The following is a 57,671-nucleotide window of genomic DNA, read 5'->3' on the forward strand; positions in this document are numbered from 1 at the left end:
ATTGTGAAAATTGTGGCAGCCCAATTAGACCTGACATTGTTCTTTATGGGGAAATGTTAGACCAAGGCACTATATTTAATGCACTTCATAAAATAAAAGAAGCAGAAACGTTAGTCGTCTTAGGTTCTTCACTCGTCGTTCAACCAGCAGCAGGACTTATTTCGAATTTTGAAGGACAAAACCTTATCATTATTAACAAAGAGGCTACCCCTTATGATAGTGACGCCAATTTAGTTATTAATGAAGACATGGTATCAGTCATTAAAAAACTTAAAAATATAGAGTAAATCATATAGTATGATTTATAATTAATATTTCAATACAAAAATTTCTTATCAATAATTGATAAGGAATTTTTTCGTGTATCAGTTCTATAATCTACTATTCATCAGTTCTATATATTAATTTTGAATATTATAAAAAAAGTAATCATATTATATAATTATTACACTTTATTAACTCGAAGGAACAAAGCAATTACAAGTGTTTATTTCACTCTATACCCATGATAAATTTGTATCAGTTATTTTAAGAAAAGGAAGGTTTAAACATAATGAAGAAATTATTAACAAGCTCTATAGCAACTATAGGGATACTAACAATGGGAATATCACAATATGAAGCAGATGCAGCAGAGCAAGATACCGCATCTAATCAAGCTACATCAGGTTATGAAAATGGAGCTTACTATACAATAGATTCTAACGGGAATTTTCATCACACTTTAGATGGAAATTGGAATCAATCAATGTTCGACAATAAAGAATATCAATCTTATGAAATAGATGAAAATGGTGCTTACCATTATTACTACTTTACTAAAGGTGGACAAAACTACGCACCTAGTCAATCACATAACTCGATTGAAAATAATGGTTACAATGTTGAACAATCAAACGTGAATAATGAAGCGTCAAATAATAATGAAACTTCAAACAATAATACAACTTATCAAGACACAAATATTAATGAAAATACGAATGCAGAATATAAAGCACCTTCAAATGAAACTGTTTCTTCACTAGAAGATACTCAGTCAAATGCAGCTCAGTCAGAAGACACTAATCAAGCTTCATCAAATTGGTTATCTAAAAATGCTAAACTTCAAGAGTATGGCCAATATCATGGTGGCGGTGCACATTACGGCATAGACTATGACATGGAAGAAAATACACCAGTATACTCACTTGCTGATGGAACAGTTATTCAAAGTGGATGGAGTAACTATGGTGGCGGAAACCAAGTTACAATCCAAGAAAAAGATAGCGATTATTATCAATGGTATATGCATATGAATAAATTAAATGTTGAAAAAGGCGACGAAGTAAAAGCTGGTCAACAAATTGGTGAATCAGGTAGCACTGGTAACTCAACAGCACCTCATTTACACTTCCAACGTATGAAGGGCGGCGTAGGTAACGAATACGCAGTTAACCCAGAATCATATGTTAATGGCAACCAATAAAATATAATATATAAATAAAACCACGTTTTTAGTAAAAACGTGGTTTTATTTATTGTTTAGTTTTACATGAACCCTTTTAACATTCCATACCAATACATCCTTGGTAATAAATCTTTTTTAAATATATACATACTTCTTCGTTCTTTAGCTTGATTAAAAGGCATTGTTTCTTGCGTTTTTTTATTATAATCAAATTCAGCTAATATTAACTTATTATAACCGGTCACAATAGGACATGAAGTATAACCATCATAATGATTAGTCAGCATATCATTATTCATAGCTTGCATTAAATTGTGTACCACAACAGGTGCTTGTTTTCTAATAGCTGCACCTGTTTTAGAAGTCGGAACATTAGATGCATCACCTAAAGCAAATACATTTGAATATTTTTTGTGTAGTAATGTAGTTGGATCAACTTCAACCCAACCGTCATTATCTGAGAGTGTACTTTCCTTTATTACGTCTAAAGGGCCCATAGGCGGCGTAACATGTAACATTTCATAATCCAATGATTTTTTATTACCCGTATGAATATGTTCAAATGTAGCCACTTTCTTCTCTCCATCAATTTCAATAAGATTACAATTATAATCTACAATAATATCTCTTTTTTCAACAATTTTTTTCTAATTCTCTATTATATTTATCCACATCAAACAATGTATCTTTAGGTGTTTCATATATTACATTCGCTTTTGAGCGAAGATTATATTTTCTGAAGTAGTCTTCAGCTAAATACATGATTTTCATAGGCGCCCCTCCACACTTAATAGGTGTATTAGGGTGCGTAAAAATAGCATTCCCACCTTTAAAATTAGAAATCTGTCTCCATGTTTCATTTACATATTCGGGTGAATAGTTAGAGCAAACGCCATTTTTACCGATATTTTCTTGTAAGCCTTTAATAGACGACCAATTAATCTGTAATCCTGGTGCAACGATTAAATAATCGTAATTGACAGTAGTGTTATCTCCTAAAGTAATACTATTATTTTCAGGTTCAAAGCCGGAAACAGCTTTTTTTATCCACTCAACACCTTTAGGTATAACATTCTTCATATTTTTACGAGAACTTTTAAATTTTGAGGCTCCAGCGCCTACTAAAGTCCATAAAGGTTGATAATAATGATATTGAGCCGGGTCAATAATGCTTATATTGCCTTTGAATTCTGGCTTTTGTCTTAAAATTCTAGAAGCTACTGTGATTCCAGCTGTGCCTCCGCCTACAATTACAACTTGATAATGTTGATTCATTTCCCCACATCCTTAAATTATTTTAATGATGATGGTAAGTCTTGGTAGCCTTCTCTAACGTTCACAACATTTGTAAATCCTTTATATTCTAATATACCCGTTGCAATAGAACTTCTAACGCCTGATTGGCAGTGGACATATATTTTATCATTTTTATCAAAAGGTATTTCTTCGTTTAAAAGTTTACCATGAGGGATATTGACTGCTTGTTCTAAATGACCATTATCCCATTCTTCATGATTACGTACATCTAGCACATATTCTTCTTCACCAGTCATTTCAGCACTATAAATAGATTGTGTCTGAACTTCCGATTTTGGCAAACGATAACCTGAGACGTTTTCGAATCCTATTAATTGTAAAGTATGCTTTGCTTGTTCAACTGTAGATTTATCACCGATTAAATCTATATCTTCATCAAAATCTAAATACCAACCGATTTGGTTAATAAAGTTTTTATTATAAGGAATATTGATGGTTCCTTTTGTATGACCGCCGTGGAATGCTTCTTTACTACGTATATCAAATGCAAGTCTTTCATTATCCAAACTAGGATAAACATTATATGGTTGATACGAGTTCATGCCAAATTGATTAATTTTTTTCATTTTAGCAAAATGATGAGGTGGTACTGGTTGGTTTGATGTTAATGTTTCAATAAATGTTGCTTCATCCGTTACATTGAAAGCCCAGTTGTTTATTTTTTCATAACCTAACGTAGACATAGGCACTGCCCCTAAAGTTTTACCGCAAGGGCTACCTGCTCCATGGCCTGGCCAAATTTGAATATAATCTGGTAAGTCTTTAGCATTTTTTATAGATTGATACATTTGTTTCGCTCCGATTTCTGTAGAACCTTTCATTTGAACAGATTTTTCTAATAAATCAGGTCTACCTATATCGCCAACGAAGATAAAATCACCGCTAAATAGTCCCATTGGAACACTGGCAACTCCACCTTCGTCAGTGAGTAAGAAACTAATACTCTCCGGGGTATGTCCTGGCGTGTGCAATACTTCTAATTTAATGTTACCTGTATAAATAACATCATAATTTTTCACAAAATACGTTTGTTTTGGCATATTTTTATAACTTAATTCATCATTACTTTCACCAGATACATATATTTTTGCGTCTAACTTCTCTGCTACATCTCTAATACCTGAAGCAAAATCAGCATGAATATGCGTTTCAGCAGCTTGAGTAATTGTGAACCCCTCATTCTCTGCAACTTCCATATAGTTTGTTAAATCACGTATCGGATCAATAATCATTGCTTCTCCTGTACGCTGACATCCAATTAAATAAGATGCTTGTGATAAGTGATTATCATAAAATTGTTTGAAAAACATAGAAAGCTCCTCTCTTTAATATATTTGCTTTATTAAATAAATAAATTATGACTTGCTTGTTCAGTGTCACCGATATAAGTACCTACACCACCATATTCAACTTCATCTCTTAATTCTTCTTTTGTAATACCCATGACATCCATACTCATCGTACATGCGATTAATTTAATATCTTGCTCTATCGCTTGATTAATAAGCGATGGTAAAGAATCAACATTTTTCTTTTTCATTACATAACGCATCATGATATTACCTAATCCAAACATATTCATTTTTGATAATGGCATACGTACTGGTGTTTTTGGCAACATCAAATCAAACATTTTTGCGATGCCTTTTTTATTAACATTAACTCCATGTGTTTTTTTCAATGCATTAAGACCCCAGAAAGTGAAGAAGATGCTCACGTCTCTACCTGCAGCTTTAGCACCGTTAGCGATAATCATTGCTGCTACTGCTTTATCCAATTCACCACTAAATAAAACGATTGTAGTACCTTTAGTAGTATGGCTTACATCTAATCCTTTCGGTTGTTCTTTTTGAATGATTGCGTTGATTCCTTGGTTACTCTCATCAAGTTTTACAAGTGTGTGTCCAGTTTGTTTCACCCAGCTTTTAATATCACTAAGAAAACCAGAATCTGTGACTGTGACTTCTATTTGATCGCCATTTTCTATATTTTTTATCTCTTTACTAATATTAACAAGAGGCCCTGGGCACTGAAGACCGCTAAAGTTAAATTGTTTACGGTTTGGTTTAATTTTTATATTTTTATTTTCTTCTGCTGTACTTTCATCATTGATATGTTGTTTTTCGTAAGCAATATAACCACCATCTAAATTAACAATATCGTAACCTTGTTTTGCTAAATATTCACTAGCTTTGGCACTTCTATTACCACTTCTACAGTAAATATAGTAAGTTCTATCTTTATCTTTATTAAAAGTTTCAATACGCTCAACTGGGTGCAAGGTCGAACCATTGATGTGCCCAATTTCATATTCTTCTTGCGTTCTTACATCGATTAATTGACCTTGCTTTGCTAACTTTTCTAATTCTACGTTTCTTAGTTCGTTGATATGTTGTTCTTTATACTGTTTCATATTCTCCTCCTCAAAATACCCTCAAGGGTATATTAACAAGGGTAGTCTTTTCTGTCAAATACGGATAGGGGTATTTGACAATCTATATTAAATTTATTAATATAAGCTTATTCAATTAAAGTCGGAGGAAACGAACATGAATTATGATAAAAAAATGATAAATCGTATAAATAGAATACAAGGTCAATTAAACGGCGTTATTAAACTGATGGAAGAAGAGAAAGATTGTAAAGACGTAATCATGCAGCTCAGCGCTTCTAAAAGTTCAATTCAACGTTTGATGGGAATTATAATTAGTGAAAATTTAATAAAATGTGTAAAAGAAGCTGAAGATAATAATGAAAGTTCTCAAGAATTGATTAATGAAGCAGTTAATTTATTGGTAAAAAGTAAATAATGGATATAATAAACATGATTATTATGTTATTAATTGGAGTGTTTGGAGGGTTTATCTCTGGTTTGGTTGGTATAGGCGGAGCGATTATTATTTACCCTGCCATTCTTTTACTACCACCATTATTGGGAGCACCTGCTTATGGCGCATTCATTGCATCAGGCTTAACTTCTAGCCAAGTATTTTTCAGCACACTGAGCGGATCATTAAAAGCCAGAAAGAAAGCTGAATTCTCTCCCAAGCTTGTAATGAACATGGGAGGAGGAATGATTATAGGTAGTACTTTAGGAGCGATTATAGCTAATTTATTTAGCCCTACTTTTATAAATATTATATATATAGTCTTTGCTATATTTGCACTAATATTAATGTTTATTAAAGTTAAACCTGCTTCTCAAGTTACCAATTTTAATATTCCTTTACTCATTATTATAGGGTTCATTGTTGGAGTCATTTCTGGAATTGTTGGAGCTGGAGGTGCCTTCATTATTATTCCTATATTGTTGGTTTTATTCAAATTACCAATGAATACAGTAGTATCTAATAGCATAGTAATCGCTTTTATATCCTCAATTGGGGCCTTCGTAATTAAGTTTATACAAGGTTATATCCCTTTTGAAGATGCAATATTTTTAATAATCGGAAGTATACTCTTTGCTCCTATAGGATTAAAGGTTGGCAATAAAATATCTAGTGTTATACAAAAAAGTATTGTAAGTATCTTAATCACGATTGCAATTTTACAACTTATATTTTAGTTAAATTTAAACATAATACTATAGAAAAAACTCTTTCAAAGTTATCTACCTTGAAAGAGTTTTTATTTATATTAATATAATTTTATTCGCTACATAATCTTCATTTCTAATTGGTGTATTTGATGTGTAAGCAACGTATTTATTGGAGTCGATATGCCTAATTCTTCTCCATATGCTGAAATTTGTCCATTAAGATAGTCTATTTCTGTTAATCGACCTTTGTTATAATCTTGATGCATTGATGGATAATGAAGCCCTTGTGTTTCTTTAGGGTAAGCCGCTTCAATTTTATTTAATAGTAATTTACCGTCTAATTCAACATTTCTTGCTCTAGCTACAGACACTATTTCTTCAATCATTGGTATAATCATTTCACGTGAATGTTCATAGCTGCCAAATTCATAAATAGTTTTATCTAATATCGTGCACAGTGGGTTTAACACACTATTCAATGTTGCTTTGGACCATATCGATTTGAAGATATCATCACTTACTCGTGCATTTAAATTTGCATCATTTAGTAACTGAAGTATCGCATTAGATTGTTCATCGACAATACCGTCTGAACGATGAAAGTCTATATAACCCCCACCTTCTAGCAACAACTGACCGGGACCTCTTAATCCAGCTGTCCACATTACGACAGCAAGATAAACCTGTGACATTGGAACGAATTTTGATAATCTCTCTCCATGACCTAAACCGTTCATCATGCATAATATTGCAGTATCTTTATGGATTGAACCTGCCTCTTTTAAGCGTTGCATCATTTTTTCAGAGTTCATCGCCTTTGTTAAGATGATAATCAGATCAAATGAATCTGATACATCCTTAGACAATACTGCTGGAACATTGACTGTATAAACATCCGTTTCAGTTTTAACCTCAACACCGTGTTTGTTAATACGTTGAACATGTTCTTCCCAGTCATCAATTAGTTCCACATCATAACCAGCCTGTTTCAAGGAAATACCGATTCGACCACCCATTGCACCTGCACCAGCTATAGCTATTTTATACATATTGTACACTCCTCATTGCCATTTTAATGATAAACATCCAGAATAAAAGTACTATCCTTAAATGTTATATCAATAAACTATTTTTCTCATATAATATATTTACCCATAAACCACATTTTTTAAAATTAAAAAGAGAATATATTTATAAAGAACATAGACTACAATGAGAGTTGCCCATATAATTTCAATAATTGATATGACATTGACTAAATTCGTAATTGTATCGTTTAAATTGAGATTTTGATTCACATTATATAGTGATGCTGCAGTTGTCACCCATGGGAACGTCAGCGCTGAAAAGGAGACTTTAAATCCTTCTTTCATGATTTTAGGTAAAAATATTAAAGTAAATAAAAATAACAATTGCGAAAGTACTAAAAACGCCAATACATAAGCAATTGAGTAACTTGAATGATTTAAAATATAACTATTTAAGCAAAGAGCTGCCGGTGCACTCATAATAATTACCATTGGAAACTGTTCCTGATTATATGTTTGCCATGCTTTAGTAAATAATACATATCCAAGTATTAATATTAAAAATATTGATCCAAGAATGATCGCTATGTTACCTATACTAGTATTGAACGCAGACGATGTTTCACCAATTACGCCTATTCCAACAAACATCACAAACCAACTCGTATTTGGCCAAGACTTATAATTTCTAAATGCGTAAAATCCAATAAATATTATGATAAAACTCATATGTAATAAAATAGATACATACCAAATAACATTTAAAATATATGCGCCCACTAAAAATTGAGTTTTAACAATAGACACCAATATCATTAACGTCATAGGTAGCGCTGGAAGAATAGCAAATGTATTTATATTTTTAAGTTCTTTTAAAAACATAGTTGGATAAACAATCCATTTTAAAATGACAATTAAAAGTATTGCACAGGAAATAATAAAGAAAGACAAGCCAAATAACGTTAAGTTTAAATTATAAAATAAATTACTTAACGCCATAACACCTAAAGCCAATCCACATATTGCGATTGGGGTCCTTTTCAACCCTGTTTTTAACATGTTCAATACCCTCTCATAGATAAATTCATAAAATTATATTTTACCATATCTTTATATAACTGTTTGCTAACATAGACAAACAAACGCACCTTTTACATCACAGTAAAAGGCGCATTATGCTTATCTGTACATTTCTATACAAATTCGATTATATTTTATAAGGCGTTCTTATATGAATAATAATGAGTATAATTTTAGGAATTCTTGCAATTAAGTTTTTCTCTAATACATTCTAACTTCTTACCTTTTAATTTAATTTTAGCTTTTCTATTAATTTCACAATATAACTTTTGAGACTGCTCATCTGTTAATTCAAAAGCTTTATAAGAAGTACCTTTTTTATCAGGAAGTCGCGTGACATCAAAATTTACAACTTCCTTTAATAATTCAGTTATATCTGTTAAATTTCCACAAGCATCTTGCGGTTGAAAACTAAAGTTCTCATCAGCTTTTAAAGTTATTCTTCTACGTTTATAATTTGCTTTCCAAACATGGTCACCTTTCTCAACCCATGAATAATGATCTCTAAATGCGTTCTTCTTACCTTCAACAATATCATCGGTTATTCTTAAAAATTGATTATTGGCAATAGCGTTACTCTGTTCCTCTATACTCTTATACCAAAAACAACATTTTTTGACTTTAAAAACCAAATCACATATATATCTGTAACGATTTACTTTTTCATCTTCAATTATTGATATCCAAAAAATCACGTCTTGGTCTGTTCTTTTGTTATAAGAGTAATCAGTTATTTTACAAAAACTATGTAAAAAATTTTCATTCCAAATATAAGGGTCTTGATTACCATTGAAATCATCATAATAAATATTAATACATCCATGTTTACAACATTTTCTTTCAGGATGAAAAAATAGATAACTTGCCATAATTCCTCCTCACTTTCTCTATATACTAGCTCAGAATAATTATCTTTTTCTATTATTTTAACAATATTCTGACAAAATTTCACAAAGCTAGAGGAAATAGTTTATAGGATAATCTTAACAATATAAACAACAGTTATTAACTATGTGTTTTAACATTACTCAACCCTAATTTTTCTCGTAATGTGCCTTCGTTATAGTCTGTTTGAACTAAGCCTCTTTCTTTTAATATCGGCACGACTTTATTAACGAATAATTCAAATTGTGTAGGGTTTAATGGAGGCATTATATTGAAGCCATCTGCTGCGCCACGTTTAAACCATTCTTCCATTCTATCGGCTACATCTTCGGGTGTTCCCACTATAATATGGTGACCTCTCGCACCGGCTACATGTTTCATTACATCTTCTAATGTTGAATTATTTCTCTTAGCTGTTTCTTTAATAAGGTCGACACGACTTTGTATATTGTTTCCTTTATCGACTTCAACATCTTCAAATGGCGTATTTAAGTCATAACCACTTAAATCTGTATCACCTAAATAAGAAGATAATAATTCTAATCCCATTTCTGGGTCGATTAAATCTTGTAATTCTTTATAGTTAGCTTGTGCTTCTTTGCGAGTTTCTCCGATAAACGGGAATATACCTGGCATAATAACAACTTCTTGCTCTGGGCCACGCTTTTCTTCAACTTGTCTTCTTAATTTTTGAGCAAAATTAATAGATGCATCGATATCATTTTGTGCAGTAAATATAACTTCTGCATGCTTTGACGCAAAATCAGTACCCTTTTTAGAAGAACCAGCTTGAACTAGTAAGGGATAACCTTGTGGTGATTGATCAATATTTAAAGGTCCTTTAACGCTATAAAAATCACCTTCATAATTAATTGGTTCAGGTTGTTGATTCTTTAAAAATTTACCTGCCTTATGAACGCTTTGAGAATCTACATCTCGCCAAGAGTTCCATAACTTTTTCGATATTTCTACAAATTCATTCGCTTGATCATACCTTAAATCATGATCAACATTATTTACGCCACTAAAATTTTTAGCAGTATCATTAATACCAGAGGTCACAATATTCCATCCAGCTCTACCATCGCTGTAATGATCTAATGAAGAAAAAATTCTAGATAAGTTAAATGGTTCTGAATATGTAGTGGACCCTGTAATAATAAGGCCAAGATGCTTTGTTTCCATAGCTATTATAGACATTAAAGAAATAGGTTCGAACATTGTAAACATATCTGGGTGTGTTTTCTTATCGACATATAGACTATCCGAAACAAATAGAAAATCAAACTTTGCTTGTTCTAAAGACTTTGCTTGTTCAATCGTTTTCTTTAAATTCATACCACCACGCTCTACTGACTCTGGATGTCTACTACTTGCAACATGATGACCAAAACCAGTTAAAAAATATCCTAATTTCATTCTTTTCATCTTTGACCCTCCATAATTTACTATTCCGATTGATTTAATATGATTTATGTTACCATTGTATTTTTATAGAGTCAATTTACATTTTTAAAATTTAATTATTGAAAAACAAAAAAATCCACCAACACTTGTGTTGGCGGATTTTATTAGCATATTTGTATTCAATTAATTTTTTCTTTTAAGACCATCCGATTAATTGAGCGAATACTAATGAAATAATTGAAATTACACCCCATAGGATAAATAATGGGAAGAAGAACCGGATCCATTTTGTATAAGAAACGCCTGCGATTGCTAATGCTGCCATAAAGTAACCACTTGTTGGGTAAAAGACATGTGTAAACCCATCACCAAGTTGGAAGGCTAAGACTGCAGTTTGTCTTGTAATACCTAACATATCTGCTACAGGCGCCATAATTGGCATTGTCACCAATGCTTGACCACTGCCTGATGAAATGATGAAATTAATCAGTACTTGCACGATATACATACCAACTACTGCAACTGTTGGCGTTGCACCATCTATTACGGAACCTAAACCATGCACAATACTATCCATAATTTTACCGTCTTCAAGTACTACAGCAATTGAACGTGCTAGTCCAACTATAATAGCTCCCATTAACACATCTTTAAACCCATCATTGAATGATTCACAAATTTCACGTGTGTTTAAGCCAGTCACTAGACCAACCACTATACCCATCATGATAAATAGACCTGACATTTCTACCATAAACCATCCTTGAGTAACGACACCATATACGAGAATTATAAAGAATAAAAGCACAACACCAATACCTATTTTTTGACGGCGCGTTGCAACTAATGGCTCATGTTTAGTAATTTCTTTGTACATTTTCTTTTTTCAGTATCATCTTCATAAACTAAGCTGATTGATGGATCTTTTTTTACCTTTTTAGCATATTTCATAATAAATAGTACTGTCACTAAAAGTACAACTATAAAAATAACTAAACGTAATCCAATACCTGAAAAAGTAGGTATACCTGATAATTTTTGAGCTAAACCAGTATTGATTGGATTCAAGACCCCAACTGTAAAGCCAACTACCGTACCACATAAGGCAATGGAGGTTGCTGTGATAGAATCATAACCTAACGCAATAACTAACGGTATAATGACCGGGATATAGACAAGTGATAGCTCTGCTGTACCTATCAACGTAGCTATAATTGCAAATACGGTTGTTAACACTGGAATGATTAAAATACTTTTATTTATAAATTGACGTGCAAGTTTATCTACCCCTATTTCAATAATGCCTGTACGTCTCAATACCATGAACATACCGCCAATAATTAAAGTGAAGAAGACTATTTCTCCTGCCTCAATTAGGCCACGAGGGATAATCGATATAAAATCAACCAAACCCACAGGTGAAGATGCTATGTAATGGAAAGAATCTGCATCAACCATCTCTCTACCTTCAGGACCTTTAATACGTTTAAATTCACCTGAAGGTATTAAGTATGTAGAAATCGTTGCAATAACACCAAAAATAAATAAAATCACATAGATATGTGGCATACTAAACTTCTTGTTAGAACTCTGTTTCCTGTCTACTTTGTTATTTATCTTTACCAAATTGTATGACCCCTTTGCTTTACTAAATAAAACACCTTAATATTACCACGTAAAGGTAAGTTTACAATTATGCAAAGTAGACAACTTATAAAAATTTCTTGTAACATATAACAAAAAATCGAAATATTTACTTTTCTTGTTTTTCATTATCCTGTTGGTTAGGTTTTTGAGCGTCTGGGTTCGAATATTTCTCTGGGTTATAATCGACGCCTTTATTATAGTTACCTGATGCATCCCATAGTAAAAACTCATCAATACCATGATCTTTTAATGCTTGAATTTGTGCAGTTACTTTTTCTTTATTGTAATCTATATAACGACCTTCACCTAAGTAAGACGCTGTAAAGTCTTGAAGCCATGGACGTGATTTAACTTTTTCACTGTCTACATCTTTAAGTGCTTCTTTTTCTTTATCTAGATAACTGTCTATCGTTTTATAAGGTTCTGTATCTGGATTTTCTAATCCAAAATCACCAGTACCCCAATGTGATGGATAAACCATAGATGATATAACATCGACGTTTTCAGCTATTTTAGGAAAACTCTGTCCAATACCTGGTGTTTCTTTAACTGTAGCTGCGTAACCAAATACATCTGCGGATGTTTTAACGTCATATGATTTCAAATCTTTACGTGCTGTTTTTAAAAACTCTGTAATTGTATCTACACGTTGTTTGATATTATTTAAATCGCTACCTTTGTATTTTCCATTAGAATATTGTAATTCCGCGTCTTTGTTTTCAAACCCTTCTGGGAAACGAACATAATCAAATTGTACTTCTTTAAATCCCGCTTTAGCAGCTTCTTTCGCCACTTCTATATTATAGTCCCATACATTATCATCAAACGGATTTATAAAGCTGTCTCCACCTTCATTTTCCCATACATTACCATCAGACGTTTTAAACGACCAATCAGGTTTTTGATGAGCTAAATTAGAATCTTTAAATGTAACAACACGCGCGATTGGATAGATATCATTCTTTTCCATTTCTTTGATGATTTTTTTAACATCTACACTGTCTACTGTATTACTACTAATTAACTTATTATCACTTTTGAAGTCCATCGTAATATTACCTGAATCATCTTTAACATCGATAACCAATGCATTTAATTCTGTTTCGTTTATAAACTTAATCAATTCATCAAATTGTTCTCCACTTGCTGAATCTGGTGTCACGTAAATACCTTTCACACCATCTTTAGGATAGTCAATATCACTATATGTATCTTTCTCTGATTCATTACTATCTTTCTTATCTTTACTACTAGTTTTCTTTTGTTCACTGCTATTCTTCTTCTCGTTGTTTGAATCAGTATCTTTATTACAAGCTGACATAACCAAGATAACTGCAAGCGCCACTGCTAAAAACTTCCATGATTTCATCATTTTCTCCCCTTATTTCTATATATTGATTTTGAAAAAGTTTCTAAACATTATATTATTCCACGCTTCGCATTTTACATATTTTTACTATTTTAAACAAGGTATATTTTATTCTTTACTTCTTAATGAATTGATAATCAAAACACTTTACTAAACGAAACAATGATATCTTTGTATGTATCTATTGAATCTATAACTGCATATTCTCCATCCCCGTGCCATGCATCACCGGATGGTCCAAATTCGATTGCTGGTACGTTGTATCTCGAGAAATACCTTGTGTCTGCAAATCCATGCTGACCAAATATAGGTACCTCTTGTAGTTGAGAATGTTCTTGAATTTCTTTGATTAGTTGCTGTATGTGGGGGTTTGTTGTTTCATTTAAGACTGCCGGACCTGTTAAATTAATCGTTATTTCTCCATCAGTGATGTTTTTGATTTGTTCTAGTATTTCGTCTTTATCTTGAGTAGGTAAATATCGTATATCGAATGAGATTGTACATGAGTCAGGTACTTTATTATAGACTTCTCCTCCATTGATTTTGGCCAAGTTTATTGATGGTGCTTCGTATATATCTGTTGATTCTTTAGCGAATGGTAAATTCATTATTTGATTATGAATTTGTAATGCTTTTTCTATCGCATTTTCTCCTTCCCATGGTCTACTTCCGTGTGCAGATTTACCAAACAGTTGGACATCAAATTGTAAGATGCCCTTTGCTTGGAAACCTATACCGAGTTGTGTAGGTTCCGCACATATTACAAAGTCTCCTAAATAACCTTGATCTGTTAAATATGCTGCACAGTTATTTCCTCCAATTTCTTCGTCGGTCACGAGTTGTAGTTGTACTTTCGTGTCATTTAATTCTGAGTGTTGAATTTCGCTCATCGCTACCATAAACGCTGCTACACCTGCTTTCATGTCTGCGGAACCTCTTCCATATATTTTTCCATCTTTGATAACTGGCTCGAACTGCCCTTCTTTACCACTTACGACATCTACATGTCCATTTAGCACAAGCGTTTTATTTCCATTCCCTATTGTACAAATCAGCATTTTATAGTCGTTGTTTGTTATAATTTCTGATTCAAGATTATGATTTTTTAACCATTTTTGGCAGTAATCGATTATTTCATTTGCTCCTTCTTTACTAGAACTATCGTAAGAAATTAATCTTTGTAATAGTTTTAATGTTTTACTCATGTAATCATCCCCTTATCATTTTGAGGAAAGTATAGTATATTGACAGAATATTGACAAGATTTAAAAATTTTAGTAAAGTTTAGTTGTATTAATACATCTTAAATATAAACTAACAACTTATTTTAAAGTGAATATATTAAGCAAAGGCGCTTATATCCCAACATTCCGTGTTGGGGATATAAGCGCCTTTTTGCATTTTAAGGGGGATATTTATGACACGAGATTTAAATTATAACTGGGTTAATGGTGAAAAAGTCACAACTGATGAGGTGATTTCAGTATTCAATCCTGCCAACGGTAACAACATTGGAGATGTACCAAGTGTTTCTAAAGATACTGTTCAAGAAGCGATTAATTCTGCTGTTTCTTCTTTCGAAAAGTGGTCTAATTATACTGCTGAAACGAGACAATATTATTTAGAACAATGGGCGGTTAATTTATTAAACAAACAAGAAGAATTAGCACAAATTATGAGTGAAGAACAAGGTAAGCCATATGCCGAAGCTTTTGGAGAAATTGGCGTTTGCGCCAAATTTATACGATGGTTCGGTGAAGAAGGTAAACGTATATATGGAGAAGTTATACCTCCATCTTCAGAAAATCAACGTATTTCAGTGATTAAACAGCCTGTTGGGGTTTGTGGTCTCATTACACCGTGGAATTTCCCAGGTGCAATGGTGGCACGTAAAGTAGCACCCGCCTTAGCTGCCGGATGTACTGTAATTGTTAAACCATCAAGTGAAACACCTAGGATAGCTATTGCAATCTTTGATGAATTAATGGCTACAGGAATAGATAAAGGTGTAGCTAATATTGTTACAGGTAGTTCTTCATTAATTTCAGACACTTTATTCGCAGATAAACGCGTTAAGAAAATATCGTTTACTGGTTCAACTCAAATTGGTAAGACTCTAATGAGTAAAGCATCCGATCAAGTTAAACGTATCTCGCTCGAACTCGGAGGGAACGCACCTGCAATTGTACTTCCTGATGCAGATTTAGATAATGCAGCAGATGCGATTGTTGATAATAAATTCGAAAACAGTGGTCAAATGTGTAACGGCATTAACGTCATTCTCGTACATAAAGATGTGAAACAAGAAATGACTGAAAAAATAATAGAACGCGTAAAGAAAATTAAAATCGGATCAGCTGATGAAGAAAATGTTCAAGTCGGACCTTTGATTAATAAAAAAGCTATAGATAAAGTAGAACAACTCGTTTCTGAAGCTCAAAAAGAAGGGGCATTTATAGAATTAGGTGGAAAGAAGGCTAATACAGGAGAATCTGAACTATTCTATCAACCTACTGTTATCAGTGGCGTTAGGGCTAACATGACAATTGCCCAAGAAGAAATATTCGGGCCAGTAGCACCTATTATATCGTTCGACAATGAAGATGAAGCAATAGATATTGCGAATGCTTCGCCATATGGACTTGCAGCTTATTTCTTCTCAAGCAATATCAATACAATTTATAAAATGAGTGAAAAACTCGAATTTGGCATGATTGGTGTTAACGGTACTCAATTAAGTGTCCCTCAAGCACCATTTGGAGGAATTAAAGAAAGCGGTATGGGTCGCGAAGGCAGTCACTACGGTTTAGACGGATTTTTAGAATTGAAGTATATTTCATTATCTTTACTTAAATCATAAGGGGGTTGTCATTTATGAATACTAATGGCAAAAAAGTAACTGGAGATATTACGAAAGATCAATTAATTGAATTAGTAAAATCTGAAGACATCGACACGATTATTATGGGATTTTGTGACATGCAAGGACGTTTGATGGGGAAACGTGTTACTGGCGAATTCATATTAGAAAATGATATTTCAGAGGGTACTCATTTCTGTAATTACCTATTAGGTACCAACTTCACAATGGATACAAATGAAAACTTTGAGTTCATGAATTGGGACAAAGGTTATGGTGACTATTTAGCAGTTCCTGATTTAAACACATTAAAAGTGATTCCTTGGCTAGAAAAAACAGCAATCGTATTCTGTGATGTATATACAGTGGATGGAAGTGAACCAATTTGTATAGCGCCACGGAACATACTTAAAACTCAAATTGAAAAAGCAGAAAAACTTGGATTTTCTCCACATATGGCAAGTGAACTTGAATTCTATCTTTTCAATCAATCATTTGCCGAAATTGACAAAAAAGGCTATGACAACTTAGAAACTGCCGGCCATTTAAATGAAGATTATAATTTATTACAAGGTAGTAAAAATGAACCTTTATATCAAAGAATAAGAAATCAAATGCATTTGATGGGTATACAAATTGAATCTTCAAAGGGTGAAGCTTATAAAGGTCAACATGAAATCAATTTGAAATATGCAGACGCTTTAAAAGCAGCTGATCAACACATTATGTTTAAACACGGCATGAAAGAAATATGTATTCAAAATGAGAAAGCTGTAACATTTATGGCTAAACCATATGAAGAATGGACTGGTTCGAGTGGTCATATTCATTTAAGTTTAATGGAAAAGGGAACAAAAAATAATGCTTTTTATGCCGGTGAAGACGCAGTTGATCCTAAATCAGAAACAATGCAGCACTTCTTAGCAGGAATTATCAAATATACGAAAGATTTTGCATTATTATTTGCCCCATACGTCAATTCTTATAAGCGATTCGCACCTAATACTTGGGCGCCTGTAAGCATTGCGTGGAGTAAAGATAATCGTTCAGCTGGATACCGCGTAGTCGGTGACGGTAATTCATTAAGGTTTGAATCTAGAATTTCAGGTGCAGATATGAACCCGTACTTAGCATATTCAGCTTTAATCGGTGCTGGTTTATACGGTATTGAACATAAAATTGAATTACCTGATGAATTAGTTGGAAATGCTTATGAACAAGAAGATATAGATCGCATACCATCTTCTTTACACGAAGCAATTTGGAATTGGAAGAACAGTGACGTAGTGAAAGAAGTTCTAGGTGAAGATGTTGCTAAACACTATTTAGAAGCTGCTAGATCCGAGCAAAATGAATTTGATTCATTCGTCACAACTTGGGAACGTTCACGATACTTTGAACAAAGTTAATGTTGATTTTAAGGAGGAATATATGATGAGACTCAAAGATAAAGTTTGTATAATTACTGGTGCAGGCGGTGGAATGGGAAAAGTAGCTGCTGAAACATTTGCTAAAGAAGGCGGTAAAATAGCTGTTTTTGAAAGAGATGAAAAAGCAGGGCAAGCAACAGTAGATTCTATTCATAATAATGGTGGAGAAGCTTCATTATTTGTAGTAGATATTTCAAATGAAGAAAATGTTAAAAGTGCGGTAGCTGAAACAATAACAACATACGGAAGAATAGACGTTCTCTATAATAATGCTGGTGTAATGCCAGAAGCAGATAATTCTGTAGTAAATACAGAAGAAAGTGTATGGGATTTAGTCATGAATATTAACGTTAAAGGTATATTCTTTATGACGAAGTATGTCATTCCAGAAATGGAGAAAAACAGTTCTGGATCAATCATAAATATTGCTTCATTCGTCGCTCAAATGGGTTGTTCAGTACCACAAGATGCTTATACCGCTTCTAAAGGCGCTGTAGTAGCCTTAACAAAATCATTAGCAATACAATTCCGTCCTAAAGGCATTCGTACAAATGCGATTAGCCCTGGGCCAATTGAAACGCCATTGTTAATGGAGTGGCTTGTATCAGATGAAGAAGCTAAGAAAGTACGATTAGACAGACAACCCGCAGGCAGATTTGGTAAGCCTGAAGACATTGTAAATTGCGCTTTATATTTAGCATCAGATGAGTCTAATTGGACAAATGGAGCTAACATTAATGTAGATGGTGGTATAACTTCTAATTACTTCTAAGTATTATGAAATAACAGCAAAAACGCCCAACACTTTAATCAAGTGTTGGGCGCTTACTATTTTTAAAATTTATCTTCTAAGTATTCTTTCTCACCTATAATTCCCATTTTTCTATCCAGTTTTTCTAACTTTTTCGCTTTCGGTATACATAAGATATAAGCAAATATGATAGCTATTATCCCTCCACTCAATTTCCCAATTAGCACTGCGGGTATTAATGTAGGCTGAAAATTAGCTGAGTATGATAAATGGTCACCTAATAAGAACGCTGCACATACACCAAATGCTATGTTCAACACTTTATCTTTAGGTGGCATATCTCTTACCAACTTTAGCATAGCTAGTATATTAGCTATAGTAGCAATAAATCCTGCGCTACCTACTTCACTCAGTCCAACTTTATTACCTATTCGATGTAAGCTACTAGAGAAATATTTACGAATTAGGTATACCATAGGGAATGCACCAGAAAGCATAATTGCAATGTTACCTGCATTCTCCAATGCTCGGAAATTATCTTTTTTATCAGCCATAATTGGATCAAACCCCCAACCACCAAATACGTTTGTAAATAAACCTGTAAATATTTCTACTACCGAGAACACAAATACTAATTTAATACATGCATCTAATATTCTTCCGAAGAAAATAAATAACTTTATCATAATATCTGAGAAGAAGTATAATCCTATTGCTGTAACAACTACAAAGATAATAAGTGGCAGTAAATTCGTAAATATTGTAGTCATACTTATTTGAAACAAATGCGTTGGGTCACTAGTTGTATCAATCGTAGTTCTTATTTTCGTATTGCTAAATAGAATTATTACCGTGGAAATAAATACACCGAACGGTATTGCTAACAAACCAGATAATATACCTAAAGCCATATATTTATGATCTCGTTTATCAAGCATTGGCAAACCAAGTGGTATTGTAAACACTATTGTTGCCCCTGCCATCAGCCCAACAATCATCGCCATTATCCAACCTTCGTAGCTCGCCTTTAATACATCTGCCAGTTGATATCCTCCCATATCCGTAGCAAGTATAGAAGTAGCTGCAATTGCAGGATCTGCACCTATCTTATCAAACATAGGTCCAAAAAATTTCTCAATAAACTTTGAAATGAATGGAATAGATGCCATAATTCCTGCTGAATTTGCAAAAATTGGACCAATTGTATATATCCCTTCCATAAACTCTTTACCAATACCTTCGTTTGCATTTCGAATTGCACCAAACGCACCTAATACTGCACATAACATAATAATATAAATAATAATTGTACCTATATGCTCCATATTAAATCCCCCTTATTTTAAATCTAAAAATGCAAAAAGGTGCCTATTTGATTAATTCAAATAAGCACCTTTGCTTGGTTGTATTCACTTTTAACATATTACCCTAATTCATTGATAATCTCTGTAGCTTCTATTTCAATTGCGATTTGCTTATCCATACTCTTTCGCCGAAGTTTTTGATAAGCCGCTTCTTCTGATAAATTCAGTTGCTCCATCAGAAGACCTTTTGCTTTTTCAACAAGTTTACGATTATTCATTTGTTTTTTCGTATTATCCACTTCTATTCTTAGTTGATTCAAGCTGTTAGATTGCGACAGTGCAATTTCAACAGCTGGCAACAGTTGCGCTTCTGAAATTGGTTTTACAATATATCCTACAATATTAGTTTGTTTAGCTTCTTCTACGTATTCACAATGACTATAAGCAGTTAGTATTAATATTGGAATATCATATTTCTTTGAAATGATTTTACTAGCTTTCAGACCATTTAATTTCGGCATTTTAATATCCATAATGACTAAATCAGGCCGAAATTTATCAACCAACTCTAACGCTTTTTCTCCGTTACCGGCTTCCGCTACTACCTCGTATTGAGCTTCTTTAAGCATTTCTATGATATCCATCCTAACGATAGATTCATCTTCAACAACTATAATTGATGTCAATTCAATCATCCCCTTTGTATTGAAATTGAACGCGTGCTAAAGTGCCGATATTATTACGCTTAATACTAAATGTGCCTTCTAAATCATTTTCCGTAATAGTTTTTACAATTTTCAGTCCAAAAGAATGGATAAATTCGCTTTCTGTTATACCTGTATCTTGAACTTCAAGAATATGCGATTGGTTCTGTTGGTCGTACCTTAAATGTACATCAATCTTTCCATCAGTCTGATAATTAAATGCATGGTTTAAACAATTTGTAATAAGTTCATTTGCGATGAGTGCCACTGATACAGCTATATTTGATACAAGATGAATTTGACCTTCAGTCTTATAATCTATATGTATAACTTTATCTGAAGTCTCATTATAGACAATCATATTTCCTATCTTCTTAACTAGTTTATCAATATTGACTAAATCCGTTGATGATTCATCTAGGATGACTTCATAGACAGAAGCAATACTCATGATTCTATTCAAACTTTCTTGAAAATATTGTTCACTACCATCTGGCAATCCCCTTCTCATTTGTAATCTCAATATACTCGCTACAGTTTGAAGATTATTTTTAACACGATGATGAATTTCACCAATTGCAGCAGATTTGGAAATCAATTCTCGTTCTTTTTCCTTTAAATCCGTTATGTCTTTCATAAGAATAAGATGACCTGTCACAACCCCATCTTCAAGTAATTGAATACATTTAATTTGAAAATAATGATTATGAAGTTCTTTTTCTTCAATTGTAATAATTCGACCATCTGTTAGCATACTTTCGACCGTTGGAAAGAGTTCTACAAAACACAAACCAGTTTCACACTTAGTTCCCTTAATATCACTTATCATTTTCTCTCCAGTTAGATTGAAATAACGTATATTCAAATCATTATCCAACTCAAAAAAACTTTCTTCAATCATATCTGGGAAAAAAACCTCATTATTTTTTGAACGAGAAACAATGTTACTCAATGTACTAGTTGCTTGAGTTAATGCCTTCAAACGATTTTCCTTCATTACTTTACTACTTATATCTTTCTCCATAATCAATGTACCAATAATTTCTTCTCCCAACATAATCGGTGTTACACTCTGTTCAACCACTTTACCTTCTTGAGTAACAGCCTTATATTGAGAAAAATCTTTACCCCTTAATGCTTCAAAAACGGCTGGTTCAAACTTCTCATAAACATTCTCACCAATAACTGATGTTTGATATAAACTCTTCACATTTTTAGGAATTGCTTCAGCAACAACGACCACTTCATCCTTATTGTCAGTCGGACAATCAATAAATACATTTGCACGGTTGAGATCAGCAACCATTTGAAGTTGATTTGAAAGGTTAATAATCTTATTATAAGCTTCTTCCGACAAAGATGTAAGCGCTTTACTAACTAAGTTGATATTCCCAATAATACACCATCCCCTATGATAATTGTATGAATATTTCGAATATTTTTATATTACTATTATGAAATCGAATTAAAAATATGTCAATTCAAAACTTAGTATGCCAAATTTCTTCAACTGTATTACTAATAGTAATGCTTTTCACTAATTAACCTCACTCTTATAATTAATCTTTAGACCCAACGTTTTATACACACACTTCTTATAGATATATTTGCAATTATGTGTATTTGATGTACAATAAAAGTGAATAATTACACTTGATAATAGCGAATGATAAAGGAGTGGTATTCCCACCTAGCAACTTAAATTGAAAGGGCATTGCATGTGTTTGAACTGGAAAAAACGACAAATAAGTAAAGATAGTACTTGTTCAAGGATTTATGCATTTGAATGTTGACTAAGCAGTTATGGTCAAAGGTACTCAAAAATTAAGGAGTGGTTTATTATGCGTAAAGTAGGAAAGTTACTTTCAGCATCTGTCGTTGTATCAACACTTGTCGTAGGTTCTTCAGCAGCATTTATAACGACAAGTGGTCCAGAAGCTCAAGCAGCAGAGCAAGTTCAAAAATGGGGGCATGGTGAAGGAGCAGCAAGCGGTGCAAGTACACAAGGCGCTTCAGAAGAAATGGCACAAACACCTTGGTATAACTATTACGGTTATACAACATATGATCCTTCGTTTACACAAGATTATAATTTTGTACGTGCATTGAAATATGACAATGTTTCAATTGATAACTATAAAGTAGATCCAAAAGCTTATAAAAATCATGACCATAGTATAAAAGTTTATGATACAACTGTAGATTTTAACGATGATAATGAAGTTATTCAAATTAGCTTTAATACTAAACCAAATACGGTAACTAAAGAAACTTTCAAAAAAGCACATGCTTCTAATGATATGGGAGGAGAAGGTGATTCAGGTATCGGAGATGGTACAATGGTATATTATAATACTAATGATGGTTCATATAAGGCTTTCTTTGATGAAAATGATTACTTAACTAAAATAATCATTGGTCAATAGAATGAAATAACAACTATCGGAAGTCGTAATCTTAAAAATGTAGATGACAAAATAGTAAGCACATCACTCTACTGATGAAATTCAGTACACAAAGTGATGTGCTTATTTTATATTATGAATTTGGTTAATGATGATTATTTTAAACTACTATAGTTATGATTCTGTCATTTTAATAATAATTCTACCTACATCGCCATTTGCTAATTGATCAAAGCCTTTATTTATCTCATTAAGTGAAATGACATCACTGATTAATGGATCAACGTTAAGCCGATTACTTTGATACAAACTAACAAACCTAGGTATATCACGATCAGGAACACAACTTCCAACATATGAACCTTTAATCGTTCTTTCTTCAGCTGCTAGAGTTACTTGAGGAATTGATAATTCTGCTTTAGGATCAGGTAAACCTGTTGTAACTGTTGTTCCACCTCGTTTTGTTATTGCATATGCTACTTTCATTGCTGGCACTACACCTGCTGTTTCAAATACATATTCAGCCCCGCCTGTAATATATTGCTTAACTTCTTCTATTACATTTTCATCGCCTGAATTATATACTGCTGTTGCACCTAATTTTTTAGCTATTTCAAATTTATCTTCATTTATATCTAATGCAATTATTTCATTTGCACCGGCCAGTTTTGCACCAATAATAGCATTTAATCCTATTCCTCCAAGTCCTACTACAGCGACATTACTACCTGGTCTAATCTCCGCTGTATTTATAACGGCTCCTATACCAGTAATAACAGCACAACCAAACACAGCTGCACGTTCATAAGGAATATTTGGATCAATTTTTACTATAGAATTTTCTGATACAACAGCATATTCAGAAAATCCAGAAACGCCTAAATGGTGATGGATGACATCATTATCTTTAGATAAACGAAATCCACCTTCTAGCATTTCACCTTTTTCATTTGAAGCAGCACCATTTTCACATAATGCCGGTCGTCCTTCACGACAAGGTATACACTTTCCACAGCTTGGAATAAATGTACAAACAACATGGTCTCCAACTTCAAAATCGGTAACATTTTCACCTAGTTCTATAATCTCTCCTGCCGCTTCATGTCCTAACGCCATAGGCATTGGTCGCGGTCGACTTCCGTTAATCACTGATAAATCAGAATGACATAAACCTGCTGCATGAATTTTAATTAATACTTCATTTTTGTTAGGATTATCAAGGTTTAATGTTTCTATCTTTAAAGGTTCAGCTTTTTCATAAGGACCTTCTACACCCATTTCATATAATACTGCTGCTTTTGTCTTCATTTATATACACACCCTTTATTCATAATAACCATCAGTAGACTTTCTAAAAGTCTCAAATTGATTACCGTCATGACCAAACCAGATTTCTGCGTTTTTTTCTTTTGCGAGTCGCTTAATGTATTCAACTGAGTTTGCCCAACCAATAGAATCATAAATAATTCCAGGTGGCTGCAATTTAGGTTCCATACTTTCTCGTGTGTAAATAGCATCAGAAGCTAAGATTAACGTGCCTAGCTCTTCCGTTTCAATTTCAAGACCAATCATTCCCCAAGCATGGCCACTACCAAAATTCAGTACCTTCACTCCATCTACAAGGTTCAAGTGGTCTTGATCACGTGAAATTGTGTGCCAAGTTAAATCACTTTTAATCCAAGCATCAATATCACTCCAAATATATGCACCTTCTTGTTGGTTACGTGCATAGCACTTCATCGCACCACTGAATTCATCATCATGAACAATAACAGTTGCGTTTGAAAAATATTCTAAACAACCAGCGTGGTCTAGATGTAAATGTGAAGCAACTACTATATCTACATCTTTAGGGTCAACGCCTAACTGTTCTAGCCTATTAGGTAAATGACACGAGTCATCTGAAAAATACGGAAAAGCTTTCTGTGTCGCATTAATCCAACGACCCTCTTCACCCATTGAATTAGGATTACAAGCAGTATCAAATAAAATTTTAGCATCCGGATGGTCTATAAAAACTGTATAAATCGGAAATTCATGTAATTCATTTTCTTTATTAGGATTGTCGAGCGTGGCTTGGTTTGAATTAGCTATCATTAGATTTTTGTCCATTTGCATGCGTCCATTATCCAAAACATAGATTTTCATACGTTCTTTTTTTATATTTACCAATACAATCAACCCCTTTAATTATATGTTACTCCCCATTGTAAACCCTTTCACTTTTGGTGTAAAATTATACCTATCGAATTATATTGTTTCTATATTTTGTATAATTATTTGATTTTTGTTATTCATTCAACATGTTATAATGTTATTATTTTCACGAAGATTACATTTTTAATATAAAGGGGTATAAAAATGAAAAAATTAATAATATTAAGCGTATTATTATTGGTATTAAGTGCTTGTAATAATAAAGATTCAAATAATAGTGCAATAGATAAAATTGAGAAAAAATATGATGCAAATGTAGGTATGTATGCTCTTAATACTCAAAACGGTGAAGAATTATCATTTAATGAAGATAAACGCTTTGCTTACGCTTCTACATTAAAAGCTGTAAGTAGTGCCATGTTACTTGAAAAAGTACCTTCTAATAAATTAGATAAAAAAATTCACATAAGTAAGGACGATATTGTTACATATTCACCTGTGTTAGAAAAATATGTCGACAAAGAGATAACTTTAAAGAAACTTATAGAAGCTAACATGTTATATAGTGATAATACTGCTAATAATAAAGTTATTGACGAGCTAGGTGGTTATAAAGAAGTTAAAAAAAGATTAGTAGACTTAGGTGATACAATGACGTATCCATCAAGAAAAGAACCCGATTTGAATTTATATACACCAAAAGACAAACGAGATACAACCACTCCCTTAGCCTTTGGTAAAACATTGAATAAACTTATAATCGACGGCAATCTTAGTAAATCAAATAAAGATTTCTTAATGAACCTAATGTTAAAAAATAAAAGTGGAGATACGTTAATTAAGGATGGTGCTCCATCCGACTTTAAAGTTATGGATAAAAGCGGTCAGGCAGTTACGTATGGTTCAAGAAATGATGTTGCTTTTATTTATCCAAAAGGACAAGATAAACCTATAATATTAGTTATATTCACTAATAAAAATAATAAAGACGCTAAACCTAACGATAAAATAGTAAGTGAAGTAGCTGAGGAAGTTTTGAAAAATATTAGTGAATAATTTGAGACCTTAGTAGACAGCATAAGAGAAAGCATGAGTAGATTAATAGTTTAATTGTCATTAATATTAATTTTTTAAATAATTAATAGATTATCAACATACTATTCATTTGTAATGTTTTCTATTTTTTATTAATGTTAGGTCTATAACAACTAAGGAGGCAATTTAATGGTTAGCAAATCTGATATTACTTTTTTAGAAAGGTGTGTCGAGTTAGCGGAACAGGCGCTGAATAAGGGAGATGAACCTTTTGGATCTATTATAGTAAGTTCTGAAGGTAACATTTTATTTGAGGATCATAATCGTGTTAGTGGCGGTGATCATACAAGACATCCTGAATTTGAAATAGCGAGATGGGCTGCAAATCATTTATCTCCTGAAGAACGTAAGTCAGCAACTGTTTATACTTCTGGGGAACACTGCCCGATGTGTGCGGCTGCACATGGTTGGGTAGGTCTTGGTAGAATCGTTTATGCAAGTTCTTCAGAACAATTAGGTAAGTGGTTGAGTGACATGGGAGTACCACAATCACCAGTAAAAAGTCTACCTATTCAACAAATTATAGAAAATGCTGATGTCGATGGCCCAGTTGATGAATTAGCAGAAAAAGTACATGCATTACATTTAAAGTTACACGAAAAAAATTAATATATTCTTAAATAATTCCCCTCAATATTCGAAAGATGCTGAGGGGATTTTTATATTCAAAAAATCTACGTGTGTGATTATTCCCTATCATTTGTGATACATTTCCCCATTATTAATTTCTTTGTCACCGTTAGACACCTCTTCATTAAGTCTGTGACTGGTCAATATCCTTTTGTGTAAGTTGAAAATTTATGGTAATATCATCATGGATAAAGATGAGATAATAATAGAAAAGAAGGTTTAAATATATTATGAAAGAAAATTTTTGGAGTGAATTACCACGTCCATTTTTTATTTTGGCACCTATGGAAGACGTTACAGATATCGTCTTTCGTCATGTTGTTAGTGAAGCAGCTAGGCCAGATGTGTTTTTCACTGAATTTACAAACACTGATAGCTTCTGTCACCCTGAAGGTATAGACAGTGTTCGCGGACGCTTAACATTTAGTGAAGATGAACAGCCTATAGTTGCTCATATATGGGGAGACAAGCCAGAGCATTTCCGAGAAATGAGTATCGGTATGGCAGAGATGGGCTTTAAAGGTATTGATTTAAATATGGGTTGTCCCGTAGCCAATGTTGCAAAAAAAGGTAAAGGTTCTGGATTGATACTTCGACCTGAAACCGCGGCTGAAATTATTCAAGCATCTAAAGCAGGTGGTCTACCGGTAAGTGTAAAAACCCGCCTCGGATATTATGAAATAGATGAGTGGAAAGATTGGTTAAAACACGTCTTCGAACAAGACATTGCAAACTTATCTATCCATCTCCGTACTCGTAAAGAGATGAGTAATGTAGATGCACACTGGGAATTAATCGAAGCAGTCAAAAATTTGCGTGATGAAATCGCACCAAATACATTGCTAACTATTAACGGTGATATTCCAGACAGAAAAACAGGGCTTGAACTTGCAACAAAATATGGCATTGATGGTGTAATGATCGGTAGAGGCATTTTTCATAATCCCTTTGCTTTTGAAAAAGAACCACGCGAACACACGAGTAAAGAACTGTTGGACTTGTTAAGATTACATCTAACATTATTCGACAAATATTCTCAAAAAGAAAATCGACAATTCAAAAGTTTACGCAGATTCTTTAAAATCTATGTACGAGGGATTAGAGGTGCAAGTGAACTGCGACATCAATTGATGAGTACACAATCAACAGACGAAGTTCGTGCATTGCTCGATGAGTTTGAAGCGAAAATAGAGGAAGATATAGAATCTTAAAGCAGCTATGAGCAAGTATCAGGTTTTAACCCTACAATTATAAACTTTATCGCAGATATGTATATAGCCCCTGTTAACATTATTGTTAACAGGGGCTATATTATTAATTATAAATCTTTATATTTAGTATTTGAATCTTTGCTTTTGTTTATTGGGTACTTTTCAACATTTTTCACTAGTTTCTTACGGATAATTTCATTAATATCAAAGTCTAAATTATCTGCCAACATATAACTATAGATTAATACATCTGCTAATTCTTCTGCTAACCTCTCACGCTTAGTATCCACTACCTCTTCAGATGATTTCCACTGAAATAGCTCAAGTAATTCTGCTGCTTCTAAACTAATTGATAAAGATAAATCCTTTTCATTGTGAAATTGTCTCCAATTACGTTCATCTCTAAATTGATTGATTTCTTTTAGTACATCTTTTGTTTTATCCATTTTTATCACCTTTAGACGCTTTTTTAAGTGCTTCTCTTAATTGTTCATCTACTGCATAAATATATAAACCATTTACACCACGTGTAAGTAAAACATTTAATTCATTTTTCAATAGCATTTCCGAAAAATGATGCTTTGAACCATCTTCTAATGTTCTCCGACGTGTAGCCTTTTTATTAGCACTACTATCTTTATCAAAAACAATCCTACCATCTCTATATTTTACAGAAGGTCCAATTATTACTCCAGCATAGTTTAAGTCTAAACCTTGAATTGTGTAAGTTGAGCCTATCTCATTTATTGATTGATCTTGTTCAACCCAAGGCAAGTTCGACTGTTTTTTACTAACTTCCAATTGATAATTCCATGGCATTGAAAAATTGCCAATATCCACTCTCCAATAGTCCTTATTTTCAGGAGGTTTTTCTTTATATTGCCAATCAAAGGTGGCAAGCATTCTCGATATACCACTTTCTGTATTTTGAGACTTGTCTTTGATAGATTTTTTTAATTCCATTGGTGTATCAAAGATTTTAATTTCATAACCTTTTTTATCAAAAGGAATATTGTTTATTACTTGATCATCAACCAAATTTCTTATCCAATTAATTGTTGCTTCATCACTATTAATGCGCATTTGATTTTTTAATGTAATATGATTATTTTTATTTTTGGCGTAATCAAAATAATAATTTAACTTATCTACTTCCCATATTTGTTCAGTTGTAAGTACTTGTTTTAAGTCAAAAACAATAACTACAACTTTAGCTCTTTCCAATAAATCATTTAAATGATTTTTTCCTTGATAACTCTGTTTACCTTGAGTTAAAAGTAAATGTGCTTCATCTACAATTACAACATCTACTTTTTCATTTGATGAATGACTATTAATAAAGCTAGTTGGTTTACTAACAATTTTATTCTTCTTAGTAGAAATACCCAATTTAGTAACTATTTGATTATAAATTGATACATGCTCATTTTGATTTACTAATAAATGAATATCTAGATTATCATCTAAATCTAAATTGTACTTTCCAATTTCATAAAGCAACGTACTCATTAAAACAGTTTTTCCTGATCCAGCTTCTCCCTCAACAATTATCAATTGTCCTTCTTCATCTAAAATTAGCGACTCTTTAATTTTATCTAATATCTCTTCCTTAGCATTAATTTGCTCTTGAGTTAATTTATGAAAAGGAGATGCTTTAAATATTGCTGAATCTTTAATGATGCTTTCAATTGGAAACAAAGATTTATTTTTATTATTTAATGTTTTCCAAATATCAGAAAAAATTTCATCTAGCTTTTCAGACGTATAGTATTCATTTTGTTGATTTGTTCTACTATTATGAACCCTAGAAATACTATCTACACTTAACAAATACTGCATTAGTCTATTTTCAATATCTAAGGTTAATGACTTATTAAATAATTCATGACCAATCACATACATTGATGAACTGTTTGATTCAGAAAAGCTTTCCCAAAATGGTTTCATTTTTGTATCCGCATTAAGATGTTGTCTAGTTCTATTTCTAATATCTGCTGTTTCTCCAACGTAAACTTCAAAGTTATTTTCACGTTTTTTGTCGTTTATTATGTATACAGTTGGATACCTTAATAAGTATTTTCCATCTGCCGAAGTTTTCCATTTTTGGATTGAATCATTAAGATTTTCCATTGAATATTTCATATTTTCTATCTTTAACAAGTTTCCCATCTGCATCACCTATTAAATTATTATCTATTAAATTCTATTTTGTAATAATTTTATATGTTTTTTTAAAATTTAACTTAAGAAACCTCAATTTTTATAATTTAACCTTATTTATTATTAAGGTAATGAAATAAATAAGGTTAAATGAGCAATGTTTTACTCATTTATCCGATATATTTATATGGAAACTAATTTAAATATATTAGTCATATTTTTACTTCTATTTAAATTATCACTATGATAAGTAGATATTGTATATAAACTTTAGAGAAATAACAGTGGCTCTAGACCATGAAATGAATAAACTAAACCTTTCATTAAAAAATATAAGTCGCGTAGATTCTAATTTCTCTGTAAATATTTTAAAAGAAAAAGAAAATAGTATTACACCTCAAAGTTGGATGGAAGGTTGGACAATTGAAGCTGGCATGTTGGCAATGAAATATATATTGGAGTCAGGTCAATCCACCGAAGTTGTCTTGACGGCTAACGATATGATTGCAATTGGCGCCGGACAAGCCATAAAAAGTAGTGAAATAAAGGTGCCAGAACAGCTTCAAATTATTGGAATTAATAACAACGAAATGTCTTCGCTAGTGTCTCCGTCTATCTCAAGTATTGATATTCCGAAGACTACCCTAGCAAAAGAAGTGGTTTGCTTAACTAACAAACATATTAAAGGGAACGATACAAACGCTTATCATATCAATATAAATACACACTATATTAAACGTGAAAGCACACAATTTTAAGCTAGTTTAATAATTCTAATAATACATCTTAATTTAGGATGATAAGAAGTAGTATCTCAATAATATTTGAATTCGACAAATTCACTTTCAATTAGTGTTACAAGAATCTCATTTACAAATTGTGATATATTACTATTGAATTTTTAAAATAGAAAATATACTGTTAAAAATAAGAGCATCTTCCAAGTATAGTGAAAGATGCTCTTATTATTTTTTGTTATCTTGTCAATAATTCTACTAATTTTTATCCTTTGCTATGGATGTTATATATAAATCATTTTCTCTAAGTTTTATATAATACGCATAGGTATCATGTTTTACAAATTAATCTACCGATAGATGCTTGATATAAAAATGATCATTCATTTGGTAGTTATTTAGTTTGAAGTATTTTTTTGTGTATATTAGAATTCAAATAAATATTAGCTACAATTTCTATAGTTTGAACAGTTGTGCATTAAACGGACAAATCGCCTTTTTGCTTTTGATATTTTGAATTAAAAAACCATTGGGTGTTGAGATTTTCACTTATATTTCATGCAAAGTCTCTGTTGTCCAAACAATAAACTGAAAATACTTAGAATAATAAAATTCTCAAAAACAAGTAATTTAAGTTGTAGTTATTTTGTCTGAGATTCATATGATAAGAAACAAAAAGAGAGGATTGAGTTAAAGAAGCTATAAATGTACTACTCTACATTATTGAAGCATTTTTAAAACATTCATTTCCTAATTACATATTACTCAATATACTTTATAAAAAACACAAAATATGGCAGTCATATTTTGTAATATATGAATTAAAGATGCTCACGATTGGAATCGAGCATTTAGGATACTTGCTATATATATACCTAAAATTACAGAGTACTAAAACACGCTCACCGTCCATTCAAAAAAGGTGGAGATATACCTTATACCTAAAATTACAGAGTACTAAAACAATTAATTATACCCACGTTTATGCCGAGAAATATACCTTATACCTAAAATTACAGAGTACTAAAACCCTCCACATATTCATCATCTAACTTTGCACATATACCTTATACCTAAAATTACAGAGTACTAAAACGAATCTAATAGTAGAACTACGAGAAATAAATATACCTTATACCTAAAATTACAGAGTACTAAAACGTACTTTCCCAATGGATGATGGACGTCAAATATACCTTATACCTAAAATTACAGAGTACTAAAACCATCAATCATTGTGTATATTTCTTCTTCTTATATACCTTATACCTAAAATTACAGAGTACTAAAACATATCAAGTTGCAGTCCTAATTCTTCTTCCATATACCTTATACCTAAAATTACAGAGTACTAAAACTTGCACATATCAACGATATTCGTGCTGAGGATATACCTTATACCTAAAATTACAGAGTACTAAAACGTTTAGCAGTGATACCTGCCATTGCTGTCCATATACCTTATACCTAAAATTACAGAGTACTAAAACACATTGGTTTATATACTTTAACTGCATCCAATATACCTTATACCTAAAATTACAGAGTACTAAAACATAGTCAGACAATCGTTAATAGTCGTGGTGATATACCTTATACCTAAAATTACAGAGTACTAAAACGATGACCATCTTCAGCAAGGTTATATAAACATATACCTTATACCTAAAATTACAGAGTACTAAAACCTCTAGCACAATTATAACCTTGAAATATAATTAAGAAAATAGATAAGTTGATAACGCTAATGAAATTTTTGTTTTATCGATATCTAATTGATATTCTAAATTACAATGTTTTAAAAATGAAATAATGATATAAAGATCAATATCTTTAAAAACAATAATATCCGCAAGCAAATAGTTAGAAATAATTGGTTTTATTTCTAAAACTGAACAATATTTTACAAATAAATATTCAAACCTCTCTTCAATCTGTTCTTTTTCCACATTAATTGGCGCATTCCAATAGCTATCTTCAAAAAATGATTCAGTAATCATTTGAACATTATTAATAAAATAATTTAGTCCTTTAATACTCTCAGATAAAAAACATGGTGATTCGGTTAAAACAATAACCGGAACAGGTAAGTTGTTTAGTATTTTCCTGAACCTTATTTGTTCTTTAATACTAAGTCCAGCTTCTGGATATAAATAGATTACAAATGCTTTTTCTTTTGCTTGATAATCCATTTCATCCACTACTAGTGGGACAACTTGTTCTAAACGAGTAATTAGTCTGGCATAATCTTCCGAATAATCATATTTAAATGAGAGTAGTTTGATGAATAGTTTTAAATCAAAAGACTTAATAGTAAGTGGCAGTGTACCTTTTAAATTATCTCGTAAATCATCTAACAGTACATTGATAGAATTAATATAACCTTCTATTTCCATATCACTTTGCATTTCTCTCATAATCTTCATAGTCATCATACTCGTTGCTGATAAATGGTGTTCATTTTCAATTGTAGAATGATCTAAGAGAAATCCTCTAAACCGATTATGTGATACTCTTTCATAATCTGTAAGGTTTGTAATTGTAACAGTATCTTTATTTGAATTTCTAGGTTGAAAATAATTCTTAAGCATATCTAAAATGTATTCTTCATGCGTTGAATCCTCATTATAAATAGATGTATATATACTAGTATTTAAAATAACTTTTGGTATTGCATCAATGTTGATTTCTAAAATTGCTTCATACATAGGTTTTCTCCTAAAATAAAATTGTACGATTATCTCCTAATATTTCGATATTTTTATCTTCATCTCCTAACAATATTTTCATTTTTTCATATTGCTTTTCGGTAATAGTTAAAGCTCTAACATGACCATTTGGTGGTAAAATACGTTTCACATAATTTACACTGCTATTCGCCGCATCTTTATTGATACAACTTTTAATGTAAATAGAATACTGCATCATCAAAAACCCTTCCGAAATGAGTCCCTTTCTGAACTTACTATATAAACGTCGTTCTTCTTTTGAGTCAGTTGGGAGATCAAACATAATCAAAACTCTCATAAATTTATAACTCATGATTTGTAAAATGAATATTGCTTAATATTTGGTAATTTGAGTGTTTCATATCTCCCTGTTCTGAAATACTCAATAATTGATTGAATCATAATTTCAATCGCCCTAATAACTGTATTCTGCTGCCCATCAATTTGTACCCTAGCATGCATCAGATTTATCAGCTCTAGCCTATACTCTTTAGTCATATATTCCACTTTCGGAGGATGTTTCAAAAGATATAAGTCTACTAATGGTCTAAATACTTCAATGATATCTGATGCAAGGTTAAAGTGGTTTCTTGCACCATTATGATGTATTCCTAAAGCTGGAATCAATCCTTTAGCCACAATTGTTCTTGCGATTGCCGAATTTAAAATAGTGTAACCAAAATTCAACACCATATTTTCTATTAAAAAATCATCATCACGTCTAAAATTTTTAAAAAATGTATTAAAATAATACTTAGCTGCTTGGCCCTCTATGTTCATTTCATCTCTAGGTGAAACCATTGTTTGTAATGTTTTCATTTTGATTATTCTTTCTTCATGCACTTCAAAATGTTTCATACACTGAATTTGATTTTGTATTTTTTGAATCAAAATATATTTCCATAATTCAGCTTTTCTTTCTTCCGACCATTGAAGCTGTTCCTTCATTTGGCCATATTGATTAAAATGACCATTAATCGGCTGAATCATACACTCTGGCAAATGATGTTGATTACAAAAAATAACTAAAATATTATATTTAGATAGCTCTATCATAAGCCTAGAGGTTATAGTAGTTGTTAAATCTTCAATCACTATTGCGAAAATATCGCTAAGGGGAATTTTAACCTCCAAATCCCCTTTTGCGACTTTTAAATTATTTAAATTTAATGCAAGCTTATCTACTTCTGAAAGATACACAATTCTCCATGCCAAAATTTAATCATCCTTTCATTATCATTTGGGGATGTTGTTTACTTTTCACTTCATAAAGATTGCCTAAAATATCTGTAGAATATTTTTTAATAGATTGTGTTTTACTTGCTATGGTTTTAATTATTCTAGGTGATCTTTTATCATTCATATGCTCTAAGTATTCTCTATATGTGATGTCTATCATATTTACTTCAATTCGGTTAAGTAGATCATTATTTACTCCTATGACTCTATATAATTCCCCATTAACCTTAATCAAGTCATTATTGTAAAAACTTGCGATAAATTCTGCTTGATCACTAATTTTCTTCAGTTTCTTTGCTTTTTCATAACACTCTGAATTAACTTCATAGTAGTTTTCTTTTTTGATAACTTCTAAATTTTTAACTGTCACAAATTTATATACGCCATTATCTAAGTAAACATCAAAGCGATACGGTTTTAATGATAGTTTTACTACTTTATTTCTGCTCGTTGGATAATCCTTCGTAATATCTAAGTGCACGTTTAGCTTGTTACCATAATATTTAATTTTTTTGATGACTGGTCCATTATCTTTTTTACTATATTTCGTTAAGTAATTGCCAGTTTCTTTATGATATTTATAAAGAGGATTTTTCTCATTGCCATATTGTTCCATGATCAATTTTAACTTTTGATACGTTTGTGGATCATGATGATACATCAATAATTTTTCAGGTGATTTATTAATTAATTTTTTCAATTTATCATTATCTTTATCGTATAACCCATTTAAGTTATTAACGATTAATGTATTCCCTTTGTCATCTTTTCTCGTAGAATATAATGTATCATTTACTAACTCTCTATTCGGCTTTTTATCAACTCTATGTGAATACTTATAATCTTTAAAATCCTTAATGTTTTGGATTTGGTGAGGCGTTATAAAAATTTCTTTATACTCTTGCTCAGTCTCAATTTCAGGCATACTTTCAGCTTGTTTTTCTTCGACCGTTTGATTTTCCATCACTTTTTTAGCTTTATCTAGTTTTTTCCATTCTTTGAAAATAAAATCAGCGTTCGCAATAATCAGTGCATCTTCAGCATGGTGTTTGTAGCCCTTATTTCTTTCTTTTTTGAACTCCCATTCCCTTCTTAAGAAACTTGTAAATCCGCCATTAATCGATTTCACTTTGACATCTAAGTCATTCACTCTAAAATACGATCTTAATAAGTTCATTAACTCTCTTGTCGCATAACGTGTATCTACTAAGTTACGGTTAATAAAATCTTTTTGGACACTGAAGCGGTTGATATCTCGTTCTTCTAACAAATATTCTTTTTTCTTCTTAGAGATTCTACCTTTGCCTTTAGCAAGATTTAAAATATGCTTTTTGAATGTCTCATAACTTATTTTAGAATTTGAAGAACTTAAATATTGAAATGGCGTCCTATTACCTTTTTTACTATTTTCCTCTTGTTTTACCAACACTTTATTGTTGAAAGAGTTATCAAAAGAAACAGAACGTGGAATAATATGGTCTACTTCGTAATTGAATGGATTATTAAGTAAATCTTCTAGAGGGATTGCTTCTAACGAGTATAAACATTTCCCTTCTTGCATATCGTGCAGCTTAATTTTTTCAATTAAATATTTAGCATTTTCTTTACCTGTTGTTCTTATAATTTCCTCAATACGTTCATTCGTTTGACGATTTCTCTTCTGCATTTCATTAATCATTTTTTGTGCATCTTTAGAATTCTTTTCTCTCGCAAGTTCAATAATAATATCATTTGGCAAACCGTATTTTTTAATAATAGCGTTAATTACTTTAATAGACTGTATAAATGAACGTTTTACAACTGGAGACAATATAAAATCATCAACTAAAGTCGTAGGAATTTCTTTTTGTTGGCTTAAATCCACCTTTTTAGGTACAAGTTTCAAACGATTGAAGATTGCCATTTGATTATCGTTTGTATGCCACAATTCATCTAATATTAAATTTATTGCCTTTAGAGAAAGGCTATGAGTTCCTGTATAACCTGTCAATTTTGAAATTTGTTCAATCTCTTCTTGTGCCAATTCTGAATTTAGGTTTGCTAATTCTTCTTTAATATCTTCTGATGACTGGTAAATGGTTAATATTTCAGCTATTTGATTGAGTAGCTCTGCATTCTCAAGAATTTTTTTTCTTGCTGTGATATCTTTTATATCGTGATAAACTTTGAAGTTTGTAAATTCTGGTTTACCTGTACTTGTGACACGATAGCCTTTGATGTCTTCTTCATTCACCAAAATTTCCTTCGCGATTTGTTTAAGCGTCAGCTTTTTCTTTTGTTTAAAGACATTCTCGATAACCTGGAATTTTTCATAATACTCTAGCTTCTCATTCTCATCTCGTACAATAACCAAGTTGTTCAAATCATTCAGCACATTATATAAATCAGCATTATAGGCATATTTCACACTTCGTAATTCTTCTGGGAAATACGTACAATGTCCCATTAACATTTCATACCATTCTTTAATATCTTTCCATCCAAATGGGCTACCTTCACCTGGTCCCTCATAATATGTTCTTCTTGTTTCCAATAAATCGATATAAGTATCTATAAATGATTGATCAAGTTGATGATATGCTTTTTGTACTTTTAATAACTGCTTTGCCTCTTTTACATAGTCAGATGTTTTGAAACGGTTAATCGATCCTCTCACTTCACCGTCTGCTTTCAAACGTTCCAACTGTAATTCCGCAACATACTTCTCTTCTAATGCTTTACTATTTCTTGAAATTTGTTCTTTTGTGGATAATTCATTACCTGTATCTTCTTCCACTTCATTAACATTATGTACACCTCTACGCTTTGCTAAATGGAGCAATGCCACAGAAAATTCCTCTTCACTTAATTTTTGACTTAATCCTTTTACACGTGTCTCGTAAGGATTGATCCCACTTTGTTCACTATGATCCGTCAGCAAATTATGATCAAATAAAAGTTTCTTTACTCTTTGTAATCTATGTCTACGACGTCTCTTAAGCCTTCTAGTACCTCTTTTTGCTCGTCGTCCTTCATTATTTTCAACATTAGCCTCTTTAAATAAACGTACACCAGCATCTATGACATCTTTAGTTTCATAATCAATAATTCCATAACCCACTGATGTAATCCCGATATCTAATCCTAAGATATAATTCCTTTTCATATGACCACTCCCAGATACATGAAATTTTTATTGTTGATATAAAAAAATCTCGCCAACAAGTTGACGAGATAAACACGGCATTTTGCCTTGTTTTAGTAGATTCTGTAATTTTAGGTATAAGTACAATACATATTAGTATTGTACTTATATAATAATATATCTTTCAACTTTAATCAAACAAAATTTTATTGTTCTTTAACTTAAATTCAGTATAAAAATTTATCTTTTAAAAAGCTGCTCTTAATTTAACTATAACAATGTAATACTTCTAATAATTAATAAAAAAATGCTGTTTCAACTATTTTCTAACACCTCACAAGTAATTAAGATGACTTATATTTCACCTAAAAACTGTGAAAGCATTCCTGGAATAATCAATATGATTGCAATAATTAACCAACATCTTTTAGAAATAAATTCATAAAAACTCATAGGTTTAAGTGTATATCTTTATCACAAATATATTCTAAATCATCTTGAACATTAACTAAGTTTTCAAAATTAACGCCATATAGCTCAGATAAATCTTGTTACGTTAAACCAAAAATTGTTCTGTATTTCCTAATTATCATTGTGTTACCAAGTATATCTATAATTAACATAGTCAGTTGAATAGTGTAAAAAACCGCATTATTTATGATACGCTTCCCCTTATCAGCGATATTGCTAAAAATACCAAAATAAATTTAATTTATTTTGGTATCAATTTTCTAATATAATTTTTTTAGTGTTAAATCGCCTGTAGTTTTTACTCCAGTCCAATACTTTCCAGTTAATTCGGTTTCCTCAACAATTAATCTTGTTGTTCCACGATTAATAGGATTATTCTCTTCGTATTCAGCTTTCGGACTTGTTATATAAGTATAATACAAAATATTTTTACCATTTTCATTAATAATCTCTGCTGTAATACTATTACTAGTAATTTCATCACTTTTTAATTCAATATTTACAGTTAAAAATGTTTGCTTTATTTTCACTTCAACTTTTTTAACTCCACCTTTTCCATGAGTATATCTGATAATTGCTTCATAGACTCCTGATATATCGAGCTGCTTATTAAATATACGAAACAATTTACATTTCCACATAAACCTTTCAAATCCTATAGTGAGAAACGTTGATATTGTTATAGTGTAACTTATGATATCTATCCAGTCTATCTGCCATATAATACAAGATATTAGAATTAATAATAATCCAATAATTACGGTAAAGATCCCACTTATTTTAATCAAATGATTTAATTTGTCATTCATATTTTTTCTCACCACTATATTCAAAATAATTCTTTACATCTAGAATAAAATTTTTATAAACATTATTTTTTTCTTGAGAATCGCATAAATATAGAATACCATTAGGTTCTTTAAATTCACTTAATTTATCAATATTGTCTATTAAAAATGTAATTAATTCATTAAATGTATCTCCTAAAGTCAGACCACTGCTATATTTGTAATCCGGTATGTTCCAAAACAAACCTTCAACTCCAAATGAAGAAGTTTGTTCCGCATTTTCATTTTTACTATCTATTAATTGATATCTTATTTCCTTTATTATTCTAACCATCTTTTTATATTTATAATTTGTATTGTTATTTTTTATAACACTATTATTTATATGCTGTTCCGGATAATTTATAATTCGTTCACCTTTATCTGAATAAATTGTGATTCCTCCAATGAAATTATTTGGATCATCTATATAATCATTACTATAATCTCTATATCTAAAACAAGGTACACAATCTGTTTCTTTACGGTAAGTGTTGCCATTGATTCTAATTGCTTTATTACCTCTTCTTACCTCACTTCTTCCAAATCTTTTAATCAAAGCTTCTTCTACTTCATCTTTAAAATGATACGGAGGCTTATTACTAGAAAAAAATTTATAATTTTCTCTAGTTTTTCCTTCCCTATATTTATCAAAAAATTCATTTTCTTTTACCACTGCAATATCAACGTCACTATTTTGTCTTACATTGGTATTTGTTGCATACGAACCTTTCACAAATATACTTAGTTCATAATCTTTCGATGAATTAGTCATTTTAATTTGATATGATAGTGTATCTTCATTGTTTCTGTGTATACCTTTTTTTGTTTCATATCCCAATGATTCCAGAGATTCTTGGATAATTCTTATTGCATTTTCACACTTTTCTTTTTCAGATTCTGACAATGGTTTAGAATATAATTTTAATTGTTCTTCAGTAAATAACAAATTTGCTCCCCCATTCGTACTCAGTTTAACTACATAATAATCTATACTTTTATAATTAGCTACTTAATATTACTTAAATAATATAACAAACAATATTTTTCACAAAGAAAATCACAAGAAAAGTCACATAAAGACTTAATATTTGCTATATTTGTATAAAGGATAATATAGAGGTGGAATATAAATGGCGACAATCGGATTTGAAGAAAAGTTATGGCAAGCGGCAGATAAATTACGTGGGAGTATGGATGCAGCAGAATACAAGAATGTAGCATTAGGAATTATATTTTTGAAATATGTATCAGATTCATTTGAAGAGAAATATGAAGAATTGAAAAATGATGAATTAGCTGATGAAGAAGATAAAGACGAATATCTAGCAGAAAATGTTTTCTGGGTACCTAAAGAAGCACGTTGGCAATATATTAACGATAATTCTAAGAAACCAGAAATTGGTCAAATTATTGATAAAGCAATGATATCAATTGAAAAAGAAAATGAGTCATTAAAAGGCGTATTACCTAAAGATTACGCAAGACCAGCTTTAGACAAGGAAAAGTTAGGAGATATTATTGATTTATTTACTTTCAAGGTCGGAGACTCTGAAAGTAAGAAGCAAGATGTCTTGGGACGTGTTTATGAATACTTCATCGCAAAATTCGCAAGCGCTGAAGGTAAAAATGCAGGTGAATTCTATACACCAGCATCAATCGTAAAATTACTTGTTGAAATGGTTGAACCATATGAAGGTAGAATCTATGACCCCTGCTGTGGTTCCGGCGGTATGTTTGTACAAAGTGAACGTTTTATAGAACGTCACCAAGGACGCTTAGATAATATTGCGGTATACGGTCAAGAATCAAATCCAACCACTTGGAAATTAGCAAAAATGAATTTGGCTATTCGAGGTATAGATAGTGATTTAGGTGATCATCATGCAGATACATTTCATAATGATTTACATAAAAATTTGAAAGCTGATTTTATATTGGCTAATCCTCCATTCAATGCAAGTGATTGGGGACAAGAAAAATTATTAGATGATTACCGCTGGAAATTTGGTATTCCACCTAAAGGCAATGCCAACTATGCATGGATTGAACATATGATTTCTAAACTTGCACCAAGTGGCACAGCAGGATTTGTATTAGCGAATGGTTCGATGTCTACAAGTGGTAAAGATGAATTAGAAATACGTAAAAACTTAATTGAACAAGACTTAGTTGAGTGTATTGTCACATTACCAGGGCAATTATTCTATTCAACTCAAATTCCAGTATGTTTGTGGTTCGTGACAAAAAATAAAGCTAAAAATGGTAAGAATGAACGTAGTGGAGAAGTACTATTTATAGATGCTAGAAATATCGGAAGCATGGTATCAAGAACATTAAAAGAATTCTCAGATGATGAAATAAAAGATATAGCAAATGTATATCACTCATGGCGTGGTACAAACGATAATCAATATGAAGATAAAGCAGGTTTCTGTAAAGTAGCAAAGACAGAAGAAATAAAAGATAATGAATATATCTTAACACCAGGGCGTTATGTAGGATTAGCAGAAGTAGAAGAAGATTCAGAACCTTTTGAACAAAAATTGGAAAGAATCACAGCAGATTTAAGCGAACAATTTGCGAAATCTAAAGAACTTGAGGACCAAATCCGAAAATCATTGGAGGGGTTAGGTTATGGAGTTTAAAAATTATAAAATTAAAGATATTGGAGAAGTAGTGACAGGATTTACTCCTTCAAAAAGAGAGAAAGATTTATATGGATTTACATTTCCATTCATTACACCTAGTGATATAGCAAATTCTAAATATGTAGTTCCTAAAAGATTTTTAAGTGAACAAGCTATAAGTAAAAAAGAAAAGAAAGTTTGTTCCGAGAGTAGTGTAGGAATTAGTTGTATAGGTTCGGATTTAGGAAAAGCTTTTTTTATGCAAAAAGTAAGTTTTACAAACCAGCAAATAAATACAATAACTAATATTAAAAAAAATTTTGATCCAGAATATATATACTATAAAATAAAAACTTTCAGAGATTATTTTCATCGGATTGCTGATGGAAGTACAATGCCAATAATTAATAAATCAAAGTTTGAAAACTTATCATTAGAAATTCCTTCACTAAAAAATCAAAAGAAAATTTCTGGTATTTTATCTATATTGGATAATAAAATAGAATTAAATAAAAAAATCATAGCAAACCTTGAAGAACTTTCACAAACATTATTTAAACGTTGGTTTGTTGATTTTGAATTCCCTGATGAAAATGGAAATCCATACAAATCAAGCGGTGGAGACATGGTTGAGAGTGAATTAGGTGTGATACCTAAGGATTGGAGTATACAAACTTTAAATGATATATCTGAAAGTTATAATACTAAAAGGAAACCATTATCAAAGTTAGAACGAGAAAAAGTTGCATCAATTTATCCTTATTATGGTGCGACTAAAATAATTGATTATGTAGATGACTATTTATTTGATGGTAAATTCATACTTGTTGGTGAAGATGGTACTGTTCAAACAGAAGAAGGTCATCCTTTTGTGCAGTATGTTTGGGGACAATTTTGGGTTAGTAATCATGCTCATATTTTGAAAGGGAAAAATTTATCAGATGAAGTGTTAATGCTAATATTAAATAACATTGATATTCAACCTTATATTACTGGTGCTGTTCAGCCTAAGATAAGCAAAAAAAATTTAAATAGCATTAAAATAGTAGTAGGTAGTAAACTTATATATGGAAAGTTTGATCAGTATATAAACACTTATTATAAAAAAATTCGCGAAGTTCATGATGAAAATAAATATTTAACCCAACTCCGTGACACATTACTACCAAAATTAATGTCAGGTGAAATTGAGATACCTGACGATATCGAGGTGAATGAAGATGAGCTTTCAATTTAGTGAAGATGATTTAGAACAAGTGGCACTGAAGTGGTTTGAGGGGCTTGGTTATTCTGTTAAGAATGGTCGAGATAGTGGTGAAAATGGGGTTATGAATGAACGGGAGAGCGACAAAGATGTTGTGCTTGATGATCGTTTAGAAGCGGTTTTAAGACGTATTAATCCTGAACTCAATGATAGTGCAATTGAACAGGCTATGCGTGAAATTTCTATAGAGAAGTCTCCTAGTTTATTAGAGAATAACCGTTCTTTTCATGAAATGATTACAAATGGTATTGAGGTTGAACACTATAATGATGACGGTGAGACGATTAATGATTTGGTGTATGTATTCGACTTTGATAACCCGGGAAATAATGATTTCTTAGCGGTTAACCAATTAACTGTTGTAAATGGAGACTATAAAAAGCGACCTGATATTGTGTTATTCATAAATGGATTACCAGTAGTGGTAATAGAACTGAAAAATTCTACAAATGAATCTGTTGGTATTGAAGACGGATATCATCAGTTAGAAACTTATAAAATGAGAATTCCACAACTATTTAATCACAATGCAGTATTAGTGACGAGTGATGGTGTTAATACAAAAGCTGGTTCTTTAACTGCTGATTATGATCGTTTTATGACTTGGCGTACTAAAGATGGAAAAACTGAAGATTCATCAACATTTCGTAGTTTAGATATATTAATTCACGGTATGTTAAATAAAGAAGTACTATTAGATTTAATTCGTCATTTTGTTTTGTTCCAAGATGATGGTAAAGGAAATATAGTTAAAATATTAGCTGCATATCATCAATATTATGCAGTGAATAAAGCTGTTGATCGTGCTATGGAAGCAACATCTGAACATGGTGATGGTAAAGGTGGTGTTATTTGGCACACACAAGGTTCTGGTAAGAGTTTGACAATGGTCTTCTTCTCAGGAAAGTTAATTCAAAAATTAAATAATCCAACATTAGTGGTCGTAACAGACCGTAATGACTTAGACAATCAATTGTATGGTACTTTTGTTAAGTCCAAAGGACGCTCAGGTAAAGGATTACTAAGACAAACACCTAAACAAGCAGAATCACGAAAAGAATTGAAAGAACTATTATCTGTAGAATCAGGTGGTATCGTATTTACAACTATGCAGAAATTCGAACCTGAAGAAGGTCAAGTGACAATGGATGCATTAACAGACCGTAAAAATGTAGTAGTTATGGCAGACGAAGCACACCGCACACAATATGGCTTCAAAGCAACTTACGATGAAAAAGGTGAAGGTATTAAATATGGATATGCAAAATATTTAAGAGATGCTCTACCTAACGCTTCGTTCGTTGGTTTTACTGGAACACCTGTATCTTCTACAGATAAGAATACGCAAATGGTGTTTGGAAATTATATTGATGTATATGATATGACACAATCTGTAGAAGACGGTAGTACGGTTAAAATATACTATGAAAGTCGTATTATTCCATTAAATTTACCAACCGATTTAGATATTGATGAAGCATATGATGTCATTACTTCTGGCCAAGAAGAAGATACTAAATCTCGATTGAAATCTAAGTGGTCACGTATAGAAGCTCTATCTGGCGCAAAACAACGTGTACATGCTTTAGCGACTGATATTATTAATCACTTTGAAACAAGACAGAAGGCAATGAAGGGTAAGGGTATGATTGTCACAATGAGTCGTCGTATTGCAGTCGATTTATATGATGAAATTGTAAGAATTAAACCCGAATGGCATTCAGATGATGATGACAAAGGTGTTATCAAAGTCGTTATGACAGGTTCATCAAGTGATCCGCAAAACTTCCAAAAACATATAGGTCCGAAAAAGAGAAGAAACCTTTTAGAGAATCGTATGAAGGATGTTAATGATGAATTGCAACTCGTAATTGTGCGAGACATGTGGTTAACAGGATTTGATGTACCTTCAATGCATACAATGTACATAGATAAACCGATGAAAGGTCACAATTTAATGCAAGCTATTGCACGTGTTAATAGAGTATTTAAAGATAAACCGGGCGGCTTAATTGTTGATTATGTAGGTATTGCTGAAAGTCTGAAGGAAGCACTAAAAGAGTATACGGACTCTGATAGAGAACAAACAGGTATAGACACAGATAAAGCACTTGAGGTTATGTTAATGAAATACGACATCATACAAGATATGTTGTATAATCATGACTATTCTGATTTTGAGTCAGAAGATCAATTAAATCGCTATAATGCTATTTCAAATACGATGGATTATATCATTGGATTAGGTGAGAAAGAAAGAGAGCGATTTGTGACAACAGTGACAGAGCTTTCTAAGGCATTTGCATTATGTGCGACAGAGGAAGCTGCTCAAGAACTGAATAGTGAAATTGCATTTTTAAAAGCAGTGAAATCCGGACTTGTTAAATTATTAGCTCCACCTAGTGAAGGAAGCAAGCGTAAAAAGACACCTGCTGAAATAGAAGCAGAAATCAATCAATTGATTTCAAAGTCAGTTGTAACTGAAGAAGTTGTAGATATTTATCAAACACTTGGAATTGAAAATCCAGATATCTCAATCTTGTCAGATGATTTCTTAAAAGATGTAGAAGGACTACAGCAAAAAAATGTTGCAGTTGAGTTGTTGAACAAATTACTTAAAGGACAAGTTAAGTCATTAATGAAAACAAACGCTACAGTGTCTAAGAGGTTTTCTGAGATGTTAAGTAAATCAATACAAAAATACAATAATCGTTCTATTGAAGCTTCAAAAGTAATAGAAGAATTAATTCAAATGGCCAAAGAAATTAAGCAAGAACAAAAACGAGGTAATGACTTAGGTTTAAGTACTGAAGAAATCGCATTTTATGATGCATTAGCTTCACATGAAACAGCAAAAGAGGCGATGGGCGATAAAGAATTAAGAGCCATTGCACATGAATTAACGAAGCTTATAAAAGAAAATATGACAGTGGATTGGGTCGTACGAGAAAGCTCGAAAGCAAAAATGAGAGTACAAGTTCGTCGACTGCTTAAAAAATATGGATACCCACCAGATTTACAAAAAATTGCCGTTGAACAAGTAGTTGAACAGGCAGAGTTAATGGCGAGTAATTTATAATTTAGAAGACCTGCAATATAGCTTATGCTATGTTGTAGGTCTTTTGTTATAAATAGTATTTGAATGTAGCAGTAACAAGAGCTAAATAGTTAATCTGTTGAATATTATTATTATTTTACTTTGGAAAAGAATCAATATATTCATCTAATTCTTTTTGTTTAGCTTCTAATTCTGTTTGCAGACCTGCATTATCAATTTCTTCTTGTAACTGTGCTATAACTTCAGGATCAGGTTCTGTTGCGTATTCAATTGGACTATCTTCTCCTCCAGAGTAAGTTCTATTAAAATCAGTCCCATCAATTTCACCACGAAAACCTAAACTTGCAGTATAACTTTCACCTTGTGGATTAGTATAACTAACAGTCTTGTCTCCGTTTTGACTCCAAGTATTTCCTTCTTGATCTATAATACCAGCAACATTTTGACCATTATCTATCATTGTTAATACTTCAACCATTGTCGGAGATTCATTTACAATTGAATTTTCATCGGTTGGTCGTATTTGACTATCATTATTGTCTGGATTATCAAGGTTTTTATTAGTTTTCTTTTTACTGTTTGAAGTTGTCTCATCATTAGATAATTTTAACTCTGAATTACTCTTAGAATCGAAATAGGCAAATATACAAAATCCAAGAGTTGTTGCTAATAATATAGCTATTATTGCAAGTAATATATTTTTCATTAAATTCCCTCCGTATAGTATTTAGAATATTATATAATACAATCGTTGATAATAATAGTTAAATTTCAGTGAAATTAGATTATATACAACTTATGAAGAGTAATTGTGTTCTATATAATACATCTTGCGTTATAATGAATTTATACATTAATTAAAATAAGGGTGATTATTATGGATGGTAATGTTCGGTCAGCGATTGAATTTTTAAGGGGTGCGGTTAAGATTTATATTCCTGTTTATCAGAGGAATTACGACTGGAATATTGAAAACTGTAAATTATTGTTTGATGATTTATTAGACTTAGAAGTTAATGATAAGAGGACACATTTCTTTGGTAGTATCGTTGTTAAACCTGGGAATTATTCTCAGGATATTATTGTAATTGATGGTCAACAGCGTTTAACGACTTTGTCACTATTGATGTTAGCTATCAAGAATTGGTTAGATAAGAATGAAGAGAAAGCACAACATGTTCGCTTAACAGCTGATTATGTATTAAATACGTTTTTACAAGATCAGTATTTAAGTACACCTGATAAATATATTTTACAATCTAACCCTAGAGATTATAAGTCTTATAAATTATTGTTCGGTAATGAAAAGTTTTATGATAAATCTTCAAATATTACATTAAATTATAGTTATTTCTATGATTGCATTGATAGTATGGATATTTCAGTTGATCAGTTAATGAATTCAATCCAGAAACTTCAATTTATGGTTGTTAATCTGAACTCACCAGAAGATGACCCACAATTGATATTTGAAAGTCTTAATTCAACAGGTGTTGCTTTAACGGATGCAGATAAAATACGTAACTTCTTACTTATGAACGAAGACTTACCCGAACAAGATAAATATTTCCAAAATTATTGGCAGCCTTTAGAAGAAAATACACACTTTGAAGTTAGTAAATTCTTTAGATATTATTTAACAATCAAGAATGCCGAATTTCCAAAAATCTCAAATGTTTATAATGAATTTAAGACGACTTATTTTAATTTAGATTTTAATAAACATGATTTTTTTGAAGACATCAATGATTATTCCAATACTTATAAGATGATTCTTGAATGTAATACGGGGACAAAGCAGATTGATAGAATTTTAAATCGATTTTTAGAATTGAATGTAACAGTTATAAGACCATTTATTATGGCAATTATTAATGACTATACTTCTGATAGAATTTCTGAAGAAGAAACTATAAGAATAGTGGAGATTATAGAGAAGTATATAGCTAGAAGGATTATAACAAAGACACCTTCAAATGCATTAAACAAAGTAATTGCTACATTATATAGAGACTTTAGACATTTTCAAGATACGCATGATAATGAATACAAAGATTCAGAAGTTATCACATATTTATTACTTAAGAAACAAGGTTCTGGTAGAGTACCTACTGATGAAGAGTTAATAAGAAACTTCAAAAATAATAATTGGTATAACATTAATTCATCATATCGTTCATATATATTTGAAAGGTTAGAAAATTATAACCATATTGAATCATTATCAATATATGAAGGATTAAAAAATAAAGACTATAGTATTGAACACATCATGCCACAAAAGTTGAGTTCTGAATGGAAGAAAGCATTAGGTGATCAATATCAAACGATACATGATAGTTATGTAAATAGTTTAGGGAATCTTACGATAACAGGCTATAATTCGAAATATAGTAATAGAAGCTTTGAAGAAAAGCAAAATATGGAAAAAGGATTTAAAGAAAGTCATTTCGTTAACTTAAACAAGTTACCAGCAAGAAGTGAAAATTGGCGTGAAACAGAAATTATTGAAAGAACAAATCAATTAATTAACATAGCAATTGAAATTTGGGAATTCCCAGAGTCTACGATACAAGAAGAAATAGAAGAAAATGAATTATTTGTATATGATGGTGAAGAGAATTTTGCTAATTATAAAATACAAGGATTTACGTTTATAAATGATGAGTATATACCAGCTAAGACATGGAAAGGATTTTTCTTAGAACTATTCAAGCTGCTTGCCAAAATAGATTTAAACCCATTAGTCGAATGCTCAAAAATAGATACTAATTTTGGCTATGAATCAGTCATTCTTAATAAGAAAACAGAAGATACTGAAGAAATCGTTCCAGGTATATATTTATTCTTAAAATTATCTAATGAAAGAAAGATGAACTATATCAATAAGTTCCTCGATAAATATAATATCTCATACGATCAATTATCATTAGATTTAGAGTATAAAGGACAGAGTTAGATTAAAAATTAATGTTTTCAACATAGATTACTATAGTACAACACGCCCTTCATCATATTTGAAGGGCGGGTTTTTTATGACTTATTCCACTATATTCTATTCCTACTTATCATTAAATTTTTCTAATACGACTTTAGCTGTTTCGCTGACTACTTTGTCGTTTGGTTTATCTGTTTTGCCTTCTTTGTTTGTGTATATAACTAGAACAATTGGTTTTGATTCACCTTTAGGGTATACAAAAGCAACATCATTTCTTGATGCATAAGTAATGGCTTGTCCATTCTTATCTGCTACTTTAAAATTCTTTGGTGCACCTTTTTTGATTAAAGTATCTCCACTTTTGTTATTGATCATTAAATCAATTAAGAATGCTTTATTTTCTTTTGATAAACGCCCATCGTTGATCAGTTTATTGAGTGTTTTTCCAAAAGCCTTTGGTGTTGACGTATCTCTATTACTCTTTGGATCGTAATTGTTTAATTCAGGTTCCATTCTAGAAGGTTTAGTAGTCTTATCATCTAATGACTTTAGCCTTTTATTGACTTCTTTATAGCCACCTAATTCTTCAATAATCATATTATTAGCAGTATTATCACTGTATAACATCGTTGCTTCTATTAATTTTTTGATTGTGATATCTTTATTGATAAATTTTTCTAGTACAGGTGAGTATGGCACAATGTCTTCTTTACTAACATGAACTTTTTTATTTAATTCATTGTGAGGTGTCTTTTCAAGTAACATCGCACTACTTACGGCTTTGAAAGTTGAAGCATAGGCAAATCTCTTATCTTCATTAAAGGTAATTTCTTTATCAGTTGCAGTATTTAAAGCATAAACTCCTAAATTAGCATCATATTTATCTTCTACCTTCTTCAAATCTTGCGTTGTCGCATCAGCAGTACTGCAGGCACTGAGCAACAATATAGATGCGATCATTAATATCAATTTCTTCATTACGTATACCTCCTTTAGTAGATAAAAAGTTAAAATTCTCTACCTCTATATTATCAGAGATAGAAATAATTTTTTCAAATAGTTCTTAAATAATCCTATTATATTAATTAAAAATAGAAAAAAATAGTAATAAGAGCATCCCTCACCGCAAAAGTGAAGGATGCTCTGTTTTTATTATAATTAGTATAATGTTCACTTTAATAGGTAGTGGTTAATAATTGTCTGTAAATCATTGTTAAGTACTGTTGTTATAGAGTCATCATTCATAAAATCATCATAAATTTTATCAAGTATTTCTTCATCTCCAACCTCTGTGAAATAACTTACTAAGCCTTTTACTATTGAAACATAATCATGTGATTCTAAATAACAAGCGATCTTTTGCCAGTCTGATTGTGTAGTTTCACGGTTCATAGATAATCCTCCTTTTTATTTTAATGTCCATTTTTAACGTGCTTTAGGATTAAGGGTATGCATGATTTCATTCGTTGCTGGATTAATGAGCTTTTTGACTTTCTTTTTATGAAGTTTTAAGATTTCCATTACTTGTGTAACACGTTCTACAACTACAGGCCGCTTCGCAAAGGCACCATATTACTCGGAATTAGCTAATTGGTTGAGGATAAGAACAGTTGTGAGATCAAGTGATAATACACCATCTAATTGAGGATACATCGTTATTATTGTAAAAAAAGGCTTCTTTTCATCCCATATCTTTTTAAGTAAAGAATTTGATTATCGTGACTAAATATTTCTTCAGTTAGTAAAATGACATAATAAGAAAGGTCTACATCATCCTCATGTACGATGTAGACCTTATTAATCCACTTGTTTATAAATTAATTTTAGTTTCGTGATCCATAGCTGTTTTAGGTCCATTCCAAATTTGAACTGTACTATCATCTTTAACTATGATGGTGTTTGCTCTAGCCCCTGACTTGTTATTTGCATCAATTTCCCATTCTCCATTTCTATAAACTGGCTCTTGGAATTTTAATAAATCAGCATCTCCAACTTCATTTACTTGTTCTTGATTATTATAAGAATTTTTATTATTAGCAGATGCATCAATTTTATCATCTTATTGAGTTTGTAAATTTTCCTGTTTTAAGTCCATCTCTTTGTATTTTGCATAACCAAATATTCCTGATGATGTTAATACAGCTAACACTGCTAGTATAGTTAATACTGATATTAATTTTTCATAATAGTTCCCTCTAATTTTTTAATTTATTCTTCTGTTATTGGTCCTTCACCTGGTTGAGGAAGCACTCCTCTTGCTTGTAGATCATAAATTTTCTTTTGTCTTTCATACGCTTTACGCATTTCTTCGTCTTCAGAACTAGCCTCTGTATCTTCTTCATATGGTTTATGATTTTCTGGGTTTGCCATTTCAGGTGACATTGGTTGAAACTTTCCTTGTTTGGCTAATTCCCATAATTCAGGTGTCATTTCATCTGTTGTAACTAGTCCATCTCCATTTTTATCTGCACTGGCAATTGCTCCATTCTCGTCTACAGATTGTTCTTCAGTTACCTGTTCTTGTTCAGGTACTGCTTCTTCAGTAGAAGTAACCTCATTATTTCCATCAACTTGTGTTTCTGTTGAATTATTGTCATCTGTATTTGCTAGTTCATTTGAATTGTCATTTTTAGAAGATGTTTTCTTAGTTGCACTATCTTTCTCATCTTCTTTCTTTTGTGTGTTCTCAATTTCCATCTTTTTCACTTGGTTCTTTTCATATTGATTCCAAGTGAATAGACCGGCTACGCCTAATAATAAAATGCCTAGTATGATTGTTAGAATGATGATGATTTGTTTCATTTTAAGCTCCTTAAATTTAATCTAATTCGACTTTCTTACTCATAGACATATCTGTATTTGGACCATTCCAGAATTCAACAGTACCGTCTAAATAAACTTTAAATGTATATGATCCAACACCTGATTTATTATTACCTGCTATTTCCCAATAACCATCCTTTAATTTCGGTTCTTGGAATTTTATTAAGTTATGGTCGCCACCTTCTTCGCTATCGATAGCTTCTATTAAGTAATCAAAGACGTTATCTCTAGTTACAACATTGGATTCATCTTCATCACTGGAACTTTCATCTCGATCACAAGCTATACCATTTTGTGAATTGTAGATTGATTCTGTGACTGCACGTTTTACAGTACCAATATCGCCACCAGGGTGACACCAAAACTCTAATACACCTTGGTCAATAAGAGATTCATATGCACTTGCTAATTCTTGGTTGTTATAATCATCTAGACTACATGAATTATTATTTTCAATTAAAGATAATATACATGTCTCAGCATCTTGCGGTGTATCTTGTGTTTCTGATGAAGAAGAATTAGACGCTTCAGTATTAAGTTCAGATTCATTATTATTGATCGTTTCAGTTTCTTGATTATTTTTATTAGCTTGAATTGTTTTGTTATTTAGTTGATTACTTTCATACATTGAATAAGCAAAAAAACCACTAATTGCTAATAATCCAAGTACAAAAACAGATAATAAAATAGATAAAAATACTTTCATTTCAGTCCTCCACAAATATAGGATTTATATTATTTAACAGTAGAATATTTCAGTTTACTCTTATTTTTAGATTTATCGATAGCATAAATCGTTAGTTTTACACCTTTTTTCTGTGCTTTCATTTTTATTTTATAAGTTCCATATTTACTAATTGTTGCTTGTCCTACTTTTTTCTTACCATTATAGATATAAACAGTTGACCCAGCTTCTCCTTTGCCAGTAACGACAGTTGATTTAGTTGTTATTTTACTAACTGAAGGTGTTCTTGGAGGTGTCTTATCAAGTACTTTTAGTGATGCTATGCTACTTTTGTTTTTGCTTTTATCAACTGAATAAACAGTGATTTTAGAGTTTGCTTTTTGATATATAACATTTATTTTATAATTACCTTTTTTATCTACGACAGTTTGGCCGATTTTCTTATTCCCATTATAGACATAAACAGTTGATCCAATTTCTCCTTTACCAGTAATTACTTTAGATACAGAAGTCACTTTACTGATTGTAGGTTTTTTAGGTGGTGTTTTATCTAAAACAACAGTTGTTAAAATGTTACTTTTTATATTGTATTTATTGATTGTAAATAAATTAATTTTAGTGCCCGCTTTTTGTACAGGGATATTCATGAAATACTTTCCGTCTATTACAAGTGCACTACCAATTTTTTTATTATTAACATATGCATAAATCGTCATATTTGAAGTTGCTTTGCCTCGTAATTCTTTAGAAAAATCAGCAACTGGTTCAACACTAAATGGTTGTGTGTTTTCGATTCTCTCGATTGTAAATAATTTTTGACCAAAATTATAAGCTAAAGAATTAGTGTTTCCATATTTATCAGAAGCTAAAATCTTTTCTAAAGTAACTGAACTAGTTTTAGCATAAGAAGGAATAGTAAACTCAATAGTACCTTGCCAATTCCCATTGTTGAGCTGTTTAATACTTCTAGTGAAATTTGCATAATTCATTGGTATATATTTTCCAGACCCGTCTTTATATTCATCTGGATCTTTAGTTGCTAATAATACTTGCATATAAAGTAATTCATTTTCGTCTTTTATTTCTATAGTCATTTTTACAGTGTCATTAGGATTATATATTTTTTTATCAGTCTTATATTTAATGATTTCTGGACTATCATATTCTACACTTCTTGTACTTTCGTCAAATGCAGATTCGTCATATCCACCTAATATTGGATAATTACTACTATCGTTAATGACTTTAATGATGATATCATTATTAGAATTTCCTCTAGATATCGTATATTCGTCTTCAATATCGCTCCAACTATATACTGTTAGTGCAAAAGCATCATCAACCATTTTTTCTGGTAACTTAAATTGCATTAATGATTCCCAATTGCCATTAACTTTTTTTGTAAAAGTTGTCGTTCTTGATACTAATGCTGTTGAATCAAAATGATAGGGAGGATCCATTGATGACCAATTTCCGTCTCTCAAGGAGTATAACATTGCCTCGCTATAAATTGGTTTCTTTCTATCTTTATTATATTCTGTATAGACTTTTACTGTTTCCCCCGGTTTATAATTAATACGGTCAGTGTTAATACTTAATATTCCTTCGTATTCTTGATATATATTCGAATTTTTATATGTGCTATTTCCTTTAATTCTTTTTAGACGTGCATCATTATATTTCTTTTGATCATTTATGATTTTTTCATTTTCATAATCTGTACTACTATAAGCATTTAACTTCATAGTTTTAATTTTGGGTGCAGCAACATTATTGGTTGTTGTACTATTATTATCTTTAGTATTAACATTTACATCTTGAGTTTTATTTATTTTTTCATTTTGAGTATTTATTGTTTCAACTTTATTTGTCAAAGTGCTTTCTTCATTCATTATAGAAGCGTTAATATTTTTTGAGTTAAGGGTTTCGTTATTTACCGTATCTTGTTTAGCATATTCATATTCGGCATTTTGACTAGTTGATAGATTAGAATTGCTTTCAGATTGAGTTGATTTTATTTCGTTTTGCTTTGAATTGTTTGGAAGGCTATTATCATTTTTCTGAGGAGTCGTTCTGGATGGTTCGTTTATATGACTTTGATTTTTGTTGAAGTCATTGTTGGAAGTACTTTGTTGGTTTGAAAAAACATTGTTTTCTACATTATTTATTGTGGTATTCTCTTTGGTATTTTCAGAAGCAAATGTCTCATTATCCTGAAATAATGTCATCGCTATACCTATTGACATAACAGTTGAAGCTGTACCTAAAAACTTTAAAACTTTGTTAGAGTTTTCTTTCATCTACCTATCCCCTTTTTGTATGTTGAAATTAATAAGTTTATTGTAATTCAATTTCAAAATTATATCTACTAAAAATTCAATAATAATTTAGAAATATTGTTACGAGTGGCTTTATATTTATGATATGTGTTTTCTAATAATTAAATTAAAGTTTTAATTGTCCATGCCTTTCTAGCGTATGGATTTAATGGATGCATGATTTCATTTGTTTGAGGATTTGTTAATATGTTGATTTTCTTACTGTGAGGTTTTAACATGTCTAATACATCATTCACTCGATTTTCCACAAGAGGTTTCTTTCCGTAGGAACCCCAAGCCAATAAAACACTATCGGCTTCTTTGACAGCTTTCATAATATGAATATCCGTGTGCTTGTCATGGCTGTTTTCGATATGTTTTAAATTAATGGGGGTATCAATATTTGAAAACAGGTTAATAAAATTAACGCCACCATATTCATCTTTTTCAGCTACTTTATTGACAATAAGTTGTGTTGTAAGGTCAACATTAATAATGCCATCATAATGAGGGTACATCGTTATAATTGTGAGTACTTCTTTATCAATATCCCAAGTTTTCTTGAGAAGATAACGATGCATTTTATCATCACTAAATATCGCTTCGGTTTCTAATACACTTTTGATTGATTTCATTTTTATCTAACTCCTTTATTTAATATTCTTCAGGTAACAACATGACGTAATAAGAAAGGTCTACATCATCTTCTCGGATAATGTAGACCTTATTAATATTGATAGCTTTTGAATAATTTACCTTATGAATTTTTACGTACTCTGGACGTTCTTGCTTATGTTTGATATATAATTGACTACTATGCATATTGAACTGGAATATATGAAAGTAATCAATCTCTTCTAGTTCCTTGAATTGTTCGTTTTCGCGTTGCGCTACAAGTTTCCATAACTGTTGCTGTAACATTTCTGGTAAGTAATTGGCAATACCACGTGTAATATAACGTTCCATGCTCATTTCTCCTTTTCTATATCTTTCATTATTGTAATAACTTCTGTAATGAGTGTGACGCTTATCTGAGCTATGTGTATCCATTTATTCATTATTATGATTCTCCTTTTCAAGTAAGTGTCTTTGATCTAGTAGTGGCATAACTGTGTTATGAAGATATAGGAAGTCCATATCGTTTGTTTCATCAATATAACCAATCGCAATGAGTTGTTTTTGATAGTAGAGGATAAAGGGATATATATGCCTTTCATGAAGTGTATCAGAGTAGTAAGTAAACGTATGAAGGATTTTGTTGGTGAGTGGACCAAGTCTTACATATTGATCAGGTAGTATATTGTCAGAGACTTCATCAATGGCTTCACATTCCCACGCTTCATTTTGAGGTAGGCTAAATAAATCTGTAATATAATGCTTGAGTTGTTTTTCTAGTGTCATCATTATGACCTCCTTTATGATTGTTTGAATACATTTATACATATTCATGGATATAATATATATTTGATTTTTCGTTATACTCGCTATATCCTATCTGATTTAAGTGGTAAAAGTGGTAAATTTAGAGACGTAACATTTATTTTTATCATCAATCACAAAATGAAATTGAGGCATAAAAAAAGTCCCCCAATCTTTTTTCAAAGATTGAGGGATAAGTGTTTCGTCTATTTTGTACCGTATCAGTTTTACTTGCTTATCTTTTGTTATTTCTATGGAGTCAATCAACATTTTCATTAACTGATTTTTAGCTTCTGGGTCTGCTTTCTTGAGTGATGCACTAAACCTATTCATCAACATAATAAGACGTACTTTTAAAACTTTGTAGTTCATCGTTACGGGTTGATTAACTTGTTGGTTATGAGCTGCTTTTATCTTTTCTTCTATAGTTGCTAGCTGTGCATTGAGTTCCTTTTGTTTTTCACTAAGTAATGTACTATCCATTTGATCGTCCAAAAATAATTCTAAGAGTCTTTCTTGTTGTGTTTTTATTTTATGTTTTTGTCTCTTTAAAGTGTCTATATCGTCTACTGCTTCAATAGGGTTCATTTGCTTATGTTTAATATTCTCAATAACATCTTCACAAATCTTTCCCACAACTTCAGGCTGAGATAAGATGATATTAAGATGCTTATGAATAACTGCCTCGACCACCTCAGCTTTTATAGAGTTACTATGACAAGCAGCACTACCTGAGCGATTAAATAAAGAACAAATGTAATAACGCTTGATTGTACGTTCTTTTGATTTTTTCGTATTGTAATAAGTTCGTCTGCACACCATATTATTACCGCATTCCGGACACTTAATAAGTCCGCGAAGATAAAAATCTCCACCAATTGGACGCCCTGGTTTAAAGCTTTTAGATACTAATTTTTCATGTACCTGATCAAATATTTCTTCACTTATAATTGCTTCATGTTTACCTTTTACCAAAATCACTTC

49 protein-coding genes, 3 pseudogenes and 1 CRISPR repeat array (2 of these 53 cut by a window edge) are annotated in these 57,671 nt (G+C 31.4%); of the genes and pseudogenes, 16 read left to right on the forward strand and 36 right to left on the reverse strand.

Going from position 1 to position 57,671, the window contains the following annotated elements; translation table 11 throughout:
* Positions 1 to 287: the 3' portion of an NAD-dependent protein deacylase gene (locus LQ615_RS06970; protein WP_064205170.1), read on the forward strand. It extends 448 nt beyond the left edge of the window; the window shows 287 of its 735 coding nt (coding positions 449-735); the start codon falls outside the window, past its left edge; it ends in the stop codon at positions 285 to 287.
* A 266-nt stretch (positions 288 to 553) separates the two neighbouring features.
* Positions 554 to 1,465 (forward strand): M23 family metallopeptidase, encoded by a 912-nt coding sequence (locus tag LQ615_RS06975; protein ID WP_239703800.1) that lies wholly within the window; start codon positions 554 to 556, stop codon positions 1,463 to 1,465.
* 62 nt (positions 1,466 to 1,527) lie between these two features.
* Here the strand turns inward: LQ615_RS06975 and sqr are convergent.
* The 3 genes and pseudogenes from sqr to LQ615_RS06990 form a co-directional block, all read right to left on the reverse strand.
* Positions 1,528 to 2,722, reverse strand: a pseudogene (sqr, locus tag LQ615_RS06980) (type II sulfide:quinone oxidoreductase Sqr).
* Between the two features lie 17 nt (positions 2,723 to 2,739).
* Positions 2,740 to 4,074 carry a persulfide dioxygenase-sulfurtransferase CstB gene (gene cstB, locus LQ615_RS06985; RefSeq protein WP_070044764.1) on the reverse strand — a complete coding sequence of 445 codons (1,335 nt, stop codon included), beginning with the start codon at positions 4,072 to 4,074 and terminating at the stop codon, positions 2,740 to 2,742.
* Positions 4,075 to 4,106: 32 nt separating this feature from the next.
* Positions 4,107 to 5,177: a DsrE/DsrF/DrsH-like family protein gene (locus LQ615_RS06990; protein WP_064210944.1), complete on the reverse strand. Its 1,071-nt coding sequence runs from the start codon at positions 5,175 to 5,177 to the stop codon at positions 4,107 to 4,109.
* A gap of 136 nt (positions 5,178 to 5,313) precedes the next feature.
* Here LQ615_RS06990 and cstR point away from each other — a divergent pair, with 136 nt between their 5' ends.
* Entirely contained in the window at positions 5,314 to 5,574 is a 261-nt protein-coding gene (cstR, locus tag LQ615_RS06995; RefSeq protein WP_239703799.1) for a persulfide-sensing transcriptional repressor CstR, read from the forward strand.
* The gene (locus LQ615_RS07000; protein ID WP_239703798.1) at positions 5,574 to 6,329 is read left to right on the forward strand and encodes a sulfite exporter TauE/SafE family protein; all 756 of its coding nucleotides are present in this window, start codon (positions 5,574 to 5,576) and stop codon (positions 6,327 to 6,329) included. The genes cstR and LQ615_RS07000 overlap by 1 nt, the downstream gene beginning before the upstream one ends.
* Before the next feature lie 89 nt (positions 6,330 to 6,418).
* Here LQ615_RS07000 and LQ615_RS07005 read toward each other — a convergent pair whose 3' ends face one another.
* The 8 genes from LQ615_RS07005 to LQ615_RS07040 all read right to left on the reverse strand — a co-directional run bounded on the left by LQ615_RS07005 (position 6,419) and on the right by LQ615_RS07040 (position 14,923).
* The gene (locus LQ615_RS07005) at positions 6,419 to 7,351 is read right to left on the reverse strand and encodes a ketopantoate reductase family protein (RefSeq protein ID WP_070044766.1); all 933 of its coding nucleotides are present in this window, start codon (positions 7,349 to 7,351) and stop codon (positions 6,419 to 6,421) included.
* A 99-nt stretch (positions 7,352 to 7,450) separates the two neighbouring features.
* Entirely contained in the window at positions 7,451 to 8,389 is a 939-nt protein-coding gene (locus LQ615_RS07010) for a TDT family transporter (RefSeq protein ID WP_064210947.1), read from the reverse strand.
* A 194-nt stretch (positions 8,390 to 8,583) separates the two neighbouring features.
* Entirely contained in the window at positions 8,584 to 9,279 is a 696-nt protein-coding gene (locus tag LQ615_RS07015) for a hypothetical protein (protein WP_064210948.1), read from the reverse strand.
* Between the two features lie 136 nt (positions 9,280 to 9,415).
* Positions 9,416 to 10,723, reverse strand: a complete 1,308-nt coding sequence (locus tag LQ615_RS07020) for an LLM class flavin-dependent oxidoreductase (protein WP_016999808.1) — start codon at positions 10,721 to 10,723, stop codon at positions 9,416 to 9,418.
* 175 nt (positions 10,724 to 10,898) lie between these two features.
* Positions 10,899 to 11,579 carry a Na+/H+ antiporter NhaC family protein gene (locus tag LQ615_RS07025; RefSeq protein WP_239703797.1) on the reverse strand — a complete coding sequence of 227 codons (681 nt, stop codon included), beginning with the start codon at positions 11,577 to 11,579 and terminating at the stop codon, positions 10,899 to 10,901.
* The gene (locus LQ615_RS07030; RefSeq protein WP_239706295.1) at positions 11,546 to 12,328 is read right to left on the reverse strand and encodes a hypothetical protein; all 783 of its coding nucleotides are present in this window, start codon (positions 12,326 to 12,328) and stop codon (positions 11,546 to 11,548) included. Before LQ615_RS07030 ends, LQ615_RS07025 begins: the two co-directional genes overlap by 34 nt.
* 127 nt (positions 12,329 to 12,455) lie before the next feature.
* Positions 12,456 to 13,718, reverse strand: coding sequence for a putative glycoside hydrolase (locus LQ615_RS07035; protein ID WP_218688678.1), 1,263 nt, complete (start codon positions 13,716 to 13,718; stop codon positions 12,456 to 12,458).
* Positions 13,719 to 13,855: 137 nt separating this feature from the next.
* Positions 13,856 to 14,923 carry a M20 family metallopeptidase gene (locus LQ615_RS07040; RefSeq protein ID WP_216683470.1) on the reverse strand — a complete coding sequence of 356 codons (1,068 nt, stop codon included), beginning with the start codon at positions 14,921 to 14,923 and terminating at the stop codon, positions 13,856 to 13,858.
* A 212-nt stretch (positions 14,924 to 15,135) separates the two neighbouring features.
* Here LQ615_RS07040 and LQ615_RS07045 point away from each other — a divergent pair, with 212 nt between their 5' ends.
* Genes LQ615_RS07045 through LQ615_RS07055 form a run of 3 tightly spaced genes read left to right on the forward strand, consistent with a single transcriptional unit; the run spans position 15,136 to position 18,780 of the window.
* Complete coding sequence (locus LQ615_RS07045; protein ID WP_182093632.1) at positions 15,136 to 16,578, forward strand: NAD-dependent succinate-semialdehyde dehydrogenase; 1,443 nt, start codon at positions 15,136 to 15,138, stop codon at positions 16,576 to 16,578.
* A 14-nt stretch (positions 16,579 to 16,592) separates the two neighbouring features.
* Positions 16,593 to 17,987: a glutamine synthetase family protein gene (locus LQ615_RS07050; RefSeq protein WP_239703795.1), complete on the forward strand. Its 1,395-nt coding sequence runs from the start codon at positions 16,593 to 16,595 to the stop codon at positions 17,985 to 17,987.
* Between the two features lie 22 nt (positions 17,988 to 18,009).
* On the forward strand, positions 18,010 to 18,780 hold the full coding sequence (locus LQ615_RS07055) for an SDR family NAD(P)-dependent oxidoreductase (RefSeq protein ID WP_228086084.1): 771 nt from the start codon (positions 18,010 to 18,012) through the stop codon (positions 18,778 to 18,780).
* A gap of 62 nt (positions 18,781 to 18,842) precedes the next feature.
* On the opposite strand, the gene eutH is transcribed toward LQ615_RS07055, so the two are convergent.
* The 3 genes from eutH to LQ615_RS07070 all read right to left on the reverse strand — a co-directional run bounded on the left by eutH (position 18,843) and on the right by LQ615_RS07070 (position 22,166).
* Entirely contained in the window at positions 18,843 to 20,084 is a 1,242-nt protein-coding gene (gene eutH, locus LQ615_RS07060) for an ethanolamine utilization protein EutH (protein ID WP_016999802.1), read from the reverse strand.
* Positions 20,085 to 20,182: 98 nt separating this feature from the next.
* Complete coding sequence (locus LQ615_RS07065; protein WP_016999801.1) at positions 20,183 to 20,749, reverse strand: ANTAR domain-containing response regulator; 567 nt, start codon at positions 20,747 to 20,749, stop codon at positions 20,183 to 20,185.
* A 1-nt stretch (position 20,750) separates the two neighbouring features.
* Positions 20,751 to 22,166 carry a sensor histidine kinase gene (locus tag LQ615_RS07070; protein WP_331001320.1) on the reverse strand — a complete coding sequence of 472 codons (1,416 nt, stop codon included), beginning with the start codon at positions 22,164 to 22,166 and terminating at the stop codon, positions 20,751 to 20,753.
* A 442-nt stretch (positions 22,167 to 22,608) separates the two neighbouring features.
* On the opposite strand from LQ615_RS07070, the gene isaB reads away from it, so the two are divergent.
* A complete protein-coding gene (isaB, locus tag LQ615_RS07075; protein ID WP_064205279.1) occupies positions 22,609 to 23,193 on the forward strand; it encodes an immunodominant staphylococcal antigen IsaB family protein in 585 nt (194 codons plus the stop codon).
* Between the two features lie 153 nt (positions 23,194 to 23,346).
* Here the strand turns inward: isaB and LQ615_RS07080 are convergent, their stop codons facing one another.
* Together LQ615_RS07080 and ahlS are read right to left on the reverse strand one after the other, a co-directional pair.
* Positions 23,347 to 24,480, reverse strand: coding sequence for a zinc-dependent alcohol dehydrogenase family protein (locus LQ615_RS07080; protein WP_064205280.1), 1,134 nt, complete (start codon positions 24,478 to 24,480; stop codon positions 23,347 to 23,349).
* A 15-nt stretch (positions 24,481 to 24,495) separates the two neighbouring features.
* Positions 24,496 to 25,344: an AhlS family quorum-quenching N-acyl homoserine lactonase gene (gene ahlS, locus LQ615_RS07085; RefSeq protein ID WP_218688677.1), complete on the reverse strand. Its 849-nt coding sequence runs from the start codon at positions 25,342 to 25,344 to the stop codon at positions 24,496 to 24,498.
* 189 nt (positions 25,345 to 25,533) lie between these two features.
* Between ahlS and bla (LQ615_RS07090) the strand changes: the two genes are divergently transcribed.
* The 3 genes from bla (LQ615_RS07090) (at position 25,534) to LQ615_RS07100 (ending at position 28,265) form a co-directional block, all read left to right on the forward strand.
* Entirely contained in the window at positions 25,534 to 26,385 is an 852-nt protein-coding gene (bla, locus tag LQ615_RS07090) for a BlaZ-like penicillin-hydrolyzing class A beta-lactamase (RefSeq protein WP_016999796.1), read from the forward strand.
* Between the two features lie 168 nt (positions 26,386 to 26,553).
* Positions 26,554 to 27,033 (forward strand): nucleoside deaminase, encoded by a 480-nt coding sequence (locus LQ615_RS07095; RefSeq protein WP_064205286.1) that lies wholly within the window; start codon positions 26,554 to 26,556, stop codon positions 27,031 to 27,033.
* Between the two features lie 251 nt (positions 27,034 to 27,284).
* Positions 27,285 to 28,265, forward strand: a complete 981-nt coding sequence (locus LQ615_RS07100) for a tRNA dihydrouridine synthase (protein ID WP_103269372.1) — start codon at positions 27,285 to 27,287, stop codon at positions 28,263 to 28,265.
* Positions 28,266 to 28,372: 107 nt separating this feature from the next.
* Here LQ615_RS07100 and LQ615_RS07105 read toward each other — a convergent pair whose 3' ends face one another.
* Together LQ615_RS07105 and LQ615_RS07110 are read right to left on the reverse strand one after the other, a co-directional pair.
* Positions 28,373 to 28,711: a nucleotide pyrophosphohydrolase gene (locus tag LQ615_RS07105; RefSeq protein WP_103269373.1), complete on the reverse strand. Its 339-nt coding sequence runs from the start codon at positions 28,709 to 28,711 to the stop codon at positions 28,373 to 28,375.
* Positions 28,704 to 30,434 carry a DUF2075 domain-containing protein gene (locus LQ615_RS07110; protein ID WP_218688674.1) on the reverse strand — a complete coding sequence of 577 codons (1,731 nt, stop codon included), beginning with the start codon at positions 30,432 to 30,434 and terminating at the stop codon, positions 28,704 to 28,706. Before LQ615_RS07110 ends, LQ615_RS07105 begins: the two co-directional genes overlap by 8 nt.
* 275 nt (positions 30,435 to 30,709) lie before the next feature.
* On the opposite strand from LQ615_RS07110, the gene LQ615_RS07115 reads away from it, so the two are divergent.
* Positions 30,710 to 31,183, forward strand: coding sequence for a substrate-binding domain-containing protein (locus tag LQ615_RS07115; protein WP_239713546.1), 474 nt, complete (start codon positions 30,710 to 30,712; stop codon positions 31,181 to 31,183).
* Positions 31,184 to 32,090: 907 nt separating this feature from the next.
* Positions 32,091 to 32,850: direct repeats of the CRISPR family, unit length 36 nt; unit sequence ATATACCTTATACCTAAAATTACAGAGTACTAAAAC.
* A gap of 30 nt (positions 32,851 to 32,880) precedes the next feature.
* Here LQ615_RS07115 and LQ615_RS07120 read toward each other — a convergent pair.
* The 6 genes from LQ615_RS07120 to LQ615_RS07145 all read right to left on the reverse strand — a co-directional run bounded on the left by LQ615_RS07120 (position 32,881) and on the right by LQ615_RS07145 (position 40,501).
* Positions 32,881 to 33,870, reverse strand: a complete 990-nt coding sequence (locus tag LQ615_RS07120; RefSeq protein ID WP_182093637.1) for a hypothetical protein — start codon at positions 33,868 to 33,870, stop codon at positions 32,881 to 32,883.
* A gap of 10 nt (positions 33,871 to 33,880) precedes the next feature.
* Complete coding sequence (gene cas2 / locus LQ615_RS07125; RefSeq protein WP_261797315.1) at positions 33,881 to 34,204, reverse strand: CRISPR-associated endonuclease Cas2; 324 nt, start codon at positions 34,202 to 34,204, stop codon at positions 33,881 to 33,883.
* Positions 34,201 to 35,106 carry a type II CRISPR-associated endonuclease Cas1 gene (cas1, locus tag LQ615_RS07130; RefSeq protein ID WP_218688672.1) on the reverse strand — a complete coding sequence of 302 codons (906 nt, stop codon included), beginning with the start codon at positions 35,104 to 35,106 and terminating at the stop codon, positions 34,201 to 34,203. Before cas1 ends, cas2 begins: the two co-directional genes overlap by 4 nt.
* Positions 35,107 to 35,113: 7 nt before the next feature.
* Positions 35,114 to 38,275, reverse strand: a complete 3,162-nt coding sequence (cas9, locus tag LQ615_RS07135; RefSeq protein ID WP_239703794.1) for a type II CRISPR RNA-guided endonuclease Cas9 — start codon at positions 38,273 to 38,275, stop codon at positions 35,114 to 35,116.
* 710 nt (positions 38,276 to 38,985) lie between these two features.
* Positions 38,986 to 39,351, reverse strand: coding sequence for a Cap15 family cyclic dinucleotide receptor domain-containing protein (locus LQ615_RS07140; RefSeq protein ID WP_481817244.1), 366 nt, complete (start codon positions 39,349 to 39,351; stop codon positions 38,986 to 38,988).
* A gap of 175 nt (positions 39,352 to 39,526) precedes the next feature.
* Positions 39,527 to 40,501 (reverse strand): nucleotidyltransferase domain-containing protein, encoded by a 975-nt coding sequence (locus LQ615_RS07145; RefSeq protein WP_239703792.1) that lies wholly within the window; start codon positions 40,499 to 40,501, stop codon positions 39,527 to 39,529.
* A 184-nt stretch (positions 40,502 to 40,685) separates the two neighbouring features.
* Between LQ615_RS07145 and LQ615_RS07150 the strand changes: the two genes are divergently transcribed.
* From LQ615_RS07150 to LQ615_RS07160, 3 genes are read left to right on the forward strand one after another with little or no spacing between them, the layout of a single operon-like run.
* Positions 40,686 to 42,200, forward strand: coding sequence for a class I SAM-dependent DNA methyltransferase (locus tag LQ615_RS07150; RefSeq protein WP_239703791.1), 1,515 nt, complete (start codon positions 40,686 to 40,688; stop codon positions 42,198 to 42,200).
* Complete coding sequence (locus tag LQ615_RS07155; RefSeq protein ID WP_239703790.1) at positions 42,190 to 43,419, forward strand: restriction endonuclease subunit S; 1,230 nt, start codon at positions 42,190 to 42,192, stop codon at positions 43,417 to 43,419. Before LQ615_RS07150 ends, LQ615_RS07155 begins: the two co-directional genes overlap by 11 nt.
* Entirely contained in the window at positions 43,403 to 46,525 is a 3,123-nt protein-coding gene (locus LQ615_RS07160) for a type I restriction endonuclease subunit R (RefSeq protein WP_239703789.1), read from the forward strand. The genes LQ615_RS07155 and LQ615_RS07160 overlap by 17 nt, the downstream gene beginning before the upstream one ends.
* 115 nt (positions 46,526 to 46,640) lie before the next feature.
* Here the strand turns inward: LQ615_RS07160 and LQ615_RS07165 are convergent, their stop codons facing one another.
* On the reverse strand, positions 46,641 to 47,210 hold the full coding sequence (locus tag LQ615_RS07165) for a hypothetical protein (RefSeq protein WP_107360090.1): 570 nt from the start codon (positions 47,208 to 47,210) through the stop codon (positions 46,641 to 46,643).
* 171 nt (positions 47,211 to 47,381) lie between these two features.
* Between LQ615_RS07165 and LQ615_RS07170 the strand changes: the two genes are divergently transcribed.
* The gene (locus tag LQ615_RS07170) at positions 47,382 to 49,463 is read left to right on the forward strand and encodes a DUF262 domain-containing protein (protein WP_239703788.1); all 2,082 of its coding nucleotides are present in this window, start codon (positions 47,382 to 47,384) and stop codon (positions 49,461 to 49,463) included.
* Between the two features lie 102 nt (positions 49,464 to 49,565).
* Here LQ615_RS07170 and bla (LQ615_RS07175) read toward each other — a convergent pair whose 3' ends face one another.
* The 11 genes and pseudogenes from bla (LQ615_RS07175) to ccrC form a co-directional block, all read right to left on the reverse strand.
* On the reverse strand, positions 49,566 to 50,420 hold the full coding sequence (bla, locus tag LQ615_RS07175) for a BlaZ-like penicillin-hydrolyzing class A beta-lactamase (protein WP_239703787.1): 855 nt from the start codon (positions 50,418 to 50,420) through the stop codon (positions 49,566 to 49,568).
* 192 nt (positions 50,421 to 50,612) lie between these two features.
* Positions 50,613 to 50,834: a hypothetical protein gene (locus LQ615_RS07180; RefSeq protein WP_107360087.1), complete on the reverse strand. Its 222-nt coding sequence runs from the start codon at positions 50,832 to 50,834 to the stop codon at positions 50,613 to 50,615.
* A 33-nt stretch (positions 50,835 to 50,867) separates the two neighbouring features.
* Positions 50,868 to 51,146 (reverse strand): annotated as a pseudogene (locus LQ615_RS07185) (DUF1643 domain-containing protein); the annotation flags it as partial.
* A gap of 26 nt (positions 51,147 to 51,172) precedes the next feature.
* Positions 51,173 to 51,244: pseudogene (locus LQ615_RS13580) on the reverse strand (DUF960 family protein); the annotation flags it as partial.
* A gap of 406 nt (positions 51,245 to 51,650) precedes the next feature.
* Positions 51,651 to 52,244 carry a hypothetical protein gene (locus LQ615_RS07190; protein ID WP_239703786.1) on the reverse strand — a complete coding sequence of 198 codons (594 nt, stop codon included), beginning with the start codon at positions 52,242 to 52,244 and terminating at the stop codon, positions 51,651 to 51,653.
* Between the two features lie 16 nt (positions 52,245 to 52,260).
* The gene (locus LQ615_RS07195) at positions 52,261 to 52,971 is read right to left on the reverse strand and encodes a hypothetical protein (RefSeq protein WP_239703785.1); all 711 of its coding nucleotides are present in this window, start codon (positions 52,969 to 52,971) and stop codon (positions 52,261 to 52,263) included.
* A gap of 29 nt (positions 52,972 to 53,000) precedes the next feature.
* Positions 53,001 to 55,250, reverse strand: a complete 2,250-nt coding sequence (locus LQ615_RS07200; protein WP_239703784.1) for an Ig-like domain-containing protein — start codon at positions 55,248 to 55,250, stop codon at positions 53,001 to 53,003.
* Positions 55,251 to 55,390: 140 nt separating this feature from the next.
* Positions 55,391 to 55,903: a DUF1643 domain-containing protein gene (locus LQ615_RS07205; RefSeq protein ID WP_239703783.1), complete on the reverse strand. Its 513-nt coding sequence runs from the start codon at positions 55,901 to 55,903 to the stop codon at positions 55,391 to 55,393.
* A 19-nt stretch (positions 55,904 to 55,922) separates the two neighbouring features.
* The gene (locus LQ615_RS07210) at positions 55,923 to 56,234 is read right to left on the reverse strand and encodes a DUF960 family protein (RefSeq protein WP_239703782.1); all 312 of its coding nucleotides are present in this window, start codon (positions 56,232 to 56,234) and stop codon (positions 55,923 to 55,925) included.
* 84 nt (positions 56,235 to 56,318) lie between these two features.
* Positions 56,319 to 56,669, reverse strand: coding sequence for an SAUGI family uracil-DNA glycosylase inhibitor (locus LQ615_RS07215; protein WP_204178679.1), 351 nt, complete (start codon positions 56,667 to 56,669; stop codon positions 56,319 to 56,321).
* 99 nt (positions 56,670 to 56,768) lie between these two features.
* A protein-coding gene (ccrC, locus tag LQ615_RS07220; RefSeq protein WP_210127372.1) for a cassette chromosome recombinase CcrC crosses the window boundary here: on the reverse strand, positions 56,769 to 57,671 show its 3' portion. The gene runs 774 nt beyond the window's last position; the window shows 903 of its 1,677 coding nt (coding positions 775-1,677); the start codon falls outside the window, past its right edge; its stop codon occupies positions 56,769 to 56,771.

Origin of the sequence: Mammaliicoccus sp. C-M13 (assembly GCF_022386845.1) — a bacterium.
In the GTDB taxonomy this organism is placed as follows: Bacteria; Bacillota; Bacilli; order Staphylococcales; family Staphylococcaceae; genus Mammaliicoccus; species Mammaliicoccus lentus.

What these genes read in the sequence shown, in the direction of transcription:
- LQ615_RS07110 (WP_218688674.1), bottom strand. Translation starts at nt 30,434, where the DNA reads ATGGGAAACTTGTTAAAGATAGAAAATATGAAATATTCAATGGAAAAT.
- LQ615_RS07215 (WP_204178679.1), bottom strand. Translation starts at nt 56,669, where the DNA reads ATGACACTAGAAAAACAACTCAAGCATTATATTACAGATTTATTTAGC.
- LQ615_RS07005 (WP_070044766.1), bottom strand. Translation starts at nt 7,351, where the DNA reads ATGTATAAAATAGCTATAGCTGGTGCAGGTGCAATGGGTGGTCGAATC.
- LQ615_RS07000 (WP_239703798.1), top strand. Translation starts at nt 5,574, where the DNA reads ATGGATATAATAAACATGATTATTATGTTATTAATTGGAGTGTTTGGA.
- LQ615_RS07155 (WP_239703790.1), top strand. Translation starts at nt 42,190, where the DNA reads ATGGAGTTTAAAAATTATAAAATTAAAGATATTGGAGAAGTAGTGACA.
- LQ615_RS07150 (WP_239703791.1), top strand. Translation starts at nt 40,686, where the DNA reads ATGGCGACAATCGGATTTGAAGAAAAGTTATGGCAAGCGGCAGATAAA.
- LQ615_RS07205 (WP_239703783.1), bottom strand. Translation starts at nt 55,903, where the DNA reads ATGAAATCAATCAAAAGTGTATTAGAAACCGAAGCGATATTTAGTGAT.
- cstR (WP_239703799.1), top strand. Translation starts at nt 5,314, where the DNA reads ATGAATTATGATAAAAAAATGATAAATCGTATAAATAGAATACAAGGT.
- LQ615_RS07025 (WP_239703797.1), bottom strand. Translation starts at nt 11,579, where the DNA reads ATGTACAAAGAAATTACTAAACATGAGCCATTAGTTGCAACGCGCCGT.
- eutH (WP_016999802.1), bottom strand. Translation starts at nt 20,084, where the DNA reads ATGGAGCATATAGGTACAATTATTATTTATATTATTATGTTATGTGCA.
- LQ615_RS07055 (WP_228086084.1), top strand. Translation starts at nt 18,010, where the DNA reads ATGATGAGACTCAAAGATAAAGTTTGTATAATTACTGGTGCAGGCGGT.
- LQ615_RS07100 (WP_103269372.1), top strand. Translation starts at nt 27,285, where the DNA reads ATGAAAGAAAATTTTTGGAGTGAATTACCACGTCCATTTTTTATTTTG.
- LQ615_RS06990 (WP_064210944.1), bottom strand. Translation starts at nt 5,177, where the DNA reads ATGAAACAGTATAAAGAACAACATATCAACGAACTAAGAAACGTAGAA.
- LQ615_RS07165 (WP_107360090.1), bottom strand. Translation starts at nt 47,210, where the DNA reads ATGAAAAATATATTACTTGCAATAATAGCTATATTATTAGCAACAACT.
- LQ615_RS07210 (WP_239703782.1), bottom strand. Translation starts at nt 56,234, where the DNA reads ATGGAACGTTATATTACACGTGGTATTGCCAATTACTTACCAGAAATG.
- cstB (WP_070044764.1), bottom strand. Translation starts at nt 4,074, where the DNA reads ATGTTTTTCAAACAATTTTATGATAATCACTTATCACAAGCATCTTAT.
- LQ615_RS07180 (WP_107360087.1), bottom strand. Translation starts at nt 50,834, where the DNA reads ATGAACCGTGAAACTACACAATCAGACTGGCAAAAGATCGCTTGTTAT.
- LQ615_RS07020 (WP_016999808.1), bottom strand. Translation starts at nt 10,723, where the DNA reads ATGAAAAGAATGAAATTAGGATATTTTTTAACTGGTTTTGGTCATCAT.
- LQ615_RS07045 (WP_182093632.1), top strand. Translation starts at nt 15,136, where the DNA reads ATGACACGAGATTTAAATTATAACTGGGTTAATGGTGAAAAAGTCACA.
- LQ615_RS07050 (WP_239703795.1), top strand. Translation starts at nt 16,593, where the DNA reads ATGAATACTAATGGCAAAAAAGTAACTGGAGATATTACGAAAGATCAA.
- LQ615_RS07160 (WP_239703789.1), top strand. Translation starts at nt 43,403, where the DNA reads ATGAGCTTTCAATTTAGTGAAGATGATTTAGAACAAGTGGCACTGAAG.
- LQ615_RS07035 (WP_218688678.1), bottom strand. Translation starts at nt 13,718, where the DNA reads ATGAAATCATGGAAGTTTTTAGCAGTGGCGCTTGCAGTTATCTTGGTT.
- LQ615_RS07080 (WP_064205280.1), bottom strand. Translation starts at nt 24,480, where the DNA reads ATGAAGACAAAAGCAGCAGTATTATATGAAATGGGTGTAGAAGGTCCT.
- LQ615_RS07200 (WP_239703784.1), bottom strand. Translation starts at nt 55,250, where the DNA reads ATGAAAGAAAACTCTAACAAAGTTTTAAAGTTTTTAGGTACAGCTTCA.
- LQ615_RS07105 (WP_103269373.1), bottom strand. Translation starts at nt 28,711, where the DNA reads ATGGATAAAACAAAAGATGTACTAAAAGAAATCAATCAATTTAGAGAT.
- LQ615_RS07040 (WP_216683470.1), bottom strand. Translation starts at nt 14,923, where the DNA reads ATGAGTAAAACATTAAAACTATTACAAAGATTAATTTCTTACGATAGT.
- bla (WP_239703787.1), bottom strand. Translation starts at nt 50,420, where the DNA reads ATGAAGAAATTGATATTAATGATCGCATCTATATTGTTGCTCAGTGCC.
- LQ615_RS06975 (WP_239703800.1), top strand. Translation starts at nt 554, where the DNA reads ATGAAGAAATTATTAACAAGCTCTATAGCAACTATAGGGATACTAACA.
- LQ615_RS07170 (WP_239703788.1), top strand. Translation starts at nt 47,382, where the DNA reads ATGGATGGTAATGTTCGGTCAGCGATTGAATTTTTAAGGGGTGCGGTT.
- LQ615_RS07010 (WP_064210947.1), bottom strand. Translation starts at nt 8,389, where the DNA reads ATGTTAAAAACAGGGTTGAAAAGGACCCCAATCGCAATATGTGGATTG.
- isaB (WP_064205279.1), top strand. Translation starts at nt 22,609, where the DNA reads ATGCGTAAAGTAGGAAAGTTACTTTCAGCATCTGTCGTTGTATCAACA.
- bla (WP_016999796.1), top strand. Translation starts at nt 25,534, where the DNA reads ATGAAAAAATTAATAATATTAAGCGTATTATTATTGGTATTAAGTGCT.
- LQ615_RS07120 (WP_182093637.1), bottom strand. Translation starts at nt 33,870, where the DNA reads ATGTATGAAGCAATTTTAGAAATCAACATTGATGCAATACCAAAAGTT.
- LQ615_RS07015 (WP_064210948.1), bottom strand. Translation starts at nt 9,279, where the DNA reads ATGGCAAGTTATCTATTTTTTCATCCTGAAAGAAAATGTTGTAAACAT.
- cas9 (WP_239703794.1), bottom strand. Translation starts at nt 38,275, where the DNA reads ATGAAAAGGAATTATATCTTAGGATTAGATATCGGGATTACATCAGTG.
- LQ615_RS07195 (WP_239703785.1), bottom strand. Translation starts at nt 52,971, where the DNA reads ATGAAAGTATTTTTATCTATTTTATTATCTGTTTTTGTACTTGGATTA.
- LQ615_RS07095 (WP_064205286.1), top strand. Translation starts at nt 26,554, where the DNA reads ATGGTTAGCAAATCTGATATTACTTTTTTAGAAAGGTGTGTCGAGTTA.
- LQ615_RS07190 (WP_239703786.1), bottom strand. Translation starts at nt 52,244, where the DNA reads ATGAAACAAATCATCATCATTCTAACAATCATACTAGGCATTTTATTA.
- cas2 (WP_261797315.1), bottom strand. Translation starts at nt 34,204, where the DNA reads ATGAGTTATAAATTTATGAGAGTTTTGATTATGTTTGATCTCCCAACT.